The following is a 57,671-nucleotide window of genomic DNA, read 5'->3' as shown; positions in this document are numbered from 1 at the left end:
ACAGCGACCGGTACATCGCGCTGCTGGACTCGATCGACGCCCTGCTGACCTCGCCGCCGCTGACCCCGGTCGCCGCCGAGAAGGCGGTGAAGGTCGTGCCGAAGCTCGTGGACAAGGCCTACCGCAGGCTCGCGCGGCACGCGGACGAGGTGCTCGACACCGACCCCGGCGTGGAGCGGGACGTGGCGCTGCACGAGTCGCGCAAGGCGGCCAAGCGCTTGCGCTACACGACGGAGGCGGCCGTGCCGGTGTTCGGCGCGCGGGCCAAGGCGTACCGCAAGCGGATCAAGGGAGTCCAGACGCTGCTCGGCGAGCACCAGGACAGCGTGGTGGCCCGCCCCGTGCTGCGGGAACTCGGCGTGCAGGCGCACCTGGACGGCGAGAACGGGTTCGCCTTCGGCCTGCTGCACGGGTTGGAGAGCGGCGCGGCGGCGCGGATCGAGGACCGGTTCCCGGCCGTCTGGCGGGCGGTGAAGAAGCCGAAGCTCTCCTGATTGGTCTGGACCTTGACAGCTCCCAGGCGGGCTGAAACGGTGAAATCAGCCGCCGCCGCACGGTTGGTTCCAGCCTGGCCAGGAGGATTTCGTGGGGATCGGTGGAAACACACGGCGGTTGCCCGGTGCCGCGTTGGCACTACTGCTCGCGGGAACCACAGCGGTCGCGGTCGGCGCGGCGAGCCCAGCACTAGCAAGCCCGGAGACGTCGTTGCGCCAGATCGTGCCCGCACCGGTCAAGGTCACCCCCCGTCCGGGAGCGGACTACTCGTTGACCGCGAACGCGAGGATCCAGACCCAGCCCGGCTCGGCGGACGCGCGCAGGGTCGGCGAGTACGCGGCCGAGCTGCTGCGCCCCGCCACCGGATACCGCCTCCCGGTGTCCTCGGGCGTGACCCCGAGGGGCGTGACGCTGCTGCTCGTCGGCGCCGACCCCGCGGTGGGCGAGCAGGGCTACCAGCTCGACGTGACGCCGTGGGGCGTCGTGATCCGCGCACGGGCCGCGGCGGGCCTGTTCGCGGGCGTCCAGACGCTGCGGCAGCTGCTGCCCGCGAAGATCGAGGCGAGGACGGAGCAGCCTGGGCCGTGGACCGTGCCCGGCGGCAGCGTGCTCGACCACCCGCGCTTCGGCCACCGGGGCGCGATGCTCGACGTGGCCCGGCACTTCTTCTCAGTCGACGAGGTCAAGCGGTACGTCGACCAGATCGCCGCGTACAAGGTCAACTACCTGCACCTGCACCTCGCGGACGACCAGGGCTGGCGCATCGAGATCAAGAGCTGGCCCCGGCTCGCGACCTACGGCGGCAGCATCGAGGTCGGCGGCGGCCCCGGCGGCCACTACACGCAGGAGCAGTACCGGGACCTGGTGGAGTACGCGGGCTCCCGCGGCATCACGGTGATCCCGGAGATCGACATGCCGGGCCACACCAACGCGGCCCTCGCGTCCTACGCCGAGCTGAACTGCGACGGCGTCGCGCCGCCGCTCTACGACGGCATCGAGGTCGGGTTCAGCTCGCTGTGCATCGACAAGCCGATCACCTACCGGTTCGTCGACGACGTGCTGCGCGAGCTGGCGGCGCTGACCCCCGGCCCGTTCCTGCACATCGGCGGCGACGAGGCGCACTCCACGACCGAGCCGGACTTCAAGACCTTCATGGACAGGGTGCTGCCGCTCGTGCGGAAGCACGGCAAGTCCGCGCTGGGGTGGCACGAGTTCGTGAAGACGACCCCGCCCACCTCCGCCGTCGCCCAGTACTGGGGCACCGACGACGAGGACGCCGACGTGGCCGCGGCGGCGGCGCGGGGCAACAAGATCCTGCTGTCGCCCGCGTCCAAGGCGTACCTGGACATGAAGTACGACGAGAACACCGAGCTGGGCCTGGACTGGGCGGGCTACACCGACGTGCGGGACGCCTACGACTGGAACCCCGGCGCCTACCTGAAGGGCGTGCCGGAGTCGGCCGTCCGCGGCGTCGAGGCTCCACTGTGGACGGAGACCCTCACGAACTCCTCGGAGGTCGAGCACATGGCGTTCCCGAGGCTGCCCGCCATCGCCGAACTCGGGTGGTCGCCGCGGTCGACGCACGACTGGACCGCCTTCTCCCGGCGGCTGGCCGCCCAGGCCCCCCGCTGGCAGGCAGCGGGCATCAACTACTACCCCTCGCCCCAGGTCCCCTGGGGCAGGTAGTGGTGAGGCCGCGTCGGTAGGTCGGGTCACCGTCCGCGGAGCAGCGGCGATCGAGCACCGACAACGGGGTGGGGACCCGCGCGTAGGCCCCCACCCCGCTCGCTCGACGGCCGTTCAGACCGTCGAGGCACTCCTGCTCGAACCTCTCCCGGCCGGCTCCGCACGCCACTCGGAACGCATCACGGGTTGCTTCACGACCGCGTGCACGATCCGGGCGCCGGGCGTGGTGGGGTCGGCTCCGAGAAGGGGCCCGCGACGAGCGCGAGCAACAAGGTCCTCATCGAGTTCCCCCCGGAACGGTCGACGGATCACGACCACGATAGCGAGGGGAACCCGACGAGAAGGCCTCAACCGTTCAACGCCAACGATTCCTCGTCGGTGAGCAAGCGCGAGCGGATCAGGAACCGGACGCCGAGCGGGGCCTCCAGCGAGAACCCGCCGCCCCGGCCCGGCACGACGTCGATGGTGAGGTGGGTGTGCCGCCAGAGCTCGAACTGCCTGGCGGACATCCACACCGGCACCGCCTCGTCGTCCACGACGAGGTCGCCGAGGTGGACGTCCGAGCCGCCCGTGCGGAACTCGCCCGCCGGGTAGCACATCGGGGCGCTGCCGTCGCAGCACCCGCCGGACTGGTGGAACATCAGCGGGCCGTTGTCCTCGCGGAGGCGGCGGACGAGGTCGGCCGCCGCCTCCGTGAGGTCGACGCGGTTCATCAGAAGAAGCCCTGGGCGTTCTGCGAGTAGCTGACCAGCAGGTTCTTCGTCTGCTGGTAGTGGTCGAGCATCATCCTGTGGTTCTCGCGACCGATGCCGGAGTCCTTGTAGCCGCCGAACGCCGCGTGCGCCGGGTAGGCGTGGTAGTTGTTCACCCACACCCGGCCGGCCTGGATGTCGCGGCCCGCGCGGTAGGCCGTGCCGCCGTCGCGGGACCAGACGCCGGCGCCCAGCCCGTAGAGCGTGTCGTTGGCGGTCTTCACGGCGTCGTCGTAGTCGTCGAAGCGGGTGACCGACACGACCGGGCCGAAGATCTCCTCCTGGAAGATCCTCATCTTGTTGTCGCCCTCGAAGATCGTCGGCGTGACGTAGTAGCCGCCCGACAGCTCGCCGCCGAGGTCGGCGCGCTCGCCACCGGTGACCAGCCTGGCGCCCTCCTGCTTGCCGATGTCGATGTAGGAGAGGATCTTCTCCAGCTGGTCGTTGCTGGCCTGGGCGCCGATCATCGTCTCGGTGTCCAGGGGGCTTCCCTGCTTCACGGCCTTCGTGCGCTCGGTCGCGTCGGCCAGGAACCGGTCGTAGATGGAGCTCTGGATGAGCGCGCGCGACGGGCAGGTGCAGACCTCGCCCTGGTTGAGCGCGAACATCGTGAAGCCCTCAAGAGCCTTGTCGTAGAACGAGTCCCGCGTCGCGGCCACGTCCTCGAAGAAGATGTTCGGGCTCTTGCCGCCCAGCTCCAGCGTCACCGGGATGATGTTCTCGCTGGCGTACTGCATGATCAGCCTGCCGGTGGTGGTCTCACCCGTGAACGCGATCTTCGCGATCCGGCTGCTCGACGCGAGCGGCTTGCCCGCCTCGACGCCGAAGCCGTTGACCACGTTGAGGACGCCCGGCGGCAGCAGGTCCGCGATGAAGCTCAGCAGCACGTGGATCGACGCGGGGGTCTGCTCGGCGGGCTTGAGCACGACGCAGTTGCCCGCCGCCAGCGCGGGGGCGAGCTTCCAGGTGGCCATCAGGATCGGGAAGTTCCACGGGATGATCTGCCCGACCACGCCCAGCGGCTCCTGGAAGTGGTAGGCCACCAGGTCCTGGTCGATCTGCGAGATCCCGCCCTCCTGGGCGCGGATGACGCCCGCGAAGTAGCGGAAGTGGTCGATGGCCAGGGGGATGTCGGCGGCCAGCGTCTCGCGGACGGGCTTGCCGTTCTCCCAGCACTCGGCGACCGCGATGGCTTCGAGGTTCTCCTCCATGCGGTCGGCGATCCTGTTGAGGATGTTCGCCCGCTCGGTCGGGGAGGTCCGACCCCACGCGCGTGAGGCGCCGTGCGCCGCGTCCAGGGCCTTCTCGACGTCCTCCGCCGTGCCCCTGGCGATCTCGGTGAACACCTGCCCCGTGACGGGGGTGGGGTTCTCGAAGTAGGCGCCCTTGGCCGGGGCCACGTACTCGCCCCCGATGAAGTGGTCGTACCGCTCCTGGTACGCCACGACGCTGCCAGGCTGACCAGGTGCCGCGAACACTGCCATGTGTCGTCTCCCGCTTCGTCGCGTGGTGTGCGTCTCACGCTAGGCATCCCCACGTTGCACGTCCGTTGCATCCGTTCGGGCGAATCCGCGGGTTGCGGTCACGGGTAACCGCGGGTCATCCTGGGTGCGGGAGGTCCCATGCACCCAGCCGACGACGCCGAGCGGCACGCGCACGCGCTCAGCCGGGTGTACGACTCCGTGCTGGCGGGTGTCGGTGGCGAGCCCCGTCCGGTGATCTCCGAGTCGTGGTACCGGTCGCTGGCGGCGCGGGTCGACCCGGAGCAGCGCGAGGCGCCGGTCGTGTACGAGGCGTCGGAGGTCGTCGACCTGCGGGACGCCCACCCGCTCGCGTCCGTGCTGCCGATGCTGCGCGAGACGCTGGTGAGCATCGCGGACGAGGCCATGCACGTCATGATCATCACCGATGCCGACGGGTACGTCCTGTGGTGCGAGGGCGAGGCGGAGATCCGCAGGGCCGCCGACCGCGTGCACCTGACCGAGGGCGCGCAGTGGAGCGAGTCCGCCAGCGGGACGAACGCGATGGGCACGGCGCTGGCGCTGGGCAAGCCGGTCACCGTGCACTCGGCCGAGCACCTGGTCAGGGCCTACCACGGGTGGACGTGCGCGGCGAGCCCCGTTCGCGACCCCGACACCGGCCGGGTCCTCGGCGTGGTCGACATCAGCGGGCCGCTGCGGACCGTGCACCCCGCGATGGGGGCGCTGGTGTCGGCCGCCGCCCGGCTCGCCGAGGGCCAGTTGCAGGTGCGGGTCGCCACCCGCGACGAGCGGTTGCGGGCGCGGAACATGCGGCACCTCACGGCGTTGCGCGGTGAGCCGGGGGCGTTGCTGAGCCCCACCGGCCGGGTGCTGGCGACCGAGCCGCTGGGCACGCTGCCCGCCAGGGTCGCCGTGGACTCCGACCGCCTGGTGCTGCCCGACGGCCGCGTCGGCGTGCTCGAACCGCTGGCCGAGGGCTACCTGCTCCGCGTCCCGCGCGCGGGCGCTCCGGCCCGGATGCCGTTGCTGTCGTTGACCTTCCTGGGAACGGAGCACCCGACCGCCGTCCTGGACGGCCGGGAGATGCCGCTGTCCACGCGGCACGCGGAGATCCTCACCGCGCTGACCCTGCACCCGGCCGGTCTGACGGCGGAGCAGCTCGCGCTGCGCCTGTACGGCGAGCGCGGCAACCCCACGACCGTCCGCGCGGAGATGCACCGGCTGCGGGCGCAGCTCGGCGAGGGGGTCCTGCCGACGCGGCCGTACCGGCTGCGCGCGGAGGTGCGCGGCGACTTCGTGGCGGTGCGGGAGGCGGTGCGGGGCGGGGACGTCGCCGCCGCCGCCGCGCGGTACCGGGGCGCGCTGCTCCCCCGGTCCGAGGCGCCGGTCGTGTGCGAGGAGCGGGAGGACCTGCTGGCCGCCGTGCGGCGGGCGGTGATCTCGCGCGGGGACGGGGAGACCCTGTGGGAGTTCACCAGGACCGACGACGGCCGGGACGACGCCGAGGCGCTCGAACGCCTCGTCCACGCCCTGCCGCTCGGCGACCTGCGGCAGGAACTCGTGACGGGTCAGCTGCGGCGGGCGCTCGCGGCGGACTAGCTCAGTACGCCACGACCATGTTCTTGGTGTGCTGGTAGGACTCCAGCAGCTCGCGGCGCTCGCCGAGGGAACCGCTGTGCGGCGGGTGGTTGTTCACCCACACCCGGCCCGCCCGGATGGCCCTCCCCGTGCGGTAGGCCACGCCGTTGTCGCGGGACCACACGCTCGCGGACGGGCAGCGCGGGCCCTCGTTCGCGATCTTCACCGCGTCGTCCGCGTCGTCGAACCGGCTCACCAGCGTGAGGGGTCCGGTGAAGTCCTCGTGCACCACGCGGGTCTTCTGGTCGGTCTCGAAGATCGTCGGGGCCACGTAGTAGCCGCCGCCCAGTTCGACGGGGTCGCCGCCCATGACCAGCCGGGCGCCGTCGCGGTCGCACTGGTCGATGCGGGTCAGGACGCGGGCGAGGTGGGTGGCGCTGACCTGCGGACCCGCCGTGGTGGCCGGGTCGAGGGGGTCGCCGAGGCGGATGGCGCCGATGCGGGCCGTGGCGTCCAGGAGGAAGTGGTCGTAGGCCCTGTTCTGCACCAGCGCGGTCGACGCCCGGTTGAGGGTGAAGCCTGCGAACCCGTCCAGCGCGTCGGTGTAGCGGTCGTCCTGGCGCTCGGTCAGGTCGGCGAAGTAGACGGTCGGCGTCCAGCGGGTCGGTTCCCGGACGACGACGGCCTTAGCGACGCGGCGGTTCGCGGCCAGCGGCGCGGCGGCCTCGACGTCGAAGCCGGTGACGACGTTCAGGACCCCCGGCGGGAGGAGGTCTCCGATCAGGCCGATGAGCACGTGGACGGAGGCGGGGGTGTGCTCGGACGGCTTGAGCACCACGGTGTTGCCCGCGGCCAGCGCGGGCGCGAGGTGCCAGGCGGTGGTGAGCAGCGCGGAGGTCCACGGGACGGCGATGCCGACGACGCCCAGCGGTTCGTGGAAGTGGTGGGCGACCAGGTCGCCGTCGCACCGGGAGATCCCGCCCTCCTGCGCGCGGACGACCGCCGCGCAGTAGCGGAAGTGCTCGGCCGCGGCGGGCAGGTCGGTGAACAGCGTCTCCCGGACGGGTCTGCCGCTGTCCCACGTCTCGGCGACGGCGATGACCTCCAGGTTGTCCTCGATCCGGTCGGCGACCTCGGACAGCACGGTGGCGCGCTCCTCGGCCGAGGTGCGGCCCCACGCCCGCGCGGCCCCGTGCGCGGCGTCGAGCGCGTGGTCGACGTCCTCCGCCGTGCCCCTGGCGACCCTGGTGAACACCTCGCCCGTGACGGGTGTGGTGTTGTCGAAGTAGAAGCCCCGCGCGGGGGGCACGTACTCACCGCCGACGAAGTGGTCGTACTGGTCGCGGAACGAGACGATGCCGCCCGATCGGCCCGGTGCCGCGTACTTCGCCATGTCGGGGTCTCCAGCCTGGGGTTGCGTCGGGGACCACCGAACCTAGGAAGATCGACGTTGCAGTCGCGTTGCATCGAGGGCGGCTTGCCGCGACGACCCGGCGCGCGTCATCCTGACGGCGGAAGCGGGAGGACCGATGCTCTGGGGCGGCGAACAGCGCTCGAAGGCGCGTGCGTTGAGCCGGGTGCACGACGCGGTGCTCGGCGGCGACCCGGCCGGGTTGACGCCGCGCACGCTGATCTCCGAGTCCTGGAGCCGTTCCCTGGCAGCTCAGGTCGACCCGAACCGGCACGAGGCGCCGATCGTGCTCGGACCGGACGAGGTCGCGGACCGCTGGGCCAGGCACCCGCTGTCGACCGTGCTGCCGGTGCTGCGGGAGACGCTCGTCGGCATCGCGGAGGACGCGATGCATGTCATGATCATCACAGACGCGGACGGCCACATCCTGTGGACGGAGGGCGCGCGGGAGGTGCGGCGCACCGCCGAGGGCGTCGGGCTGACCGCGGGCGCGCGGTGGACCGAGGACGCCATCGGCACGAACGCGATGGGCATCGCCCTCGCGGTCGACACGTCGGTCGTCGTGCACTCCGCCGAGCACCTCGTGCGGACCTACCACGGGTGGACGTGCGCGGCGAGCCCCGTGCACGACCCGGACAGCGGGGCCACGATCGGCTCGGTCGACATCAGCGGGCCGCTGAGCATCATGCACCCGGCGATGGGCGCGCTGGTGGCCGCCGCCGCGCGGCTGGCCGAGAGCGAGCTGAAGCTGCGCCAGGCGGCGAGCGACGAGCTGCTGCGGTCGCGGAACATGAAGCACCTCATCGGTCTGCGCGGCGAGCCCGGCGCGCTGATCAGCCCCACCGGACGGGTGCTCATCGCCGAACCCCACGGTCTGGTGCCGCGGCGGATCGACCCCGCGTCGGACCGGGTGCCGCTGGGCGACGGCCGCGAGGGCGTGCTGGAGCCGCTGGAGGAGGGGTACCTGCTGCGGGTCGCGAAGTCGACCGGCCAGGCGCGGCAGCCGCTGCTGTCGTTGACCTTCCTCGGCGTCGAGCACCCCGGCGCGGTGCTGAACGGCCGGGAGCTGCCGCTGACCTGGCGGCACGCGGAGCTGCTGACGGCGCTGGTGCTGCACCCGCGGGGGCTGACGGCGGAGCAGCTCGCGCTCAAGCTGTACGGCGACCGGGGCAACCCGGCGACCGTGCGGGCCGAGCTGCACCGGCTGCGCGCCCAGGTCGGCACGGGCACGCTGCTGACCAAGCCGTACCGGCTGTGCGCCGACGTGCGCGGCGACTTCGTCGCGGTCCGGGACGCGCTGAGGTGCGGAGACGTGCGCGCCGCCGCCTCGGGCTACCGGGGAGCGCTGCTGCCGCGCTCGGAGGCGCCGGTGGTGCGCGAGGAGCGGGAGGACCTGCTCGCGGGCGTGCGCCGGGCCGTGCTCACGCTGGGGGACGCGGAAGGCCTGTGGGAGTTCACCCGCACCGACGGCGGCCGTGCCGACGCGGAGGCGCTGGGCCTGCTGGTGCGGGCGCTGCCGTTCGACGACGCGCGGCGGGAGCTGGTGGTGGGGCAGCTGCGCCGCGCGCTGGAGGCGGACGGCTGACGGGGAGCCCGGCGCGGGCTCCCCGTGCCGCGCGCTAGTAGATGACGTCCGAGCAGGAGTAGAAGGCCTCCGGGCTGTCCGAGCGCTGCCAGATCACGTAGATCAGGTGGCGGCCGGTCTTGCCGGTCGGGAGCTTCACGTTGATCTGGTAGGCGCCGTTGGCGATGGCGGGCTCGGTGACCTTGGCGAACGACGGGTCGAGGTCGCTCCACTTGAGCGGCGCCGAGGGGTTCCAGCCGGTCTTGGTGCTGAACAGCTCGAACGTGCCGCGGTGCGGGGCCGTCGCCTTCAGCTGGAAGGTGATGTCCGCGCCGCTGGTGAGCTTCGTGGCCGCCCAGTCGGTGCGGGGCAGGTCGAGGCCCTTGTACTTGTCGCGGCCCGCGCTGCACAGCTTGCCGTCCGGGATGATCGACCGGCTGTTGCCCGCCGCGTTGGCGATGTTGACCTCGTGCCAGTCGTACATCGCCTGCGTGCCGCCCGCGGCGACGGCGGCCTTGCAGCCACCCGACGTCGGGGCCTCGGGGTTCTCGTTCCACCGGCAGTTGTACGTGCGGCTGAACGGCCCCTGCGCGGAGCCGTGGCCCTGCGCCACACCGGTCATGAGCATCGGCAGTGCCACGGCGATCGACGCGAGGACCGCCACCAGACCGAGTTTGCGAGCTTTCACGCGGTACTCCCCACAAGTGTTCGGTTGGCGGCCTGACACCCAGCAGAGGACTAGACCACCAAGTGTCATAGGTCCAGACCTGTCGCACCAGGCCCGTATGGGCGTACCGGTCCCCCTAAGCTGGGCGCATGGGGTACTTCCAGCCGGGGGACGTGGTTCTGCGCCGCGAGGTGCTGCACGGGAAGCCGTGGGTGGTGACGCCCTCGCGGGTCGTGGTGGACGAGCCGGGGCTGCTGGTCGTGTTCCTGGTCCCCGGAACGCGGTTCGGGTACCCGGACCACCCGTGGCCGCACGAGAAGCAGCTCGCGGGGAACGCGACCTGGCGCGGGCACGGGAAGCTCCAGATGCACCGGCCCGACGACGCCTACTCGGTCGACCTCTACTGGGAGGGGCCGTCGCGGCGGTTCACCGGGTGGTACCTGAACCTCCAGGACCCGTACCGGCGCACCGCGCTCGGGTTCGACACGCTCGACCACGAGCTGGACTACTGGGCTCCAGCGAACGGGCCGTGGGTGGAGCGGGACCGGGAGGACTTCGAGCGCCAGGTCGTCGAGGGGAAGTACTCGGCGGAGCTGGCCGACCGGGTGCGGCGCCAGGGGAAGGAGATCGAGGCGATGCTGACCTCCGGCGACACGTGGTGGGACCCGGCGTGGGCCGACTGGAGGCCGGACCCGGACTGGCCCGTGCCGACCCTGCCCTCCGGCTGGGAGGACTACCCGCTGTCGTGAAGGTCCGCTCCCTGACACCCGGGACCCTCGTGGACGAGCTGGTCGAGCGGGTCGACGCGCTCCCCCGCACCGCGTGGGCCCGCGTGGTCGTGGACGGCGCCGCCCCCGCCGAGCCCGGCTCGCTGGCCGACGCGCTCGTGGACCCGCTGCGGGCCCGCGGCCGACCGGCGCTGCGGGTGTCGGCCGCCGACTTCCTGCGGCCCGCCTCCGTGCGCCTGGAGCACGGCCGCACCGATCCGGACGCGTTCCGCCACGACTGGCTGGACGCGGGCGGTCTGCTGCGCGAGGTGCTGACGCCGCTGGAGCCGGGCGGCTCCGGCAAGGTCCTGCCGTCGCTGTGGGACGCGGAGGCCGACCGCGCCAGCCGCGCGGCGTACACGACGCTGGGCGAGGGCGGTGTCCTGCTGCTGGACGGCACGCTGCTGCTCGACCGCGGCCTGCCCGCCGAGCTGACCGTGCACCTGTGGCTCTCCCCCGGCGCGCTGCGCCGCAAGACGACGGCCGACCGGCGGTGGACGCTGCCCGCCTACGACGGCTACGACCCCGACGCCGACGTGCTGGTCCGCTACGACCACGCGGACCGGCCCGCGCTGGTGGTGTGAGTGGGTACAGTGGCGCCATGACGGAGTGGCGGCGGTTGCGGTCGCTGCTCGTCGTGCTGTTCCCGGCCCTGTACGCGGCCACCCTGTTCCACCAGCCTGCCGAACTGCTCGCCGCGATCACCGCGCTGGCCGTCGTGCTGCTGCTGGTGGCCGGTCCCGTCGTCCCGCGGACCGCCCCGGCGTGGACCCGTTCCCTGTCGTTGCGCGAGAAGGCCCAACGCACGGCCTTCCTCCGCCTGCGAGACCCCGATGCCGCGGGTCGTCCCCGTCCCCGAGCGCCCGGACTTGGCTTCTCCCCCGCCTAGGTCCGGTTCTTCCCGCTCGATTCGACGGAGTTGTCCACCTTGTTCCACGCGCTGGGCTCTGCCCTGGCCGGGCTCGTCACGCCCGCTGCCGCCATCGTCCTGTTCACCGCCTTCGTCCGGCTCCTGATGCACCCGCTCACGCGGGCCGCCGTGCGCGCCGAGAAGGCCAAGACCGCCCTCGCACCGCGGGTGCGCGAGCTCCAGGAGAAGCACGGCAAGGACGTCGTGAAGCTCCAGGAAGCCACGATGAAGCTCTACCGGGACTCCGGGACGTCGCTGTTCGCCGGGTTCCTGCCGATGTTCGCGCAGATCCCGTTCTTCATGGTCGTGTACCGGCTCGTCACCACCCCGAGCCCGCTGCTCGACTCCACGCTCCTCGGCGCGCCGCTCGCGACGGGGTGGCTGGGCGGGTTCGGGCACACGCCCGTGTTCGCCGGGCTGTTCGCCGCGCTGGCTCTGGTCGCCTTCGGCACCGTTCGCTGGTCAGCGGCGCTGGCGGAGCGGAACGGGGTACCGCGGACCCCGTTGACGCGGGTCCTGCGGTACCTGCCGTTCGGCACCGTCCTGGTGGCGGCCGTGCTGCCGTTGGCCGCCGGGATCTACCTGCTGACCACGACTACCTGGACGCTGCTCGAGCGAGCTTGGCTGCACCGCGCAGCGGCGCGCCCGCCTCGTGCAGGTGCTGGAGCACGTAGCCGTACGACCTGAACAGGCCGCACTTGGCGTAGGAGATGGAGTGCTGTTCGCAGAAGTCGTGCACCAGGGCCTGCGCCCGGCGCAGGTTCGGGCGCGGCATGCTCGGGAACAGGTGGTGCTCGATCTGGTAGTTCAGGCCGCCCAGCGCCAGGTCGGTGAACCAGTTGCCGTTGACGTTGCGGGAGGTCAGCACCTGCTTGCGCAGGAAGTCGAACTGGTGCTCGTCGGTGAGGACGGGCATGCCCTTGTGGTTCGGCGCGAAGGAGACGCCCATGTACAGGCCGAAGATCGCCTGGTGGACGAGGATGAAGAGGACGCCCTTGAGCGGTGACATGACCAGGAACACGGCGACGAGGTAGCCGACGATGTGCACGGCCAGCAGCGAGGCCTCCAGGACCCAGCCCTTGACCTGGCGGCGCACCATCGCGTTCACGCTGATGACGTGCAGGCTGAAACCTTCGAGCAGGAGCAGCGGGAAGAAGAAGATCGCCTGGTGCTTCGTGATGAAGCGGAAGATCCCCTTCTTCGTCAGCGACTGCTCGGAGGTGAAGGCGAGCACCGAGATGTCGACGTCCGGATCCTCGTCGATGTGGTTCGGGTTCGCGTGGTGGCGGTTGTGCTTGCCGATCCACCAGCCGTAGCTGAGTCCGGTGAGCAGGTTGCCGTGCACCAGGCCGACCAGGTCGTTGCCCTTCTTGCTCTGGAAGATCTGGCGGTGGCCCGCGTCGTGGCCCGTGAAGGCCAGTTGGGTGAACACCACACCCATGACGACCGCCACGGCCAGTTGCCACCACGAGTTGCCGACCAGCACGAAGGCGGTCACGGCGAGCGCGAGCGCCAGCGCGTTGCCCGCCAGCCGGAAGGTGTAGTACCCGATCCTGCGGTCGAGGAGACCCGCCTGCTTGATGGTCCGGGATAGCTCAGCGAAGTCGCTGCCCCGCTTGCCTGCCGCGTCGACGGTCAACAGCCCGGTTTCCTTTCGATGTTCCCCTACTCCGCAGAGTAGAGGTGAGTTGTCCGAATCGGGTAAAGCAGTTGGGAACCTCAGCCCAACCTCAGTTGCAGTTGGGCGAACAGGCGCTGCAACGGGTCGTCCAGATCGATTCCGGAGACCTCGGCCGCCCGCCGAACGCGGTAACGGAGCGTGTTCGGATGGACGTGGAGGAGCTTCGCCGCCGACCGGACGTCGCCGAAGGCGTCGAGGTAGGCGAGCACGGACCTCGCGAGGTCGCCGTCGAGCTTCGCCAGTCTGGGGTCGCGGATGCGGGGGTGCTCGGCGAGCAGGGCGAGGGTCTCGCTGACGAGCACGCGCGACCGGACGTCGTCCAGGGTGGCCACGTCGACGTCCAGGTCGCGCCCCATCGCGTCGAGCACGCGGTCCGCCTCCTGCCGCGACACGCGCGCCTCGTCCAGGGTGGGCACCGCGGAGCCGACGGCGGCGCGGACGCCGAGACCGACGTGCTGGTGCGCGGCGGCCACGATCTCCCTGGTCAGGGCGAGGAGCTGCGCCCCCGGCGGCAGGTCGGGCAGCAGCACGTAGGTGCGCGCGCCCGCCTGCGTGACGAGCGCGCTGCGCCGGTAGGCCGCCGCGTGCACGGAGATCAGGCCGGTCAGCTCGTTGCGGCGCAACTCGGCCTCGGTCCGGTCGGCGGACTCGTCCCGCGAGGCGAACACCACCACGGCGGCAGGCTTGCCGGGGTCGGCGCCGATCTGGCCCGCCACGGACTCGGCGTCCATCCGGCCGTCCAGCAGCGACGCGAGGAGGTTCTCGCGGAACGCCGCCGTCGGCTCGTTGCGCCGCTGGACCAGGTGCAGGGCGGTCACGCGGGCGGCGCCGAGCAGCGCCCGTTCGGCCTGCTCGGTCAGCGGCGCGTCACCCTCCTGGACCCAGATCGTGCCCAGCGGGGTGGGCCCGGCGTGGATGCCGATCGCGATGCGCCGCCGGATGCCGAGTTCGGGGCGCTCGTCGATGCGCACGACGTCCTCGCCGGACCGGAGCAGCTGGTAGACGCCCCAGTCCCGGAGCATCTTCAGGTACGGCTCGGGGCCCTGCCTGCCCAGGATCGACAGCCTGCGCAGCTCGTCGACCTCGTCGCTGGACCGCGAGTACGCGAGCACCCGGCTGGAGGTGTCCTCGATGCTGACGATCCCGCCGGTCAGCGCGGCGATCGTCTGGGCCAGCGCGAACAGGTCGCCGAGCACCTCGCCGTTGGTCGACGGGCTGACCAGCACGCCCCTGACCAGCGACTCCAGGTGCTCCCACCGGACCTCGGGGCGGACCGCGACCAGCGCCACCCCCGCGTCCAGCGCGGCCTGCCGCAGCAGCGGCGACAGCGCCCCGTCGGACTTCACCACCACCGCGGCGGCCCGGCGCGCGGAGCGGACCAGCGGCACGGCCGCCCGGCCCCGCACGCCGATGACCAGCGCCAGGTCGCCCGGCCGGACGTCCGGGACGTCGTCCGGGTCGAGGATCACGACGTCCAGCACGTCCACGTCGAGCCCGCGGGGCGCGACCTGGAGTTCCACCAGCGGGTCACCGAGCGCGATCAGCACGTCCTGGAGGCTCATCTTTGTCCGTTCAGCCAAATGGGTACCCCGATATTAGCCAGTCGTACAAAGGTCGGGTGGTCTCCGAGTCCTACCGTTGTAGGGGACACCCGCTGTTGTGGAGGAGCTGCTCGTGGACGCTGTGACCAGGGTTCCGTCGCCGGTGAACGAGCCGGTCCTGCAGTACGCCCCCGGTTCGCCGGAGCGCGCCGAACTGCAGGCGAAGCTCGTCGAGCTGGTCAAGGAGCCGCTCGAGGGAACCCTGACCATCGGCGGCGAGCAGCGGGCGGGAGGCGGCCCGAGGTTCGACGTCGTGCAGCCGCACAACCACCGCGCCGTGCTCGGCACCTTCACCAGCGCGACGCACCAGGACACCGAGGCCGCCATCGCCGCGGCCCGCGCCGCCGCCCCCGCGTGGCAGGCGCTGTCCTACGACGACCGCGCCGCGATCCTGCTGCGCGCGGCCGACCTGCTCGTCGGCCCGTGGCGTTCGACGATCAACGCCGCCACCATGCTCGGCCAGTCGAAGACCGCCATCCAGGCCGAGATCGACGCCGCCTGCGAGCTGGCCGACTTCTGGCGCTACAACGTCGCCTTCGGCCGCACCCTGCTGGCCGAGCAGCCCACCAGCTCCGCCGGTGTGTGGAACCGCACCGACCACCGGCCGCTCGAGGGCTTCGTCTACGCGATCACACCGTTCAACTTCACCGCCATCGCGGCCAACCTGCCCACCGCGCCCGCGCTGATGGGCAACGTGGTGCTGTGGAAGCCGTCCCCGACGCAGAACTTCGCCGCGCAGCTCACCATGCGCCTGCTCGAAGAGGCTGGCCTGCCGCCGGGCGTCATCAACCTCCTGCCCGGCGACGGCATCGCCGTGTCCGACGTGGCGCTCGCGTCCCCGGACCTCGCCGGCATCCACTTCACCGGCTCCACCAGGACGTTCCAGCACCTCTGGGGCCAGGTCGGCGCGAACATCGCGAACTACCGGAGCTACCCGCGGATCGTCGGCGAGACCGGTGGCAAGGACTTCGTGCTCGCCCACCCGTCGGCCGACGTCGACGTGCTGCGCACCGCGCTGGTCCGCGGCGCGTTCGAGTACCAGGGCCAGAAGTGCTCCGCCGCCTCGCGCGCCTACGTGCCGCGCTCGGTGTGGGCCCGGATGAAGGACGCGTTCCTCGCGGACGTGGCCGCGCTGACCGTCGGCGACGTGACGGACTTCGACAACTTCATGGGCGCGGTCATCGACCGCCGCTCGTTCGACAAGCTCTCCGGCGTCCTGGCCGCGGCCCGCGACACGAGCTCGCTGGAGGTCGTCGCGGGCGGCACGGCCGATGACGGCGTCGGCTTCTTCGTCCAGCCCACGGTCCTGCTCGGCACCGACCCGACGCACGAGGTGTTCACCACCGAGTACTTCGGCCCGGTGCTCGCGGTGCACGTCTACGACGACGCCGACTACGACAAGGTGCTGCGGCAGATGGAGAGCGCGTCCCCGTACGCCCTCACCGGCTCCATCATCGCGCGCGACCGCGGCGCCATCGCCCACGCCCAGCGGGAGCTGCGCTTCGCGGCGGGCAACTTCTACGTCAACGACAAGCCGACCGGCGCGGTCGTCGGCCAGCAGCCGTTCGGCGGCGGCCGGGCGTCCGGCACGAACGACAAGGCGGGCTCGATCCACAACCTGCTCCGCTGGGTCAGCCCCCGGTCCATCAAGGAGACCTTCGTGGCTCCGACCTCGTACCGCCACCCGCACCAGGGCTGAGGGAGAACCGCCATGCTCCGCTCCACACTCCTCGCCGCGGCGCGCTCCACCGGAGCCCGCAGGCTGGTGGAGAGCACGCCCCTGACCCGCCCGGTCGTGGACCGCTTCATCGCGGGCGAGGACGTGGACGCGGCGATCAGGGCGACCGGTTCGCTGGTCTCCGACGGTCGCTTCGTGACCCTGGACCACCTCGGCGAGGACACCCTCGACGCGGGCCAGGCGGACGCCACGGTCGCGGCCTACCTGGAGCTGCTGTCCAGGTTGGACGACGCGGGCCACGCGGACCGGGCCGAGGTGTCGGTCAAGCTCTCCGCCGTGGGCCAGTCGCTGCCGGTGGTCGGCGAGAAGATCGCGCTGGAGAACGCCAGGCGCATCAGCGAGGCGGCGGCGGCCGTCGGCACGACCGTCACGCTGGACATGGAGGACCACACCACCACGGACTCCACCCTGGGGATCCTGCGCGAACTGCGCGTGGACTTCCCCTGGGTGGGCGCCGTGCTCCAGGCCTACCTCAAGCGCACCGAGCAGGACTGCCGGGACCTCGCCCACGCGGGCTCGCGGGTGCGCCTGTGCAAGGGCGCCTACCAGGAGCCCGCCTCGGTGGCGTTCCAGGACAAGGCCGACGTGGACCTGTCCTACGTGCGCTGCCTCAAGGTGCTCATGGCGGGCGAGGGCTACCCGATGGTCGCCTCGCACGACCCGAGGCTCATCGCCATCGCCGGTGACCTGGCGGGGACGCGACCGCTCGACAGCTACGAGTTCCAGATGCTCTACGGCATCCGCCCGGAGGAGCAGAAGCGGATCGCGGCGGCGGGCAACACCATGCGCGTCTACCTCCCGTACGGCGACGAGTGGTACGGCTACTTCATGCGCAGGCTGGCGGAGCGCCCGGCGAACGTGGCGTTCTTCCTCCGGTCGCTGGTGACCACGGGCTGACCACGGGTCCGCGGGGGAGCCAACCAGCTCCCCCGCTCGGGGTTCACGCGCGGAAGGTAGAGGGACGGTCCGACAGCTCTCGATCAGCGCCACCGGTCGCGGACGCCGAAGCGGCGTCCAGCACGAGGTCGACCGCCCCGAGCGCACGGGTCAGCCCGCCCGGCGACCCGTCGGCCCTGCGGGCCACCACCACGGCCTGGTGGGCCGCGTCCAGCGCCCGTTCGAGGTCCACCCCGGTCTCGGCGCAGAGCCCGGCGTACGCCGACAGCGCCTCCGCGTACCCCATGTCGGTCCGCAGGTCGTCCGGAGCCCGGTAGAGGTGCCACAGCACCACCGCCGCGTGCGCCACCCCGCGGGCCTCCTCACCGCGACGAGCCCGTGACAGCGCCCCCACCAGCCGGTGCGACGCGAACAGGTGCGCGGCGGGATCACCCAGTTCCCGCCACAGCACCACCACCTGCTCGGCCAGCTCCACGACCTTCCCGTGGTGCCGCACGGCGGTCAGCTCGTCGGACAGCACCACCACCGCACCGGTGATCCGGGGCCCGTCCGCGGCCAGCACCTGCCGGGGCAGCCGCCGGACCAGGAGCAGGACCTCGTCCACGGCCCGGTGGGCCTCGTAGTCGCGCCGGTCGTACAGCAGCACCCCGGCCAGCGTCGCCCACGCCACCACGAGGTCGACCCGGTGCCCGTCGACGTCCCGCAGCAGGTGCACGGCCTCCTCGGCGGCGGCCAGCCGGTCCTCGAACCGCCCGGACGTCGCCACCAGGTGGCACAGCGCCCCGGCCAGCGAGGCCCGGTCACCCGGCAGCCCGGACCGGGCGATCCGGCGGCGGACGGCCACCGCCTCCTCGGCGAGCCGGACGGCGTCGTCCCGCCTGCCCGCCTCCAGCAGCAGCGAACCGCACGACACCAGCGCCACGGCCAGGTCGGACTCGAAACCCCTCGGGTTCACCGCGACCAGCCTGCGCAGCACCGCGATCGACTCCTCGACCACCTCCACGGCCTCGACCCGCAGGTCGTTGCTGCGCAGCACCGTGCCCATCTGGGCCAGCGCGCGGGCGAAGTCCGGCTCGAACCTCGGATCGGCCTCGGCCACCAGCCGCCACGCCGCCACCGCCCGATCGGCGACCTGGGCGGCCTCGGAGGTGCGTCCCACGTCGAACAGCCGAACGGCGAGCTGGTACCCGGCCTTCGCGAAGTCGAGCCGGAACAGCCCCGGACCGCCCTCCGCGAGCTGCTGGTAGAGCACGGTGGCCTTGCCGACGGCCTCCACGGCGTCCTCGCGCAGCCCCAGCGCCGCGCACCGCTGCGCGAGCTGCTCGAACGCGGCGGCCAGCTGCGGCGTGCTGTCGGGGTCCTCCGCCACGACCTCCTCGCACAGCGCCACCGACTCCTGCGCGGCGATCAGGGCCTCGGCGGGCTCGTGCACGGCGACGTACCGCAGTCCCAGGTCACCCAACGCCTCCGCCAGCGCGGACCGGTGCTCGGCCTGGTCGGCGGCGGCCAGCTCCCGGTACAGCGCGACCTCGCGGTGCGAGGCCACCAGCGCCTCGTCCCGCAGGCAGGCCAGCGCGGCCCTGGCCGCCAGCATCCCGTACAGCTCGGCGTGCTCCAACCGGTCCGCGCCGACGGCGACGGCGTGCTCGACCAGCCGCCGGGTCAGCACCGCGGGCAGCACGTCCCCGGTCAGCCGGGGCTCCTCGAACACGTGCGGCGCGATGGCGCGCAGCACCGGGATCGAGGACATCTCCACCAGCGCCAGCAGCGTGGACGCGCTCACCGAGCGGGCGAGTTCGGGGTCGGCGGTGAACAGGGCCTCGGCGCGCTTGCGCAGGTGCGGCCACCGCCGGGCGGCCTGCACCAGGGTGGCCAGCCCGGTGGCGGACACCTCGGCCTCGATCCGGTGGTCCAGCAGGGTGACAGCCAGGAAGTCCTCGGTCAGCCGGGGCGATCCGACGGGAACCCCTCCCCGGCTCATCAGGTGCCGCACCAGGTCGGAGCGACCGGACCCCGGCACCGCGCCGAGCACGTGCGCGAGCGCGGCGAGGTGCACGTCGAACGTGCTGTCGGCGTGCCCGAGCGCGGCCGGGGGCCGCTCCACCCCCAGCGTCGCGGCGAACCGCGCACCGGCCAGGGCGTACTGCTCGGCGTGCTCCTCCGGCCGGTCCAGCAGCGGCAGGTCCGTCATCACGTGCCCGAGGTCCGCGCCGCGCTGCCGGGTCGACGACCACCACCACCCGGTGAGCCGCGACGCCAGCAGCACCCGGCTCTCGGCGGACGTGCGCTGCCGCGGTTCCCGCAGCAGGTCCCGCAGGTCGGCCCACGGCCACCGGTCGGCGTCGTCCACGACCACCAGCAGCCGGGTGGCGGTCGTGGCGGGGCGCAGGTCGGCGGCCACCTCGCCGTAGCGGGCCAGCAGCACGGTCCACCCGGCGGCGCGGCTCTCGACCACGAACTTGTTGACCAGCCTGGTCTTCCCGACCCCGGCCACGCCGTGCAGCAGCAGCGCCGCCATCCGCTCCCTGCCGTCGCGCCAGCGGGCCAGCGCGGCGAGTTCGCGGATCCGGCCGTGGAAGGGCACGACCTCGTTGCGCGCGTCCAGCAGACCACCGGGCCCCGTGTCCGCGCCGACCACCGCCGTGCCGTTCAGCGGGGGGTCGAGCCGGTAGGAGGTACCGCGATTCCGATCCACTGCGCCATAGTGCACTCCCCCCGCGGGGCCATTGGCACCAAGCACCGGTTTCAGCCTCGTCCCTCGCGGTGCGGCAACACTACTGTCGAAACACGTCCTTCGACCGACGGCGGCTCACGGACGCGCGAGACCCGAGGGCGCTGAGCCACCCGCCCCGCGTGCGGACTGCTCGCCCGGGAGGGCCCGCTGACCGCGACCGGGGCGGCGGCCGAGTTCGGCACCACGCCCGCGAACTGCTCGTTCCACCTGCGCCTGCCGGCCAGGCACTGGTCCGCCGAGGAGGCCGAGCGCACCGAGCGCGGCCAGGTGTCCAAGCGCCGCCCCGGCACCGCACCGTTCGACGTCTCGGCCTCGATGATCCCGCTCCTACTTCCACTTCCGGGGGGGAGAAGACGGCTGACTCCAGGGACTTCGCGCCGAAGCAGGGGTCCGCTCCGCCGCCGCGCTGCCGCCGGACAGGTGGTTGGCCGCCTACGCGGCCAACCCCGACGGGCAGCACAACCTCCACGTGACACCGGTTTCCGGCGGCGGGACGCGCACGCTCACGGACCACCGGCACAACGCGGTCCGGCAGATCGCCTGGTCGCCGGACGGGTCCGGCGGGTCGAGGCCACCCGCGGCACGCCGCGCACGCCGCGTCCGTGTCGCCGGACGGCCGGTGGCTGCTCGTCTCGGCCTTCCGCGGCAACAGCGACCACGACCTGGCGCTGGTCGAGCTGCACGAGCCACGACGGCCGCGAGATCCCGGCGTGGGGGCGTGGTGGTCTCCGTCCACGGCCGTCCCGAGGCGCAGGAGCGGCCGTCCCACAACCACGCCCTGGGCTCCACCAGCACCCGGTGTCGCAGGGGGTCGCGGTGCTCGGCCGCGGCAAGACCTGCCGGAACCTCGTCCGCGGGAGCGGGAACTGTCGGACCCCTGGCGCACAATCACGACGTGCTGGTGGCGGTGGTGTCGGAGGGCGGGAACAGCGGGCGCGTGCGGCCGCTGTCCGACGCGGGCGTGCCCGAAGGGCCCGCCAGGACCACCGCCGACCTGAGCGGCACCGTGGCGGAGGTCGAGGAGCAGTTCCACCCGCGCTGGATCTGGGCCAGCACCGCGGAGCTGTACCCCGAGCTGCTGGCGCGGGGCGTCCGGGTGGAGCGCTGCCTCGACCTGTGGCTGGTCGAGGGCCTGCTGCTGGCCTACCGGGGCAGGCACCGCGAGCCGCGGCACCTCGCGGCGGCGGTCGCCCGGCTCAAGGGCCTCGACGTGCCGGAGGACCACGGGCCGCGCAAGAAGGACGAGCAGCCGACCCTGTTCGAACCCGAGCGGGAGCCGCTGCCGGGGGGTGCCGATCCGCTCGACGCGGTCGTCGCCGTCCACGTCGAGCAGCAGCGGACGCTGGCCTCGCTCGGCCACGCCGACCGCCTGCGGCTGCTGGTCGCCGCCGAGTCCGCGAGCGCGCTGGCCGCCGCGGAGATGACGCACTTCGGCCTGCCGTGGCGGGTGGACGTGCACGAGGAGCTGCTGGTCGAGCTGCTCGGCCCCCGTCCACCAGCCGGTGCCAAGCCGCGCAAGCTGGCCGACCTCGTGGACCGGATCTCCCTGGCGTTCCACGGGAAGCCGATCAACCCGGACAACCCGGCGAGCATCGTGAAGGCGTTCGGCCGGGAGGGCATCGCCATCCCGTCGGCGCGCGCGTGGGTGGTCAGGGAGATCGACCACCCCGCCGTGGAGCCGATCATGGAGTACAAGGAGCTGGCGCGGCTGTACGTGGCGCACGGGTGGTCGTGGATCGAGCAGTGGGTCGCCGACGGGCGGTTCCGGCCGGACTACGTGGTGGGCGGCGTGGTGTCGGGGCGGTGGGCGACGAACGGCGGCGCGGCGCTGCAACTCCCCCGCACGCTGCGCACGGCGGTCCGCGCCGATCCCGGCTGGCTGCTGGTGGCCGCGGACGCGGCGCAGCTGGAACCGCGGGTGCTGGCCGCGCTGTCGAACGACCGGAAGCTGGCCGAGGTGGCGGGCGACGACGACCTGTACACGAACCTGGCTGGCGACGCGTTCGACGGCGACCGGGGGCGGGCGAAGATCGCGATGCTGTCGGCGATGTACGGCGGCACGAGCGGGGAGGCCGGGTCGCTGCTGGCGGTGCTGCGGCGCCGGTTCCCGGACGCGGTGGGGTACGTCGAGGCCGCCGCGCAGGCGGGTGAGCAGGGCCGGATGGTCCGCTCGCGACTGGGCCGGACGAGCCCGACGCCGTCGGAGGCGTGGCACGAGCTGACCGGGAACACCGACGGCGACGAGGACGCGCAGCGGCGGTCCAGGAGGGCCACGCGCGACTGGGGCCGGTTCACCAGGAACTTCGTCGTGCAGGCCAGCGCGGCGGACTGGACGGCCGCGCTGCTGGGGGCCCTGCGGCGCAGGCTGCACCAGCGGGCGCCCGGCGCCCACCTGGTGTTCTTCGTGCACGACGAGGTGCTGGTGCACTGCCCGGCGGAGGTGGCCGAGGTGGTGCGCGAGGAGGTCACGGCGGCGGGCGCGGAGGCGTCGCGGCTGGTGTTCGGCGACACCCCGGTCCGGTTCCCGCTCAAGGCCGTCGCGATCACGAGCTACGCGGACGCCAAGTAGCCGTTGCGCTGTTCGGCTGCTTGCACACCATGTGTGAGAGCGCTCTCATGTTAGTCAGCACCACACCCGAGTGACAAGGAGGTCACCCGCGCATGGAGCTCCCCACCAGCCGTCGACAACGGCTCCTGGCCGTCGCGGCGGCGCTGCTCGCCGCGATCCCGATCACGCTGGTCGCCACGGCCAACGCCTCCATCCCCACGACGCCACCCGGCTGGACCCTCGCGTGGGGCGACGACTTCAACGGCACCAGCGGTTCCCCGCCCTCGTCGGCGAACTGGATCGTCGACCTCGGGCACTCCTACCCCGGCGGGCCCGCCAACTGGGGCACCGGTGAGGTCCAGAACTACACGAACAGCCCCAACAACCTGAAGCTCGACGGCGCCGGGAACCTCCGCATCACGGCCCTGCGCGACGGCGCCAACAACTGGACGTCGGCCCGCATCGAGACCCAGCGCGCGAACTTCCGGCCGCCGTCGGGCGGAAAGCTCGCCATCGAGGGCCGCATCCAGATGCCGAACGTCACCGGCAACGCGGCCCTGGGCTACTGGCCCGCGTTCTGGGCGCTGGGAGCGCCCTACCGCGGCAACTACTGGAACTGGCCCGGCATCGGCGAGTTCGACATCATGGAGAACGTCAACGGGATCAACTCCGTCTGGGGCGTCCTGCACTGCGGCGTGAACCCCGGTGGTCCGTGCAACGAGACCACCGGCCTCGGCGCCAGCCGCACGTGCCCCGGATCGAGCTGCCAGTCGGCGTTCCACACCTACCGGTTCGAGTGGGACCAGAGCACCAGCCCGCAGGCGTTCCGCTGGTACGTGGACGGCCAGCAGTTCCACAGCGTCTCGCAGAACCAGCTGCCCGCCGACACGTGGGCGAACATGACCAACCACGCCGGCTACTTCATCCTGCTGAACCTCGCGGTGGGCGGCGCGTTCCCCGACGCCCTCGCGGGCCCGACCCCCACGGCCGCGACGGTTCCCGGCCACTCGATGGTCGTGGACTACGTCGCCGTCTACACCGCGGGCGGCACGACACCCCCGACCACCACGACGACGACCCCGCCGGGCGGCAGCGGGTTCGACGCCTACAGCCAGATGCAGGCCGAGAGCGCGACCTCCCGCAGCGGCGGCACGATCGAGACGACCTCCGACACCGGCGGCGGCCAGGACGTCGGCCAGATCTCCAACGGCGGCTCGCTGCGCTTCTCCGGCGTCCGGTTCGGCGGCACCACGGCCACGCAGTTCACGGCCAGGGTGGCGTCCGGGGCGGGCGGCGGGATCAGCGGGCTGGTCGAGGCGAGGCTGGGCAGCCCCACCGGCACCGTGCTCGGCAGCTTCGCGGTGGGCAACACCGGCGGCTGGCAGAGCTGGCGCACCATCCCGGCGAACATGTCCGGCGTGACCGGCACGCACGACGTCCACATCACCTTCACCAGCGGGCAGCCCGCGCCGTACGTGAGCGTGAACTGGGTGCGGTTCGGCACCTGACGAGCGGGTGGCGGGCCGCTTCTTGCCGAGCGGCCCGCCACCCGTCACCGCTACCGTGTCGCCATGCGGGTAGCGGCGATCCAGACCACTCCGCTCGCGCTCGACGTCGCGGGCAACGCCGTCGAGCACGCGCGGCTGATCGCCGAAGCCGCCTCGGACGTGTGCGTGTTCCCCGAGCTCTCGCTCACCGGGTACGAGCTGGACCCGCTGTCCCCGATCACCGACGAGGACGGGCGGCTCGACCCGGTCCGCGACGCGTGCCGCACCGACGAGGTGTACGCGCTCGTCGGTGCTCCGCTGTCCACGTCGGACGGTGTGCTGGTGGCGACGCTGGTCGTCGGACCGACCGGCGAGGTGCTGGGCCACTACGGCAAGAAGCACCTGCACGGCGGGGAGCGGGAGCTGTTCGTCGCGGGTGACCACCACCTGGTGCTGGAGGTCGACGACTGGCGGCTCGGCCTCGCCGTCTGCTACGACGCCGCCGTGCCGGAGCACGCGGAGGCCGTGCGCGCGGGCGGTGCGGACGCGTACCTGGTGAGCGCCCTGTTCGAGGAGGGCACCGAGCAGCGCCTGGTCGAGCAGGCGACCTCCGCGGCGGAACTGGGCATGTGGGTCGTGCTGGCCCAGTACACGGGGCGGACCGGCGGCCACGACACGTTCGGCGGCAGTGGCGTGTGGCGTCCCGGCGGCGTGGTGCAGGCGCGGCTCGGCCGCGAGCCGGGCATCGCGAGAGCGACCCTGGTCAGACCGTGAGCTACGAGGAACGGCCCGCGTTCGGCGGTCGCGGACTGGTCTGGACGAAGACGTCGTCCGGGTCGGGTGTCAGCCGGGTCGTGCCGGACGGCTGCACGGACATCATCTTCTCCCGCGACACCGGCGAGCTGTTCGTGGCGGGCCCGGACACCTCGGCGAAGGTGGGCGAGCAGCGGCCGGGCACGGTGTTCGCGGTGCGGTTCAAGCCCGGTGTCGGTCCGTCGGCGTTCGGCGTGCCCGCCCACGTGCTGCGCGACCTGCGCGTGCCCCTCGCCGAGCTGTGGCCGGGCACCGAACGGCTGCTGCACGAGCTGCACACCGCCCCCGACCCGTGCGCCGTGCTGGCGGACGTCGCGAGCGCCCGGCTGCGCGAGACCCCGCCCGATCCGACGCTGGCCGCCGTCGTGGCCGCGCTGCGGGAGCACCGCGTGCCGGAGGTGGCGGACCGGCTCGGCGTCGGCGCCCGGCAGCTGCACCGGCGGTCGCTGGCCGCGTTCGGCTACGGCCCGAAGGTGCTGGCACGGGTGCTGCGCTTCGACCGGGCGGTGGGCCTCGCGTGGTCGGGGGTGCCGTTCGCCGAGATCGCCCACCGCACCGGCTACGCCGACCAGGCGCACCTCTCGCGCGAGGTCAAGGACCTGGCCGGCGTGCCGCTGGGCGTGCTCCTCGGCCGGTAGCCGCTCCAGGACGCGGGCGTGGTGCCAGGTGGGGCGACGGCTCCGGAGATCGTGCGGGCTGCTCGGGGTTCGGCACCACGCCGCGGTCTGGGGGAACCGGACGTCAGCGCCTGGCCCGCAGCGCGTCCCGGTTCAGCTCCGCCGGGCTGCGGTGGCCGGACAGGCCGAGGGTGAGGTCGAAGTCGGCGAGCAGGCCGCGCAGCACGTGCCGCACGCCGACCTGGCCGCCGTGCGCGAGCCCGTAGGCGAACGGCCTGCCGACGAGCACGGCCTTCGCCCCGAGCGCGACGGCCTTCACGATGTCCGCGCCGGTCCGGATGCCGGAGTCGAACAGCACGTCGACCTGCTCGCCCACCGCGTCGGCGATCTCGGGCAGCACCTCCAGCGACGCGACCGCGCCGTCGACCTGCCTGCCGCCGTGGTTCGACACCACGATGCCCTCCACGCCCGCGTCGACGGCCTTGCGCGCGTCGTCCACGTGCTGGATGCCCTTGAGCAGGATCGGCCCGTCCCAGTTCTCCCGCAGGAACGCCACCTGGTCCCACGACCTGTCGGCGCCGGTGAACAGGTGCACCCAGCGCAGGATCGCCATCGGCAGGTCGTCCTCCGGCGACTTCTCCAGCCCAGCGCGGAACGCCGGGTCGGAGAACGGGATCGCGGTGCCGACCGCGCGCAGGAACGGCAGGTAGGCGTGGTCGAGGTCGTGCGGCCGCCACGCGAGCGTCCACGTGTCCAGGGTGACGACGAGCGCCGTGAACCCCGCCTTCCTGGCGCGGTCGAGGATGCTCAGGCAGACCTCGGGGTCGTTCGGCCAGTAGAGCTGGAACCAGCGCGGGGCGTCGCCACCGGCCTCGGCGACGTCCTCCAGCGTGTGCGACGACGCGGTCGACAGGATCATCGGCACACCCAGTTCGGCGGCGGCGCGGGCCGTCGCCAGCTCGCCGTCCGGGTGCAGGATCGACTGCACGCCGACGGGCGCGAGCAGCACCGGGGCGGGCATCGTCGTGCCGAGCACGGTCGTGCCGAGGTGCCGGGTCGTCGCGTCGGTCAGCATCCGCGGCACGATCCGCCAGTCGTCGAACGCCTGCCGGTTCGCCGCCGTCGTGGCACCGGACCCCGCGCCACCCGCCACGTACCAGAACGGCCCCGGTCCGAGGCGTTCGCGCGCGGAGGCCTCCAGCGCCTCCGGGTCCGTCGTGAACGGCGGCACCGCGCCCGCGAGGCCCTGGAGGTAGATCTCGTTCTGATAGGCGCCGAACGTACCAGTCATGTTGTGCCTCTCCATCCGCTCAGGCCGCCCACCGGCCCTCGGCCTGGCATTCGAGGTCGCCAGGTCCTCGGCGACCCGATCATGCTCGTTGTCATCGTCCGGGGGTGCAAGCACCCGGTCTACCGCACGACGCGTCCGGTCGCCGCTGGACGGCACCGGGGCACCTGCTGAATCCCGCTCCACCGGCTCAAGGCGCCGCCGCCGACGGTGCGCGCGGACCGAGCCACCTGCCGGCGTGGCCCCATCCGTCCGGGCACGCCGCGCGGCACGTCCACCCGGTGCGACCGGCCGCGCGGGGAGCCCGTGCGGCCGGTCGCCGGATCAGACGACCGCGCCGGTGCCGGTGCGGGTCTTCGGCGTGGCGCGCTCGGGCGTGGCGCGCCGCGTGCCGGGGTACCTCTTCTCCAGGGCGATCGCGACCGGCGCGGCGGTCAGCACGGTCGACGCCGTGCCCGCGACCAGGCCGATCAGCAGCGCGGTCGCGAAGTCGGCCAGCGACCCGTCACCGAGCACCAGCAGCGCGGCGAGCACGAACAGCACGCCGATGCCGGTGTTCACCGTGCGCGGCACGGTTTGCAGGACCGCCGAGCTGACCACCTCGGCGTAGGTCCGCTTCCCCCGCGACCGCGCGAGTTCCCGGACCCGGTCGAACACCACCACCGAGTCGTTGACCGAGTAGCCGATCACGGTCAGCAGCGCCGCGAGGAACACGCCGTCGGCGGTCTTGCCGAGCCAGCCGAACAGACCGACCAGCACCACGACGTCGGTGACCAGCGCGACGACCGTGGCGACGCCGAGCCGCCAGTCGAACCGGATCGCCAGGTAGCCGAGCTGCGCCGCGATGGCGATGGCCAGCGCGATCAGGGCGTTGCGCCGCAGTTCCGAACCGAGGCTGGGGCCGATCAGCTCGTTGGCGACCTGCTCGGCGCCACCGGTCGCGCCCGCCACGACGGTGCCGAGCCTGGCCGACGTGGCCTCGTCGATCGGCCCGGTCCGCACGGACACGCCGTTCTCGCCGGAGGTGGCCACGACGGCGTCGGCGAAGCCCGCGTCCGCGAGGGCGGTGCGCACCCGGCCGGGGTCGACGGCCTGGTCCGCGGTGAAGTCGAGCATCCGCCCGCCGGTGAACTCGACACCGAGGTCGAGCCCGCGGACGGCCAGGCCGGACAGGCACAGCGCGGCCACGGCGACCGCCGCCAGCAGCCACCGGACGGGACGGCGGAAGAGCTGCCCGCCGTGCTCGACCAGCCAGGTCCGCACCCCGCCCAGGGTGTGCAGGCCGCTCAGCGCGGGCCTGCGTTCGACGAACCCGCTGCCCAGCACCAGTTCCAGCAGCACCCGGCTGAGGACCAGCGCGCTGAACATCGACGCCAGCACACCGATCGACAGCGTCACCCCGAAGCCCTTGACCGGCCCGGTCGCCAGCCAGAACAGCAGGCCCGCCGCCAGCAGCGTCGTGATGTTGGAATCGGCGACCGCGCTCAGCGCCCCGCGGAACCCGCCCTGCACGGACTTCAGCAGGCGTCCACCCCGAACGCCCTTGGCGTACTCCTCGCGGGCCCGTTCGAACACCAGGACGTTCGCGTCGACCGCCATGCCGATCGCCAGCACGAACCCGGCCAGGCCCGGCAGCGTCAGCGTGGCCCCGACGGCGAGCAGCGACGCGTAGGCGACGGCCGCGTACCCGACGAGCGCCGCCACGGCGAGCAGCCCGGCCAGCCGGTAGACCACGATCAGGAACAGCCCGGTCAGCGAGATGCCGATGATGGCCGCCCACGAGCTGGCCTCGATGGCCTCCGCGCCGAGGGTCGCGCCGACCGTGCGCTGCTCGATCACCTCGACGGGCACCGGCAGCGCGCCGGACCGCACGACCAGCGCCAGTTCGGCGGCCTCGGACTGGGTGAACGACCCGGTGATCTGCGTCGAACCGCCCATGATCCCGGTGCCGCACTGGACGTCGGTCCCCACCTGCGGCGACGACACGATCTTGTTGTCCAGCACGAACGCGATCTGCCGGGTCGGCGCTCCCGGCGGCTCGCACGCGGCCGCCGCCGTCACCCGCTGCCAGACCCCCGGCGCGTCCCCGCCGAAGTCGATCGACACCTCGTACCCGGCACCGCGCTGGCTCACCGACGACTGCGCGCCCTTGATCCCCTCACCGGTCATGACCGCGGGGCCGAGCAGGAGGGGCACGCCCTCCGGGCTGGACAGCGCGATCTGGTTCTCGGCGGGCTGCTGACCTGCCCCGACGACCGGGTGCACGGCGAGCTGAGCCGTGCGGCCCAGCACCTCCAGGGCTTCGGCCGGGTCCTGCACACCCGGCAGTTCGACGAGGATGCGGCGTTCGCCGGACCTGGCGAGCACCGGTTCGGCCACGCCCAGCTCGTCCACGCGGCGGCGCAGGACCTCCAGGGAGCGGTCGGTGGCCTCGCCGTCGGCCTTCGTGGTGGGTGAGTCCCTGGTCTCCAGGACGATCTGGGTGCCACCCCGCAGGTCGAGACCGAGCTGGGGCTGGCTGGTGAGCAGCAGGTAAGCGGACGCGGCGAGAACGCCGAGGGACACGAGCCCTCGGACGAGCAGTTCTCGCCGCGCGGGGGTGCGCGGCATGAAGGGGTACCTCCGGGCAGGAGCGGGTGGGGTCGGCTCTACTACGCGGAGGTCGGGGGCGGGGCGCGGTCGCCCAGCGGGGTGCTGCTGATCGTTTCCGGTGCGCGGTGGACGCGCTGGGCGACGTCCATCAGCACGCGCAGCGGGACCGGCCGGGCGCGGTGGGTCAGGTCGACCGGGGCGTGCCCGATGAAGCCCTGCTGCTGGACGTTCGCGGGGTTGGAGCGGGTGGTGGCACCGGGGAGGTGGACCGCTTGGACCAGCGCGGTCACCGCGGTGGTGTGCTGGTCGGGCTGGTCGGACCGGGGCAGGGCGGACACCGCGAACCCGGCGATCAACGCCAGGACCGCCAGCAGCGCGCGCCTCGTCATGGTCCTCCCTCGGTTCACAGGCTACAGACCCGCGCGGAGGGCGGACGTCCGGAAACGGCGGCACCCGCCCTCAGCGGTGGTGGCCGCCCAGCACCACGACGGCGCCGCCCGCCAGCGCGGTGATCCAGGCGAACACCACCGGCTGGAGGGTGGTCGCGCCGAACGCCACCGCGATCGTCCACGCGACCAGCAGCAGCAGGGACACCCCGAACAGGCCCAGCACGAGCGCCAGCTTCGGCCGGTGGCGCGGGACCCGCAGGACCGTCCTCCTCCTGCCCCTGCCCGCGAACAGCACGGCCTTGGCCAGCAGGCCGAGCGACACCACGACCAGCAGGCCGGAGAACCAGCCGAGCAGGGGCGACGGGCTCGGCATCCCGGAGAGCAGCAGGAGCAGCTCGCCCGCGACCAGGACGGCGGCGACGCGGGTCAGCGCCTGCCACCCCAGCGCCTGCGCGGCGGCCAGCGCGTCGGGCGTGGGCGGGGCTGCCGCGGGTTTCGGGGCGTTCGCGGGTTTCGGGGTGCCCCTGCGGCGGCGCACGGTCGCCAGGTTGGCGCGGACGTCCTCGTCGGTCGGGTCGAGGCGCAGGGCGGCGCGGTAGGCCCACTCGGCACCGCCCCAGTCCCGGACGCGGAGGGCGGCGTCGCCCAGGACCTGGAACGCGCGGGCCTCGGTGGGGGCGAGGCCGGTGGCGTGCCTGGCGACCTCGACGGCCTCGGCGCGGGTGGCGGGGTCGACGGCCAGCACCTCGGAGAGCACCACCTGGCAGCGCCAGTCCGCCGGCTTGCGGCGCACCGACTCGCGGGCGGCGACGACGGCCTCGGCCTGCCTGCCGAGTTCGCTGAGCGACAGGGCGGCCAGGCGCTGGGCCCACGCCTGGTCGCCGTCCAGGACCAGTGCGCGCTTGGCCGCGAGGAGGGCGGGATCGGGTTCGCCCGCGTCCAGGTGGGCGGCGGCCAGCCTGCACCACGCCTCGGCGTGGTGGGGGTGGGCGGCCACCGCGGGGCGGAGCAGGTCGATCGCCTGGCGCGGTCTGCCGGAGGCGGTGAACTCGGCGGCCCGCACCAGCACGGCCGTGATCGGCTCGGACATCACACCTCCCGGATCGCCGACCAGTGTGACAGCGCCGTTCGGCCCCCACGTTCGGGTGATAGAGGGAAAGAAATCCGAACTGGACCGAACAGAAATGCACAGAGGCCCGATGAATGGCCGCTTCAGCAGGTAATTCACCGAGCAACTACCGTCAGTCATCCGATGATCGATATGAGACACCACCTGCGGCCAAATGGGCCTTTTGTTGGCATGGAATACCACCGAACAGCCTAGTCAAGATCGACTTTTCCGGGAAAGTGGTCACAATCTGTTGCGATTTCGGCATTTTTCCACCATCCAGGTGACTCAATGAGAGCTTCATGCGACGCTGTCCCCGCTCGGCACGGTCGCCGACCGGGAAGCACGAACATTTCCGTTCGTGTCCCGTCACGCCACCAATCCGCGTGCGTCTCACCCCCGCGAGCGCCCGGATTGGTCCGAGCACCCGTGACGAGACATCAGGAGGTTGGGGGCCGTGAGCACTGGCAAGGAATGGCAGATCACCTGCCGCGACATCGCATCCCGCAGACGCGACATGACCGTGTTCGTCAGCCAGGGGCACGTGGTGGTGACCGTGCCGCCCGGTGAGGCGGCGGTGCTGACGCCGCTGGAGGTCGGACGACTGCGTGCCGCGCTGCGCGACGCCGTGGTCAACGCCTCCGGCGCGCAGGAGGCGTGATCGTCCGTCCCGGCGGCCCGTCGGACGTCGGAGCGGTGCTCGGCCTGCTGGACGAGGCCGTGCGCTGGCTGGTGTCACGGGGGCGGGCCGGGCAGTGGGGTTCGCGACCGTTCTCGACCAACCCGAAGAGGGTCGGGGAGCTCGAATCCTGGACGGACGACCTGCACGTCGCCGAACTCGGCGGCGAGACCGTCGGAGCGCTGGCGATCGGGCCCGCGCCGGAGTACGCGCCGCCCGCCGTCGGGCCGGAGGTGTACGTGACCGCGCTGGTCGGCAGCCGTCGCCGCCCCGGCGCCGGACGGCTGCTGCTGGAGCACGCGCGGGCCGAGGCCGTGCGCCGGAACGCGGACCGGGTGCGGGTCGACTGCTACGCGGGCGGGGGTGGCGCGCTGGTCGCGTACTACGTGTCGAACGGCTTCACGCCGACCGCGACCTTCACCGTGGAGGGCGACTGGCCCGGCCAGGTCCTGGAGGTGCCGCTGCGGGGGTGAAATCCGGCCCACCTCTTCCTACTCGCGGGTAGGTAATGCGAGTATCGGTTCCGTGACCACCTACTTCGTGACCGGAGCGACGGGTTTCCTCGGTCGGCGGCTCGTCGCCACGCTGCTCGCCCGCCCGGCGTGCGAACGGGTGTTCGCACTGGTCAGACCACCTTCGGCGGGCAAGCTCCCCGACCACCCGAAGCTGACCGAGGTCGTCGGCGACCTGACCGCGCCGATCGACGGGCCGCACGTCGACCACGTGGTGCACCTCGGCGCGCTCTACGACCTCACGGCGTCGCCGGAGGCCCACGCGGCGGCCAACGTGGACGGCACCCGGACGGTGGCGGAGTACGCCGCGCGGGTCGGAGCGGGTCTGCTGCACCACGTGTCGTCGATCGCCGTGGCGGGCGACCACCGGGGCCGCTTCACCGAGGCGGACCTCGACCTCGGACAGAGCTTCGGCTCGCCGTACCACGCGACGAAGTTCGAGGCCGAGAAGATCGTCCGCGAGCAGGCCGTGCCGTGGCGGGTCTACCGGCCGGGCGCGGTGGTGGGCGACTCGCGGACCGGTGAGATCGACAAGGTCGACGGCCCGTACTACTTCTTCTCCGCGCTGGCCGCCGTCGCGCACGCCCCGGCGTGGCTGCCGCTGCTCGGTCCGAACGCGGGCGCGACCAACCTGGTGCCGGTCGACTTCGTCGTCGCCGCGCTGGACCGGCTGGTCCACGCCGACGTCGAGCCCGGCAGCACCTTCCACCTCACGGCGCCGGAGCCGCAGCCCGTCACCGAGGTCTACAACGCGCTGGCGCGGGCCGCGGGCGCGCCGAGGATCGCGCTCACCACGCCCGTCCCGCTGCCCACGAGGACGGGCGCGATCGGCACGGCCGTGCTGGCCGAGCTGGGGGTCCCGGCCGCCGTCCTGCCGCACCTGACCACGTCCGCGGACTTCGACTCGACGGCGACCCGCGCGGTCACCGGGCTGGAGCCGCCCGCGTTCGACACCTACGCGAAGAGCCTGTGGCACTACTGGCGGCGGCACCTCGACCCGGACCGCGCGGCCAGGGGCCCGGCGCTCGCGGGCCGCACGGTGCTGATCACCGGGGCGTCCTCGGGCATCGGGCGGGCCACCGCGCTCGCCGTCGCCCGGCGCGGCGCGGTCCCGCTGCTGGTGGCCCGCCGCGCCGACGAGCTGGAGGAGGTCGTGGCCGAGGTCCACGCAGGCGGGGGCACGGCGTTCGCCTACCCGTGCGACCTCACCGACGGCGACGCGGTGGACGCGCTGGTGAAGCAGGTGCTCGCCGAGCACGAGGGCGTCGACGCGCTGGTGAACAACGCGGGCAAGTCGATCCGCCGCTCGGTGCTCCGGTCGGTCGACCGGGTGCACGACTACGAGCGCACGATGGCGCTGAACTACTTCGCGCCCCTGCGGCTGATCCTCGGGCTGCTGCCGCACATGACCGAACGCCGCGGCGGGCACGTCGTGAACGTGTCCACGGTGGGCGTGCAGGTCCACACCCCGCGCTTCTCCGCGTACCTCGGGTCGAAGGCGGCGCTTGAGGCGGTCAGCCGGGTCGCCGGGGCCGAACTGGTCGCGGACGGCGTCACCTTCACGTCGGTGCGGATGCCGCTCGTGCGCACGCCGATGATCGGCCCGACCAAGGCGTACGAGGCACTGCCCGCGCTCACGCCGGAGAAGGCGGCCGACCTGGTGGTGCGGGCGCTGGTGGAGAAGCCGGAGGAGGTCAACCCGCCGTTCGGCGTGGTCGCGGACCTGGCCCGCCGGGTGGCGCCGAGGACGACGAGGGCGTTGGCGCACCTGGCCTTCCGGGTGTTCCCGGAGGACTCGACACCGCCGCTCGCGTCGGTCGCCGCGGGGGTCACCCGCCTGGTGCTGCGGGGTCTGCGGTGAAGCCGGTGCGCGACCTGGTCACGCTGGTGCGCGCGGGCGTCGTGCGGCCGATGCGGCCGGACCGGCTGCTCGGCGTGCTGGCCGGGTACGCGCGGTGGGACATCACGGTGGCGTGGGGCTACGCGATGGGCGCGGCCCGGCACCCCGACCGGGCCGCGATCGTCGACGACGACGGGGTGCTGACGTTCGCCGAGGTGGACGAGCGCACCACCAGGCTGGCCAACGGTTTCACCGGACGCGGGGTGCGGGCGGGCGGCAAGGTCGCCGTGCTGTGCCGCAACCACCGCGGTTTCGTGGAGACCGTGGTGGCGTGCGCCAAGATCGGCGCGCACGCCGTGCTGCTCAACACCGGTCTGAGCGGGACCCAGATCGCCACCGTCCTGCGGGAGCAGGAGGTCGCGATCGTGGTGGCGGACGAGGAGTTCACCGACCTGCCGCCGGACGTGGAGCGGGTCACCGACGTGGCCGAGCTGATCTCCGAGGGGGCGAGGACCCCGCCGCCGAGGAGGCCGCCGCGCGGCAGGCTCGTCGTGCTCACCTCCGGCACGACCGGTGCGCCGAAGGGTGCCCGACGCCCGGAGCCCGCCGGCCTGTCCCCCGCCGCCGCGCTGCTGTCGCGGATCCCCTTGCGGGAGGGGGAGACCATGGCCGTGCCCGCGCCGCTGTTCCACACGTGGGGGCTGGCGGCGTTCCAGATCGGTCTGGTCCTCGGCGCGACGCTGGTGCTGCGGCGCAGGTTCGACCCCGAGGTCCTGCTCGCCGACGTGCGGGACCGGCGGTGCGGCGCGGTGTTCGTCGTTCCCGTGATGCTGCAACGGGTCCTGGAGCTGTCCGACCGGGACGTGCCGAGCCTGCGGGTGATCGCGTCGAGCGGATCGGCGCTGCCGCCGTCGGTGGTGGAGCGGTGCCTGAGCGGGTTCGGCCCCGTCCTGTACAACCTCTACGGCTCGACCGAGGTGTCGTGGGTCAGCATCGCGACGCCCGAGGAGCTGGCGAGCCACCCCCGCACCGTCGGGCGACCGCCGCGCGGCACCCGGCTGGCGATCCTGGACGACGACGGGGTCCCGCTGCCGCCGGGGGGGACCGGCCGGATCTTCGTCGCCAACGAGATGCTGTTCGACGGCTACACCAACGGCACGGGCAAGGAGGTCCGCGACGGGCTCATGGCCACCGGCGACGTCGGGTACCGCGACGAGGACGGGCTGCTGTTCGTGGCGGGCCGGGACGACGAGATGATCGTGTCCGGGGGCGAGAACGTCTACCCGGCCGAGGTGGAGGCACTGCTCGCGGGCCTGGAGCAGGTGCGGGAGGCCGCGGTGGTCGGTGTGCCGGACGACGAGTTCGGCCAGCGGCTGGCGGCGTACGTGGTGTGCGCCGAACCGGGGGCGCTCGACGAGGACGCCGTGCGCGACCACGTTCGGACGCACCTGGCCAGGTTCTCCGTACCGCGCGACGTCGTCTTCCTGGAGGCGCTGCCGCGCAACGCGACCGGCAAGGTGCTCAAGCGGGACCTGCCTCCGTATCCTGTCTGAGGGCGAAACCGGAGTGGTATTGGCGGGCGGATGACGATTCCTTTGCCTCGTGCGGAAGAGGCGGGCGATCCACGGGTGAACGCCTCGGTGAACCTGCGGGAGGCGCGCATCGCGCTCGACGAGGACCGCTCGGGCGACGCGGTGGAGTTCGCCGAGAAAGCGCTTGCCACGTACGCCTGGCTGGAGGACGCCGAGGGTGTCGCGGAGAGCGTGCTCGCCCAGTCCGTCGCGCTGGGGCAGCGCGGTCTGCTGGCCGAGGCGCTGGACGCCGTCGACCACGTGCAGGGGATCGCCGTGGCGAACCGGCGCGTGCGGCTCCAGTCCCGGTGCGGCCTGTCCCGCGCGCTCGTGGAGCTGCGGCTGGACTCGCCCGAACGGTCGCTGCGCTCGCTGGCGCGGGCCCTCGGGCTGGCCGAGGTGGGCGGCGACGCCGAACTGATCGGCTCCATCCTGTTCGAACAGGCCAGGGTGCTGCGCGGCCCCGGCGCGCACGAGCGGGACCTGCGGCGTGCCGAAGCGCTGTGCGCGCTCGTGCGGGACCGGTGGAAGCAGGTCGACGACGGCGTGCGGCTGGCGCGCGTCACGGTGCTGCTCGCCCACGTCCGGCTCGACCTCGGCGAGGTGGAACGCGCCCGCCGGTCGTGCCGCAGGGCCGAGGACCTGCTGGTCGGGCACGACCGGCCGGTCCTGCAGGCCGAACTGCTGCTGGCGCAGGCGAGGGTCAGCGGCGCCCGCGACCGGGTCGGCGAGCAGATCGCCCGGCTGCACCGCGCGGCCGAGCTGGCCGTGGGCAGCCTGGCGCGCGGGGTGGCCGTGCGGGCGCACGGGGCGTTGAGCGCGGCCTACGAGCGGGCGGGCCAGCTCGGGCCCGCGCTGAGGCACGCCCGCGCGCAACTGGAGCAGCACCGGCTGCGGGAGCAGCAGGACGGCCGGGACCTGCTGCGGCTGCGGGAGCACGACCTGACGGCCGGGCTGGCGCGGCTCAGCTTCGCCCCGAACAGCCCGAAACCCTTGCGCCCCACCACCGCGACGGCGGAGCGGACGAACAGCCGGATCGCGCGGGCGCTGCGCGCGGGACTGACCCGGCGCGGCATCGAGGTGCTCCAGCTCGTCGTGGCGGGCGCGAACACCAACGCCATCGCGGGGCGGCTCGACCTGTCCCCCAAGACCATCCAGAACCACCTCCAGCGGATCTACCGCACCCTCGGGGTGCACGGTCGCGCGGGCGCCGTGGTGTGGTGGATCGACCTCGACCCGGACGCCGTCGACCCCCAGCCCGAACCGGTCGGTTGACCCCGCGATGACAACGCCGGGTCATCCCCGAGGTCGTCGCCCGGACAGCGGCTTGTCCCCGACCACCCGACCAGCGGGGTTGGGTCATTTGCCCATCGAAGTGCGGCATAACTGGGTGATGAAAAGCATGACTCCCATGTGTCATGCTCCGGTCGGACGTGCGCGGGGCGCGTCCGAAGAGCTGAGCGGCGGTGCGGCGATGCTGGAGCGCGGAAAACGGCGCGGTGCGGCGTCAGCGCTGCCGCAGCGCCACCCGCGCGACGTCCCGCCAGAGCACCGGGTCGACCGTCTCGGGGGCGACGTCGGCCAGCAGCTCCACCAGCAGCTCCCGAGCCTCCAGGCCCGCGTCGTCGGACTCGTCCGCCACCCGCACCAGCAGCAGCGCGCAGCGCAGCCGGTCCTCCTGGCCGAGGTCGTCCGCGGCCAGCGCCTGCCGGGCGAACCGCTCGCAGCCGTCCAGTTCCCCGTGGCGCAGCAGGACCTCGGCCCGCAGCGCCGCGGCCTGGGCGACCACCTCGGCCGGTCTGCCGAACGGCGCGGACCCGACCTCGTCCAGCAGTTCCTCGATCCGGTCGAGGTCGGGGTCCGCCGCGCGCAGGCCGATGGCGGCCCACGCCAGCCGGACGCGCAGGCGGAAGGCGTGGTCGCCGGTGAAGGCCTCGGCCAGGACGAGCGCCCGGTCCATGCACGCGGCGGCTCCCGCCCGGTCGCCGAGCCGGTCGAGGACCCGCGCGCGCACCCACCAGGACGAGATGAGGAGCCGGTCGCAGCCCAGGTCGGCGACCTCGTCGCCGAGCGCGGACGCGACGTCCTCCGCGTCGCAGGCCCGCCCCGCGGCGAGGAGTTCCGAGCACAGGGCGATCAACGCGCGGACGCGCACCCTGGCGATCCGGTCACCGCCGCCCCGGCAGGCGAGGTCGAGGGCGAGCCGCGCGGCGCGCACGGCGTCGTTGGGCCTGCCCAGCATGCGGAACGCGGCGGCGCGCTGGAGCTCCACCAGCGCGTCCACGGCGGGGCCCGGCGACCAGCCCGTCCGGAGCCGGTCCGCGACGCGCAGCAGCGCAGGCCCGTCGTCCAGCGTCGCCTGCACCACGACGCGGGTCCACTGCACGCACCAGCCGAACACCTCGCCGCCCGCGCGCGGTCCGAGCAGGGCGAGCAGGTCGACGGCCCGGTCCACGTCGCCGTCGTGGTAGGCGATCAGCGCCTCGCACCACGCGAGCGCCAGGTCCTGCGCGACCGCGGTCCGGTCGCCGACCAGTTCGCTCGGGTCGACCTCCAGCAGCGCCGCCAGCTTCCGCACCACCTGGGACGACGGCGTGCGGTGCCCGGACTCCAAACGGGACACGTAGCTCATCGACACACCGGGGCAGGCCAGGTCCTTCTGCGCCAGGCCCCGCCGCTGCCTCGTGGCGCGCAGCCGCGCCCCGAAACCGGTGCCCACCTGTGCTCGCGGGCCCGCGCTCGCGCCTTCGCGTTCTTCCAAAGCCGCTGCCAATCGAACGGAGCTCGATGATGGTTGTGAACTCTATCCGCCGGATCTTGGTCGCGGTGGTGCTCTGCCTGGGTATCACCGGGGGTGTCAGCGTCGGTCTCGCCCAGGCCGACGTGATCGTCAGCGGCGACCCCGGAGAGGCGTTCACCCCGCCCTACCAGGCGAACTGACCGCTTCCTCAAGGCCGGACCAGTGCTGGGTCCGGCCTTGAGGCAGAGTGGTGTGGTGACCACTGAGCAGGTGAGGCTGCGTGCGCCGCGGCACCAGGTAAGCCGGAAGTCGATCACGTTGTGGACCCTGCACGCCGTGATCGGGTGGACGGTCGTGCTGGTGCCGCAACTGGTCGTGCTGCTGTTCGTGGACTCGCCGCCGCCGTGGCAGCTCACCGCGGCGGTCGCGACGGGCGTGCTGGCGGTCGCGCACACCCTCGTCATGCCGCGCTGGCGGTTCCGCGTGCACCGCTGGGAGTCGACGCCGGTCGCGGTGTACACGCTGACCGGCTGGCTGAGCCAGGAGTGGCGCATCGCCCCGGTCTCCCGGATCCAGACCGTGGACACGAAACGCGGTCCGCTGCAACAACTCCTGGGGCTCTCCACGGTGACCGTGACGACGGCGTCGGCCGCCGGGCCCGTGCAGATCGAGGGGCTGGACCACGAGTCCGCGGTGCGGTTGGCGGACGAGCTGACCACCACGACGGACGCGACCCCCGGCGACGCCACGTGACCGCGCCGGAGTTCCCGAGCGCGCCCGAGCTCGTCGAGGCCCCGGTCGCGCTGGAGTGGCACCGGCTCGACCTGCGGATGCTGATCGTCCGCCCGCTCAACGAGCTGATGGGCCTGATCCCCGTCCTGGTCGGCCTGATCGTGCTGGGCGGCGGCGACAAGTGGCGGATCGCGATGAGCGGCGGCGTCATCGTGCTGGTGGTGGCGTTCGGCCTGCTGAGCTGGTTCACCACCCGCTACCGGATCACCGACGAGCAGGTGGAGCTGCACACGGGTCTGCTGGTGCGCAAGCGGCTGGCCGTGCCGAGGGACCGCATCCGGACCGTGGACCTGACGGCGAAGCTGGGCCACCGGCTGTTCGGCCTGTCCGCGATCCGGGTCGGCACCGGCCAGCACGAGAAGGCGGGCGAGAACAGCGGCGTGACGCTGGACGCCGTGTCGTCGCACGAGGCCGAGCGGCTGCGCCAGCTCCTGCTCGACCGGGCGCGGGTCATCGCCGTGTCGACGGACGCCGACGCGCCCCCGCACGAGGCGAGCAGGGCGCTGGCGACGTTCGACCCGCGGTGGCTGCGCTTCGCCCCGCTGACGCTGTCCGGGCTGGTCGCGGTCGGTGGCACGTTCGGCGTGCTGATGAACTACGCGCAGGAGCTCGACCTGCGGCGGTCGGCGTTCTCCGGCCTGCACGACGTGGTCGAGTGGGTCACGAACGCGCCGCTCGCGCTGACCATCGCGGTGCTGCTCGGCGTGGTGCTGGTGCTGGCCGTGATCGCGTCGCTGCTGGTGTACGTCGTGCAGTTCTGGGGCTACCGGCTGACGCGCGAGGACGACGGCACGCTGCGGGTCCGCCGCGGGCTGCTGACCACGCGCTCGGTGTCGGTGGACGAGGACCGGCTGCGCGGTGTCGAGGTGCAGGAGCCGCTGCTGCTGCGGCTGGGCCGGGGCGCCAGGACCACGGCCGTCGCCACGGGGCTCGGCACCAAGGGCGAGAGCAGCCTGCTGCTGCCACCGGCGCCGATCTCCGAGGCCCACCGCGTGGCGCACGAGGTGCTGCACGTCCCGGTGTCGCCGACCACGTCGACGTTGCGGCGGCACCCGCTGGTGGCGCTGCGGCGGCGGCTCGTGCGCGCCGTGCTGCCGGTGCTGCTGCTCGCGGGCGGGCTCGCGCTCTTCGCACCGTCGTGGACGTGGCAGGCGGCGCTGGCGCTGCTCCCGTTCGCGGCGCTGATGGGCTGGGACCGCTACCGGGCGCTCGGCCACGCGCTGACCGACCGCTACCTGGTCGCGCGCAGCGGGTCGGCGCTGCGGGAAACCGTTGCGCTGCAACGCAGCGGCATCATCGGCTGGCGGGTGTCGCAGTCGTTCTTCCAGCGCAGGGCGGGCCTGGCGACGGTGTCGGCGACCACGGCGGCGGGCGACGGCGTCTACCACGTGATCGACGTCGGGGCGGAGGACGGCCTGCTGCTGGCCGACGCGGCCGTGCCCGATCTGCTGCGGCCGTTCCTGGAGCGCGTCGGACCGGAACAGTCCTCCGTGGACTCCGCGGGCTAGGCGCTCGTCCGGAACGTGGTGCGGTACACGCTGGGCGCGACGCCCAGCGCGGTGCTCATCCGCAGCCGCAGGGCCGCTCCGGTGCCGAACCCGGACCGCCGCGCGACCTCGTCCACCGGCAGGTCGGTGGACTCCAGCAGGTGGCGGGCCCGTTCCACGCGCTGCTGGATGATCCACTTGCCGGGGCTCAGACCGGTCTCCTCGCGGAAGCGGCGGGTGAACGTGCGGACGCTCATCCGCACGTGCTCGGCCAGCGACCGCAGGTCCAGCGGCTCGTCCAGCCTGGCCAGCGCCCACTCGCGGGCCGGGGCGGTCGAGGTCGTCTCGGCGGGCGGCACCGGGCGTTCGATGAACTGGGACTGGCCACCGGTCCGCCACGGCGGCACGACGCAGCGGCGGGCGGCGCGGTTGGCGGCCTCGGTGCCGAAGTCCTTGCGCACGAGGTGCAGGCACAGGTCGATGCCCGCGCCGACGCCCGCCGAGGTGAGGACGTCGCCCTCGTCGACGAACAGCACGTCCGGGTCGAGGTCGACGTGCGGGAACATCGTCCGGAACGCCTCGGCGTACCACCAGTGCGTGGTGGCGCGCCGACCGTCGAGCAGGCCCGCGGCGGCCAGCACGAACGCGCCCGTGCAGATGGAGACGATCCGGGTGGTGGGAGCGGCGGCCACCAGCGCCCGGACCACGTCCGAGTCGAGCGGGTCGCTCAGCAGCAGGTCGGCGCGGTTCTGACCCGCGACGACGATCGTGTCGGCCTCGGCGAGCAGTTCGAGCCCGTGGTCGCCCTGCACGGTGAACCCGGCCGAGCTGCGCACCGGCAGGTTGCCGGGCGTGCAGACGCGGACCCGGTAGTAGGCCCGCTGCCGCTCGTCGCGGGCCGTGCCGAGCACCTGCGTGGGTGTACCCAGGTCGAAGCCGGTGACCTGGTCGAGCGCGAGTACCGCCACCTCATGCCGCCTCACGGCCCGATTCTTGCACATGATGGCCTTCCGGCCACTGGTCCGACGCACTCGTTCGGCGGATGCTCTTGCGGTGACGCAGATCGAGGCCCGGAGGGGCCGCACCACACTTCACTGGGCCTGGGTGGTCGCCGCGGTGGCGTTCATCGCACTGGTCGGCGCGGCCGGGTTCCGGTCGGCACCGGGCGCCCTGATCGAGCCGTTGCAGCGCGAGTTCGGCTGGTCGCGCGCCACGATCTCGTTCGCCGTCTCGGTGAACCTGCTGCTCTTCGGCCTGACGGCCCCGTTCGCGGCCGCGCTGATGAACCGGTTCGGCGTGCGCCGGGTGGTCAGCCTGGCGCTGCTGCTGGTCTCGGTCGGCAGCGGCCTGACGGTGTTCATGACGGCGAGCTGGCAGCTCGTGCTGCTGTGGGGCGTGCTGGTCGGCCTCGGCACGGGGTCGATGGCGCTCGCGTTCGTCGCGACGATCACCGGTCGCTGGTTCGTCAAGCACCGCGGGCTCGTGACGGGCGTCCTCACCGCAGGCGGCGCGACCGGCCAACTGGTGTTCCTGCCGGTGATCGCGGGCCTCGCCGAGTCGTCGGGCTGGCGCTCGTCCTCGCTGGTCATCGCGGGCGCGGCGCTGCTCGTCGTGCCGCTGGCGTACTTCCTGCTCAAGGAGCACCCGGCCGACCTGGGCCTGCCGCTGTACGGCGGCACCGAGGTCGTGACCCCGGTCGTGCCGCCGGGCGGCGCGGCGCGCAACGCGCTCAGGACGCTGCGGACGGCGGCGCGCACCCGGTCGTTCTGGTACCTGGCGGGCGGGTTCGCGATCTGCGGGATGACGACGAACGGGCTGGTGGGCACGCACTTCATCCCGGCCGCGCACGACCACGGCATGCCGTCCACGACGGCGGCCGGCCTGCTCGCGCTGGTCGGGCTGTTCGACGTCGTCGGCACGATCTTCTCCGGCTGGCTGACCGACCGGGTCGACTCGCGGGTCCTGCTGGCCGCCTACTACCTGCTGCGCGGCGTCTCGCTCCTGCTGCTGACGCAGCTGTTCGCCAGCTCCGTGCACCCGAGCATGCTGGTGTTCATCATCTTCTACGGCCTGGACTGGGTCGCGACCGTGCCGCCGACCGTCGCGCTGTGCCGCGAGATCTTCGGCGAGGCGGGCCCGGTGGTGTTCGGCTGGGTGTTCGCGTCGCACCAGGTCGGCGCGGCCATCGCGGCCACGGCGGCAGGTCTGGCCCGCGACCACTTCGGCGACTACGCGCTGACGTTCGTCGTCGCGGGAGGCCTCAGCATCGGAGCGGCGCTGCTGTCGCTGCGGATCAAGCGGTCACCGGCGCTTCCGGGCCGTGCCGAAGAGCCCTCGGGTGATCTCGCGGCCGATGCTGCCTGCCGCTGACCGGAGGAACGACTTCACGGCGGAGTTGCCGAGCACCTTCTCCACCAGACCGGGTTCCCCGCGCTTCTCCCGGTGGTGCTCCGGCTGCTCCTCCTCGGCCCGCGGCACGACCTTCGCGGCCAGCTTCTCGTAGGCGGACTCGCGGTCGATCGTCTCGGCGTACTTGCCGTGCAGGTCCGACGCGGCGGCGGCCTGCCCGATCGCGTCCTGCCCGATGGTGTCCATGAGCGAGCGGGGCGCGCGCAGCCTGGTCCACGCGACCGGGGTGGGCGCGCCCCTCTCGCTCAGCACGGTCACGACCGCCTCGCCCGTGCCGAGCGACGTGAGCACCTCCTCCAGGTCGTAGTGCGGCGACGTGGGGTAGGTCTTCACCGTGCGGGACAAGGCTTTCTGGTCGTCCGGGGTGAACGCGCGCAACGCGTGCTGCACGCGGGCGCCGAGCTGCGAGAGCACGTCGTTGGGGATGTCGGTCGGCAGCTGGGTGCAGAAGAAGACGCCGACGCCCTTGGACCGGATCAGCTTCACGGTCTGGGTGATCTGCTCCAGGAACGCCTTCGACGCGTCGGCGAACAGCAGGTGCGCCTCGTCGAAGAAGAAGACCAGCTTCGGCTTGTCCAGGTCGCCCTCCTCCGGCAGCTCCTGGAACAGCTCGGCCAGCAGCCACATCAGGAACGTGGAGAACAGGGCGGGCTTCGCCTGGAGCTCCGCCAGTTCCAGGAGCGTGATCACGCCCTTGCCGTCGACCTCGCGCATCAGGTCGGCGGGGTCCAGCTCGGGCTCGCCGAAGAACGTGTCGCCGCCCTGGGCTTCGAGGTTGACCAGCGACCGCAGGATCACGCCCGCCGTCGCCGACGACACGCCGCCGATGCCCTTCAGGTCCTCCTTGCCCTCCTCGCTCGTGAGGTGGTTGATCACCGAGCGGAGGTCCTTGGTGTCGAGCAGGGCCAGTCCCCTGGTGTCGGCCCAGTGGAAGATCAGCCCGAGCGTCGACTCCTGGGTGTCGTTGAGCCCCAACACCTTCGACAGCAGGATCGGGCCGAAGCTGGTGATCGTCGCCCGTACCGGGACGCCCGCGCCGCCCGTGCCGAGCGACAGGAACCGCACCGGGTGCGCCCGCGGACGCCAGTCGTCGCCCGTGTCCGCGGCCCGACCGGTGACCCGGTCGTTGACCGCGCCCTCCCTGGACAGTCCCGAGAGGTCACCCTTGACGTCCGCCATCACGACGGGCACACCCGCGGCGGACAGCTGCTCCGCGATGAGCTGGAGCGTCTTGGTCTTGCCGGTGCCGGTCGCGCCCGCGACGAGCCCGTGCCGGTTCATCGTGGCCAGCGGCAGCCGCACGTGGGCGGTGGGCTCGACGGCACCGTCCACCAGGACCGAACCGAGTTCGACCGCCGGACCGGCTGAGGCGTACCCGGCCGCGATCCCGGCCGCCGCGGACTGCTGCTGGGTCATTCGCACGAGCGTAATGAGGTCACCGGGACGCGCCACTCGAAGCGCGGACGTCCTCCGAGGTCACGAGAGACTAGGCTCTCGCGGGTGATGGATCGTCTGGTGTGGATCGACTGCGAAATGACCGGCCTCGAACTCGGGAAGGACGCCCTCATCGAGATCGCCGCGCTGGTCACCGACGCGGATCTGAACGTGCTCGGCGACGGCGTCGACGTGGTGATCCACGCGGACGACGACGCGCTCGCCGGGATGCCCGAGGTCGTCGTGGAGATGCACGCGAAGTCCGGCCTCACCGAGGAGGTGCGGCGGTCCACCGTCGGCATCGCCGACGCCGAGGCCCAGGTGCTCGCGTACATCAAGGAGTGGGTGCCGGACCCGCGCACCGCACCGCTGGCGGGCAACTCGATCGCCACCGACCGCGGGTTCATCGCCCGCGACATGCCCGCGCTCGACGCCCACCTGCACTACCGGATGATCGACGTGTCGTCGATCAAGGAGCTGTGCAGGCGCTGGTACCCGCGCATCTACTACGCGCAGCCGGAGAAGGGCCTCTCGCACCGGGCGCTCGCCGACATCAAGGAGTCCATCCGCGAACTCGCCTACTACCGGCGCACCGCGTTCGTGGCCCCGCCCGGTCCGAGCTCGGAGCAGGCCCAGGCCGTGGCGGCCGAACTGCTGAAGGCCGACGGACTGGGTTGACCACCCGATTTCAGACCTGACCGGTGCACACGCTATGCTTCCTCTCGCCGGTCAACCGGTCTTGGTGGGTGTAGCTCAGCTGGCAGAGCACTGGGTTGTGATCCCAGGTGTCGCGGGTTCAAGTCCCGTCACTCACCCGAGTGAGCGAGGTGTGTCTGCGGAAACGCGGACACACCTCGTTTTCGTCTTGCCTCCTGGGGGCCGAGCCCCCCAGACCCCAGCCGGGTGACTCCGCCCCCGGACCCCCGGCGGGCTCGGCTTCGCGCTTCCCCTCCGCACCGGGAGTCTCATGAGTGCCACCCTCGTCGCCAAGGACCTCGCGGCCGGACACGGCGACCGCGTCCTGTTCTCCGACCTCCAACTGGTGGTCGCACCCGGTGACGTGATCGGGCTGGTCGGCGCGAACGGCGCCGGGAAGTCGACCCTGCTGCGCACCCTCGCGGGCCTGATCCCCGCCGAGCGGGGCAGCGTGCGGCTCAGCCCGCCCTCCGCGACCGTCGGCCACCTCCCCCAGGAGCCGGAACGCCGCCCCGGCGAGACCGTGCGCGAGTTCCTCGCCCGCCGCACCGGCGTCGGCTTCGCGCAGCGCGTCCTGGACGCGGCGACCGAGGCGCTGAGCACGGGCACGTCCGGCTCGGACGACGAGTACGGCGACGCGCTGGAGAACTGGCTCGCGCTGGGCGGGGCCGACCTGGAGGAGCGCTCGATCGAGGTCGTCGCCGACCTGGGCCTCGCGGTCGGCCTCGACCAGCCGATGACGTCGCTCTCCGGCGGCCAGGCCGCGCGGGCGGGCATGGCGTCGCTGCTGCTCAGCCGGTACGACATCTTCCTGCTCGACGAGCCGACGAACGACCTGGACCTGGACGGCCTCGACCGCCTGGAGCGGTTCGTCGGCGAGCTGCGCGCGGGCACGGTCGTGGTCAGCCACGACCGCGAGTTCCTCGCCCGCACGGTCACCCGCGTGGTGGAGCTGGACCTCGCCCAGCAGCAGGTGCGCACCTACGGCGGCGGCTACGCGGCGTACCTGGAGGAGCGCGAGGTCGCCCGCAGGCACGCCCGTGAGGAGTTCGAGGAGTTCGCGGACACCAAGGCCGCGCTCGAAGCCCGCGGCCGGATGCAGCGCGCGTGGATGGAGAAGGGCGTGAAGAACGCCCGCCGCAAGCAGACCGACAACGACAAGAAGGGCCGCGCGTCGCGCACCGAGGCGACCGAGAAGCAGGCGTCGAAGGCCAGGCAGACCGACCGGATGATCGAACGCCTGGAGGTCGTCGAGGAGCCCCGCAAGGAGTGGGAGCTGCGGATGGAGATCGCCCCGGCTCCACGGGCGGGCGCGATCGTGGCCTCCCTCCGCGGCGCCGTGGTGACCCGCGGTGGGTTCACCCTCGGCCCGGTGGACCTCCAGGTCGACTGGGCGGACCGCGTCGCCATCACCGGCGCGAACGGCGCGGGCAAGTCGACGCTGCTCGGCGCCCTGCTGGGCCGCGTGCCGCTGGACGAGGGCCACGCCACCCTGGGCGGCGGCGTGGTCGTGGGCGAGGTCGACCAGGCGCGAGGGCTCTTCCTCGGCGAGCAGCCTCTGGTGGACGCGTTCGAGCTGGAAGCACCGGACATGACCCCCGCCGACGTGCGCACCCTGCTGGCGAAGTTCGGCCTCAAGGCGGCCCACGTGCTCCGCACCGCGGCGTCGCTGTCCCCCGGCGAGCGCACCCGCGCGGCCCTCGCGCTGCTCCAGGCCCGCGGCGTGAACCTGCTGGTGCTCGACGAGCCGACCAACCACCTCGACCTGCCCGCGATCGAGCAGCTCGAATCGGCGCTGGAGAGCTACACCGGCACCCTGCTGCTGGTCACGCACGACCGCCGGATGCTCGACGCCGTGCACACGACGCGCAGGCTCGTGGTCGACGACGGTGACGTGAAGGACGCCTGACGCACGTGTGCCTCCCCCGGACGTCCGGGGGAGGCACACGGTGCGGAGCAGCGGTCTAGCGGTTCCCGGCGACCCACTCGGGCCACGGGACCTGCCAGTCGCCGAAGCCGTCCCACGACTCCAGCGCGGGCCCGCCCGAGTTGGCCACGACCACCACGTCACCGGGCTTCGCGTTGTCGAAGAACCACTTGGCGTTCTCCGGCGACATGTTCAGGCAGCCGTGGCTGACGTTGCGGTTGCCCTGGTCCGCGATCGACCACGGCGCCGAGTGCACGAAGATCCCGCTGTTGGACATCCGCGTGGCCCAGTCGACGGGCGTCTTGTACCCGCCGTCCTCCAGCGACAGCCCGTAGGTCGTGGAGTCCATGACCATGTGGTCGCGCTTCTCGGTGATCACGTAGGTGCCGACCGGGGTCGTGTTGGCCGCGTTGCCCATCGACGTCGGCACGGTCCGCACGACCTGCCCGTTGACCTTCGTCACGACCTGGTGGGACGCGCCGTCGGCCTCGTGGATCACGGCGTCGCCGATGGTGGCGTTGATCAGCCGGTCCTCCTGGCCGTAGATCCCGTCGCCCATGTGCTTGCCGTACACCTTCGCGTTGATGGTGATCTTCGTCCCGGCCGCCCAGAAGGCCTGGGGCCGCCAGTGCACCTCCTTCTCGTTGAACCAGTAGAAGGCGCCCTCGACCTTCGGCTCGGTCGTGATCTGGAGCGCGGCCTCGGCCGCGAGCTTGTCCGCGATCGGCTCGTCGAAGTAGAACGCGATCGGCTGCCCCACGCCGACCACCGCCCCGTCCTGCGGGTTCGTCTCGACGTAGGTCAGCGTCCTCGGCTTGACGGTCGAGAACGCCGACGTCGCGGTGACCGCCTTCCCGTCCGCGCCCTGCCCGGTCACCGACATCGTGTAGGCCTTGTCGTAGGCCAGCGCCGCGCTGTTCGCCCACTGGAGCCCGTCGGGGCTGATCGCCCCTTCGACCACGGCCCCGTCGGCGGCGGTCAGCTTCACGTCCGTGAGCTTCCCGTCCGCCGCCGTCGCGATCACCGGCAGCCCCGGCGCCACGCCCGTGGCCCCGTTCGGCGTGCCCAGCGTCAACGTCACCGGCGGCGGGGGCGGCGTGCTGCTGGTCGACGGGGCGTTCTTCCCCTGCACCGGCACCTCGGGCGACGACGAGCACCCTGTGATCAACATCGCAACGACGCCCACCGCGACCAACCCGAACGCCCCGCGCCTACCCGTCATCCCCATCGCACCCATCCGTTCGCCCGGTTCCCCCCGTACAACGAGACAGCGCGCAAGCAGGTGTTACCTCAGCCGTCCCACTCGAGAAGACGCCGTCCTGCCTACCCGAGTTGCTCCGGATACCCGATCGTTACCAGCGCGAAGTTCTCCCCCGCCCAACCCCTCCAAACCCGGCCTGACCAGCCGATTGGGAACTGCGCGAACCGCTGTGCTAATGTTCTTCTCGTCGGAACGGAGCAACACGGTTCAGACAAGATGAAGTGCCAGCGCCGCTAGCTCAGTTGGTTAGAGCAGCTGACTCTTAATCAGCGGGTCCGGGGTTCGAGTCCCTGGCGGCGCACCTGGTTCAAAGAAGTGGTCCAGCATTTATGCTGGACCACTTCTTTGCATTCCGGGGTAGCGCACCCTACCGCTGTGACCAGCACCCACTCCTCTCACGGCGCCCCTGCCCATTCCCGCCTGGGCGTTCCCCCAAGCGTCGAGCGCCCTCCCGATCGCCTTAGCGAGCCGACCACCCCTTCTCCTTGTCGGCCTTCTCCCGTGAAAGCGCTCACAACGCCGCGAGTCGGATTCCCGCTCCATTCCCCAGCGCATCCGAACGACTACCGGTCGAGCAGTTCCCGACCCCCTCCACCCCTGGCACGCGAAGATCGCTCACACCTGCTGCCGACCAGGGCCCCGGCGGTGGGCTCGTCCTGCCAAGAGGGTCGCTCGCAAGCCCGTGAGCAGGGTCTATGCCGAAACCTCATCCGAGCAACTCGGTCGCAGGCCCACGTGAGCCCGATCCCACGCGGCCGTCCCCCTGCTCCACGTCGAACCGTCCCCCTGCCGCTAACCTCGTGGCGCGGCCCGACGGGCACCGAGCGCGCTGGAAACAGCGCCTCGTCGTTGCCCCCACCCGCACGTCCATTCGGCGTGCCCACGTGGGGGAACAGCAGTGGCTCTCGTCCGTCAGAGCGCCGAGGTCCTGCTCGGCGACGCCAGGTCGGACCGGTTGCACACCGTCCTCGCCGAGCAAGCGCGGATCCAGTTCGACACGGGGGTGGGTGACGGCGAGGTGCGGTCGTGGCGCAACAGCCTGCCCGCGTTCCTCTCCGACCTGGTCGACGCCGGTCTCGGACACGTCGAGGTCCTGCTGGAGCACAAGCTGCCGCACAGCCCGAAGCGGGTGGACGTCGTCCTGTGCGGCCGGAGTCCGAAGCACGGCAGGCCGGTGTACGTGCTCGTCGAGCTGAAGCAGTGGTCGAAGGCCGAGCCGTACAGCGACGACCTCGTGCGGATCGACCACTACGCGAACCCGGTCCTGCACCCGGTCGAGCAGGTTCGGCGCTACTGCGAGTACCTCGTCGACTCGACGCCCGCGCTCGCCGAACAGCCCGGTGCCGTGCACGGTCTGGCCTACCTGCACAACGCCCGCGACTCCGGGGTCTGGGGCATCTCCCAGTACGCGATGGACGACTACGGGCGGCTGTTCACGCTCGACACCAAGGGGCAGCTGGTCGACCGCCTGCGGGCGCTGCTCGACCGCGAACCGGCCGCGCGCGACGACTCCCGCCGCGCCGCCGACGAGTTCCTCGGCATGCGCCACGCCCCGTCGAAGCCGCTGCTGGAACTGGCCGCCAAGGAGATCCAGGAGCGCGAGCAGTTCGTCCTCCTCGACGAGCAGCAGGTCGCCTACAGCCTGGTCACCCGAGCGGTCGACCGCGCTCACGCGTCGCGCACGCAGACCGTGGTCGTGATCCTCGGCGGGCCGGGTTCCGGGAAGAGCGTCATCGCGCTCAGCCTGCTCGGCGAGCTGGCCAGGCGCGGGAAGAGCGCCTTCCACGCGACGGGGTCGAGCGCGTTCACCAGCACGATGCGCAGGCACGCGGGCAAGCGCAACCGGCGGGTGCAGACGATGTTCAAGTACTTCAACAACTTCATCGAGGCGGAGCGGTTCGGGCTGGACGTGCTCATCTGCGACGAGGCGCACCGCATCCGGGAGACCAGCGTCAACCGCTACACGAAGAGCGAGGCGCGGGCGAAGGCCCGGCGGCAGATCGAGGAGCTGATCGACGCCGCCAGGGTTCCGGTGTTCCTGCTCGACGAGCACCAGACGGTGCGCCCCGGCGAGATGGGGTCGCTGTCGGAGATCAGGGCAGCGGCCGAAGCCGCGGACTGCAAGGTCGAGGTGGTGCACCTCGGCGGGCAGTTCCGCTGCGGCGGCTCGGAGTTCTACGACACGTGGGTGGCGAGGCTGCTGGGGATCAGGGGCACCCCGACCTCCTGGTCGGACCTGGTCACCCGAACCGACGACGAGTTCGTGGTGCGCAGCGCCGATTCCCCGCGCGAGATGGAGTCGTGGCTGCTCGCGCAGCGGGCGAAGGACCTCGGGACGGCGCGGATCGCCGCCGGGTACTGCTGGACGTGGAGCGATCCCGTGTCCCAGGACGGCACGAAGGTGCTGGTGCCGGACGTGCGGATCGGCGACTGGCACCGGCCGTGGAACGCGAAGCCCGACAAGGTGGTCCCCGACGCGCCCGCGTCGCACTTCTGGGCCAGCGACGACCGCGGCTTCGGCCAGCTCGGCTGCATCTACACCGCCCAGGGCTTCGAGTACGACTGGGCGGGCGTCATCTTCGGGACGGACTTCGTCCGCCGCGGCGACCACTGGGTGGCCCAGCGCGACAACTCGCACGACCCCGCGGTGAAGAGGGCCGACGACCTCCACTTCGCCACGCTGATCCGCAACACCTACAAGGTCCTGCTGACACGGGGCATGCGCGGCGTCTGCGTGTTCTCCGAGGATCCCGAGACGCAGGCCTACCTGCGGAAGTTCGCCGCGTAGCGGTCTACAGCCCCAGCCGCTGCTGCTCGGCCAGCACCACGCGCTTCTCCACCGACACCGTCGAGTCCAGCGCGGCCTCGTGGCCGTGCTTCGCGTCGCTCTCCCGCGCGTAGTGGTCGAACAGCAGCGTCTTGTGGTCGCGGACCTCCCGCACCCGCGCGTCCACGCTGTCCTTCACCAGCAACCGGTGCACGTGGACCTTGCGGACCTGCCCCATGCGGTGGCAGCGGGCGACGGCCTGGTCCTCGGTGCTGGGCTTCCACTGCGGCTCGGCGATGATCACGACGGACGCGGCCTGGATGTTGAGGCCCACCCCGCCCGCCTCGATCTGCGCCGCGAGCACCGCGTGGCCCTCGTGGGCGGTGAAGTCGTCGACCAGCTGCTGGCGGCCGGACGACGAGGTGCTGCCGGTGAGCGGGCCGTAGGCGCCGGTGTGCTCGGCGACCGTGTCGAGGACGTCGAGGAAGTAGGAGAAGACGACGACCTTCCAGCCGTTGTCGCGGGACTCCTCGATGATCTCCAGCATCCGCTCCAGCTTCGCCGAGCCCTCGGGCTTGCCCGGTTCGTAGGCGGCGCGGCGCATGGCCATCAGGTTCCCTGCGCGCACGGCGTCGTGGTAGGCGGTCTGGTCGGGTCCGTCGAACTCGACCCAGTCCTCGACCTCCAGCAGCTCGGGGAGTTCGCCGAGCACGTCCTCCTGGTTGCGCCGCAGGTAGACGGGCGCGACCAGGCGGCGGAACGCCTTGGCGCCGACCACGGCGTCGGTGCCGCCCGCCCGTGCGGCGATGCCCGGCTGGAGGTAGGAGACGAGGGTGCGGAACTCGTCCACGCGGTTCTCCATCGGCGTGCCGGTGAGCAGGACCGCGCGGTCGGCGCGCTGCACCACGGCGTTGACGGCCTTGGAGCGCTGGGTGTCCGGGTTCTTCACGAAGTGCGCCTCGTCCACCACGACGAGCGCCGGGCGGAACCTCTTCGGCAGCGCCAGCTTCGGCAGCGTGCCGAACGTCGTCACGCCGACACCGCCCTGGTCGAGCCACTCGCCGACCGCGCCGTCACGTCCGGCGCCGTGCAGCCGGTGCGGAACGAGGTCGCTGTGCCGGGCGATCTCGTTGACCCAGTTGACGACCACGCTCGCCGGGCAGATCACCACGAACCCGCGACCGCCCTTCGCGGCCAGGCTCGCCATGACGGCGATGGCCTCGATCGTCTTGCCCAGCCCCATCTCGTCGCCGATGATCACGCGTTTCCGGGCGAGCGCGAACTTCGCGCCGAACTCCTGGTAGCCGCGCAGCGAGACCGTGAGCCTGCTCGTGTCGAGCGTGACCGAGTCGACCTCGCGCTCGATGTCCGCGGGCACGAAACCCTTGGCGGCACTGCGATCCGGCACCGCCCCCGCACCCGCCAGGTCGGCGAGCGCGGTGTTGTACGCGGCGGCGTCCAGCTCGTAGTCGCGCCACAGCGCCCGGTGGTCGAGGTCCGGCACGTGCAGCTGGACGCCCACGGCGCGCAGCGCGGCGACGTCCCGGCTGCCGAGCAGTTCCTCCAGCCGCGCCAGCGCGTCCAGCGCCGCCTGCTTGTTCTTCTTGAGGGAGAAGAACATCCGCACACCGCTGGACGCGCGCGACGCCGCGCGCACGTCGGCGTCGACCCGCGCGAGCACGTCGGTGATCGGCTCGTGCAGCGGTGCGACGAGCTGGGTGGCCCGCCGCAGCTTCGACAGGAGCTGGAGCAGCTCGGTCTGCCCCCGACCGGCCCGGTCGGGGTCCAGCCGCACGGAGGTGTCCCGCTTGAGCGAGTCGACGACGGCCCTGGCCGCGTCGAGCAGCTGCCGGGCCGACTGCGGGCCCACACCGGGCACCCCGTCGAGCCGGGCGAACGACGACCCGGCCACGTCGGCCACGGTCTGGAACCCCGCGGCCCTGAGCTTCCCGAGCCGCAGACCGGCCGCCGCGTCGCGCAGCTTCTCCACCGGCATGGCCCGGACCAGGTCAGCGACCAGCGAGTCCCGCACCGCCTCGTACCGGGCCACGGCGAGCGCGCGCAGCCGGTCGGGCTCGTCCCGCACCCCTTCGGCCTGCGTGCGGAACGCGGCAGCGGCGGCCAGCAGCTCCCTGGCGGGCTTGCCGATCTTCGACGAGTCGTTCACGCACGCCCCTTAGCGCCTGACGGACGGCTTCGGTGATGTCGTCGCAGTGTGCCACTCGGGCTCGTGATCCAAACACGCGCGCGCTCAGCCGAAGGCGAGGGCGATCCGGCGGTTCGCGACCAGCCGGGTGCGGTGCACCTCGGGGTCCACGGTGAGCGCTGGCCACCGGTCCAGCCTGTCGTAGGACTTGGCGAGCAGCCAGTGCGCCGCCGCCGGGTTGATCTCCTCCAACGTGCCCTGCGCGGCCATCCGCTCCCTGGCGACGGCGACCTCCCTGGTCACGAAGGCGTTGCGGATCACCCCGCCCGCCACCTCGTCGATGAGGAACACCATCGCGTGCTCGTCGTCGCCGTGCGCGTAGGTGCACAGCAGCGCCAGGTAGCCCGCGTCCAGCGACCGGTCGCAGATCCACGCGCCGCGCACGCCGAGCGAGTCGACGACCGGCGGCGCGAACGCCACCGCCCACTCCCCCGGCCTGCCGGTGAGCAGCACGGCCATGGCCCGCAGCAGTGCCTGGTTGCGCCTGCTGGGCAGTGACACGGCGTGGTCGACCAGCTCCACCCAGAACTTCTCGTCGGCGACACCGGGCGGCACGGCGGAGCTGAGCGTGAGCTCCACCTCCAGCGGGTCGGTCATCTGCGGGAGGTCGCGGCAGGACTGGACGACGGCGCGCTGCGCCAGCCCCAGTTCCGTCCGCTGTGGACCGCGCACCACCTCGATCGGGCGGTGAACCGGCTGCTTGCGGCCCTGTGTCCCACGACTCACCCGCGGAGGCTGACACGGCGGAGGGCGCACCGGCCGCAGCCACACCAGAGCGACGGGGGAGAATCACCCATCGTGGACACCGTGGGCAAGGCACTGTGGGAAGCCGCGGCGAACCCGCGCCTCCGGATCCCGAAGCTCGACGCGGTGTCGTCGGCCGACCTGGACCGGGCGATCACCGACGTGCTGCACCGCGAACTGGACAACCTGTGGAACGCGGGCTGGCTGCCGTACGACCTGGTGCAGGTCGTCGGGCGGCACGACGACGAGCGGGCGGTCTCGATGCTGGTCGACGCCATCGCGTCGGAGGTCGAGCGGTACCCGGAGGCGACGATCCACCCGCGCTGGCGCGACCAGCTCGGGGAGATCGACGCGACCGTGTGGTGGGACCGCGGGCAGCCGCACGTGGACGAGTGGGCGCGCAAGCACATCGAGCTGCGGCAGGACGCCGTGGAGGTCGTCGTGGCGCTGCTGTCCCGGCTGCTGCTGCTCCCCCGGTTGCAGAACATCCTGCCGCGTCCGGGCTCGGCGACGATCGAGGTCACGCACGTCGGCGTCAGCTCCAAGGTGCTGAACCGGGTCAGGGGGCTGCTCGCGAAGGCCGAGTCGTCGCAGTTCCCCGACGAGGCCGAGGCGCTGTCGGCCAAGGCCCAGGAGCTGATGAACCGGCACGCGTTCGAGCGCGCGGCGGTCGACGCGGACGCGCACGTCCCGCAGACCGCGACCTCGCGGCGGATGTGGCTCGACAAGAGCTACTTCGACGGCAAGGCGCAGCTCGTGCACGTGGTGGCGAAGGCGAACCGGTCGCGGGCCGTCGTGTACGGCAACATCGGGTTCGTCGCGCTGGTCGGCGAGGAGATGGACCTGGAGATCGTCGAGCTGCTGTCGACGTCGCTGCTGGTGCAGGCCACCAGGGCGATGGTGGCGGCGGGCTCGGGGGCGTCCAAGGGCGCCGAGGCGCGCAGCCGCGGCTACCGCAAGTCGTTCCTCTACTCCTACGCGCACCGCGTCGGCGAACGGCTGGAGGCCGCGACCGAGGCGCCCGCCTCCGACGACCGGTTGCTGCCCGTGCTGTCGGAGCGCAAGCAGGCCGTGGACGTGCTGTTCGAGACCCTGTTCACCAAGACGAAGTCGAAATCCGTCACGGTGCGCAGCGAAGCGGGCTGGGACGCGGGCCGCACCGCCGCCAACTCGGCGAACCTGACGGTGAACCGGGCCGCGCTGGGCGGTGGCCCGGCAACCTGACCCGGTGGCCGAAACCCTCATCGGAGTAGAAGACCTCGAACCGCCGCGCTGGGCGTCCGTGGACGCGCAGGTGGCCGCCGCCGGGACGTGGCGGACGCTGGCCGCGGTGCCCGCCGCGACGTGGCTGGTGATCCGGCTCGCGTGGCGGACCTCGCGGTGGCTGACGGCGCTGGCGGGCGTGATCCAGGTGCTGTCCGGGTGCGTGACGGCGTTCGGGCTGCTCGCCACCGCCAGCGTGTTCACCCGGCTGCTGGAGGAGGGGCCCACGCCGCAGCGGCTGGTGGCCGCGCTGCCGTCGATCGGGCTGCTCGTCGGGTCGTTCGCGCTGCGCGGGCTGCTGGACAGCGCGGCGGGCGCGGTGCAGGGCGCGTTGACGCCGCGCGTGCGGCACGCGGCGCAGGACACGCTGAACACGGCGGTGATCGGCGTGGACCTGGCGGCGTTCGACGACCCGGACTTCCGCGAGCTCGTCCGGCAGGGCGGTCGGCACGCGATGAACTCGATCGAGGTCGCCAACCGGGTGGTCGCGGACCTCGTGTCGGCGCTGATCTCGCTGCTGGCCGCGATGGTCACGGCGGGCGTGCTGAACCCGTGGCTGGCGCCCGTGCTGCTGCTCTCGGCCGTCGCGGACGGCTGGGCGGCGATGCGGGTCGCGAAGCTCGGCTACCGCAACTTCCTCCGGATGGTGACCCGTCACCTGCGCCTGTTCGTGGTGGAGAACCTGATGGTCGCGAGGGACGTGGCCGTCGAGCGGTTCGCGCTGACGCTCCAGGAGCCGCTGATCGCCGAGCACCGGCGGATCGCGAACGACGTGACGGCGGAGGAGGTGCGGATGGAGTCGCGCAAGACGCTGGTGCGGCTCGTGGGGCGGACCCTGGCGGGGATCGGCACCGGGATCGCCTACCTCGTCCTCGGGTTCCTGCTCTACACGAACGCGATGCCGCTCGCGCTGGCGGGCGCGGCGGTGGTCGCGATGCGCACGGCGTCGACCTCGCTGTCCACCACGATGTACGCGGTGAACCAGCTCTACGAGCACTCGTTCTACATCGACTTCTACCGGCGGCTGCTCGCCACCGCGCACACCCGCCACCACGTGTCGACGGGTGTCACCGCGCCCGCCGACCCGGCCGTGATCCGGCTGGAGGACGTGACGTTCACCTACCCCGACGCCGACCGGCCCGCGCTGATCGGCGTCGACCTGGAGATCAACCGCGGCGAGGTCGTCGCGCTGGTCGGCCAGAACGGGTCCGGCAAGACCACGCTGGGCAAGCTGATCACCGGCCTCTACACGCCCGACGAGGGCCGGGTGCTGTGGGACGACGTGGACATCGCCGCCGCCGACCGGAAGTCCGTGCACACGCGGATCTCGGTGATCTCGCAGGAACCCGCGCGCTGGCCCATGACCGCGGGCCACAACATCCGGGTCGGCAGGCTCGACCGCCACGACCCCTCCGGCGAGGGGTGGGCGGAGGCCGTGGACCAGTCCGGCGCGCGGTCGGTGCTGGAGGCGCTCCCGCGCGGCGAGAAGACGGTGCTGTCGAAGGAGTTCAAGGACGGCCACGAACCCTCGGGCGGCCAGTGGCAGCGGATCAGCGTGGCGCGCGGCATCTACCGCGACGCCGCCGTCCTGGTCGCCGACGAGCCCACGGCCGCGCTGGACGCCAAGGCCGAGGCGACCGTGTTCGCCGGCCTCCAGCACGCGACGCGGTCGAGGACCACGATCCTGGTCACCCACCGCTTGGCGAACATCCGCCACGTGGACCGCATCGTCGTGCTGGACGACGGCCGCGTCGTCGCCCAGGGAACGCACGACGAGCTGATGGCGGCCGACGGCGTCTACCGCGAGCTGTACGACATCCAGGCCCGCGCCTACGAGCGCTGAGCCACCGCGATCCGCCGCGACACCAGCAGCCGCACCACGTACACGTCCGGGTCGATCCCCAACCCCGGCCCGCCGTCGACCTTCCCGTACGCCTCGGCCAACCGCCGGTGCGCCTCGTCGGCCGCGATCTCCTCGACGGCCCCGTGCTCGCCGAGCATCGTCCGCGCGGTCTCGACGTCCTTGGTGATGAACGCGTTCTTCACCACCCCGCCCAGGTTCTCGTCCACCAGGTACAGCCCCGCGTGCACCTCGTCGCCGTAGGAGTAGGTGCACAGCAGCGTCTGGTGCCCCTCCTCGGACCGCTGGTCGACCACCCAGCACTCGCCGACCACCAGTCCGTCCAGCGCGGCCGGCCACCCCGGCTCGGGCAGGTCGCCCAGCCCGTCCGCCGCCGCGGCGGCACCCGACTCGGGCACCAGCACCGCCACGGCCCGCAGCAGCGCCAGGCTCCGCCTGCTCGGCACCGCCACGGCGTTCGCGATCACCCCGGGCCACACGTCCTCGTCCAGGGCGGGCGCCACCGCGGCGCTCAACGCCACCTCGACGTCCAGCGGGTCCGTGAGCTGCGGCAACTGTCGGGCGGCGTCGACGACGGCTCGCTGCGCGGGCGTCAACGGGGGCAGCGCGCCCCGGTGGGACTTCACGGGGATCGGCTTGCGGATCGGCGTCCTGCGACTCATCGCGCCCACGCTGCCA

46 protein-coding genes and 2 tRNA genes (1 of these 48 running past the window's edge) are annotated in these 57,671 nt (G+C 72.6%); 30 read left to right on the top strand and 18 right to left on the bottom strand.

The features are described from left to right. Both VFZ92_RS19210 and VFZ92_RS19205 read left to right on the top strand, forming a co-directional pair. Positions 1-494, top strand: the 3' end of a protein-coding gene (locus VFZ92_RS19210; protein ID WP_330877338.1) for a CYTH and CHAD domain-containing protein. The gene continues 1,018 nt to the left of window position 1, outside the view; the window shows 494 of its 1,512 coding nt (coding positions 1,019-1,512); its start codon lies off the left edge, out of view; it ends in the stop codon at positions 492-494. 133 nt (positions 495-627) lie between these two features. Continuing rightward, positions 628-2,181 (top strand): beta-N-acetylhexosaminidase, encoded by a 1,554-nt coding sequence (locus tag VFZ92_RS19205; protein ID WP_330877337.1) that lies wholly within the window; start codon positions 628-630, stop codon positions 2,179-2,181. 347 nt (positions 2,182-2,528) lie between these two features. Here VFZ92_RS19205 and VFZ92_RS19200 read toward each other — a convergent pair whose 3' ends face one another. Together VFZ92_RS19200 and adh are read right to left on the bottom strand one after the other, a co-directional pair. Beyond that, entirely contained in the window at positions 2,529-2,897 is a 369-nt protein-coding gene (locus VFZ92_RS19200) for a DUF779 domain-containing protein (RefSeq protein WP_330877388.1), read from the bottom strand. Beyond that, positions 2,894-4,417: an aldehyde dehydrogenase gene (adh, locus tag VFZ92_RS19195; protein WP_330877336.1), complete on the bottom strand. Its 1,524-nt coding sequence runs from the start codon at positions 4,415-4,417 to the stop codon at positions 2,894-2,896. The genes VFZ92_RS19200 and adh overlap by 4 nt, the downstream gene beginning before the upstream one ends. Before the next feature lie 138 nt (positions 4,418-4,555). Between adh and VFZ92_RS19190 the strand changes: the two genes are divergently transcribed. Then, the gene (locus VFZ92_RS19190) at positions 4,556-6,013 is read left to right on the top strand and encodes a helix-turn-helix domain-containing protein (RefSeq protein ID WP_330877335.1); all 1,458 of its coding nucleotides are present in this window, start codon (positions 4,556-4,558) and stop codon (positions 6,011-6,013) included. 1 nt (position 6,014) lies between these two features. Here VFZ92_RS19190 and VFZ92_RS19185 read toward each other — a convergent pair whose 3' ends face one another. Then, complete coding sequence (locus VFZ92_RS19185) at positions 6,015-7,385, bottom strand: aldehyde dehydrogenase family protein (RefSeq protein ID WP_330877334.1); 1,371 nt, start codon at positions 7,383-7,385, stop codon at positions 6,015-6,017. A 136-nt stretch (positions 7,386-7,521) separates the two neighbouring features. On the opposite strand from VFZ92_RS19185, the gene VFZ92_RS19180 reads away from it, so the two are divergent. Next, complete coding sequence (locus VFZ92_RS19180) at positions 7,522-8,988, top strand: transcriptional regulator (RefSeq protein WP_330877333.1); 1,467 nt, start codon at positions 7,522-7,524, stop codon at positions 8,986-8,988. A gap of 34 nt (positions 8,989-9,022) precedes the next feature. Here VFZ92_RS19180 and VFZ92_RS19175 read toward each other — a convergent pair whose 3' ends face one another. After that, positions 9,023-9,655 carry a lytic polysaccharide monooxygenase gene (locus VFZ92_RS19175; RefSeq protein WP_330877332.1) on the bottom strand — a complete coding sequence of 211 codons (633 nt, stop codon included), beginning with the start codon at positions 9,653-9,655 and terminating at the stop codon, positions 9,023-9,025. A 128-nt stretch (positions 9,656-9,783) separates the two neighbouring features. Between VFZ92_RS19175 and VFZ92_RS19170 the strand changes: the two genes are divergently transcribed. Genes VFZ92_RS19170 through VFZ92_RS19155 form a run of 4 tightly spaced genes read left to right on the top strand, consistent with a single transcriptional unit; the run spans position 9,784 to position 11,998 of the window. Beyond that, positions 9,784-10,383 (top strand): DUF402 domain-containing protein, encoded by a 600-nt coding sequence (locus VFZ92_RS19170; RefSeq protein ID WP_330877331.1) that lies wholly within the window; start codon positions 9,784-9,786, stop codon positions 10,381-10,383. Continuing rightward, the gene (locus VFZ92_RS19165; protein WP_330877330.1) at positions 10,380-10,985 is read left to right on the top strand and encodes a uridine kinase; all 606 of its coding nucleotides are present in this window, start codon (positions 10,380-10,382) and stop codon (positions 10,983-10,985) included. The genes VFZ92_RS19170 and VFZ92_RS19165 overlap by 4 nt, the downstream gene beginning before the upstream one ends. Before the next feature lie 17 nt (positions 10,986-11,002). Next, on the top strand, positions 11,003-11,290 hold the full coding sequence (locus VFZ92_RS19160; protein WP_330877329.1) for a DUF6412 domain-containing protein: 288 nt from the start codon (positions 11,003-11,005) through the stop codon (positions 11,288-11,290). A 30-nt stretch (positions 11,291-11,320) separates the two neighbouring features. Further along, positions 11,321-11,998 carry a YidC/Oxa1 family membrane protein insertase gene (locus VFZ92_RS19155; protein ID WP_330877328.1) on the top strand — a complete coding sequence of 226 codons (678 nt, stop codon included), beginning with the start codon at positions 11,321-11,323 and terminating at the stop codon, positions 11,996-11,998. On the opposite strand, the gene VFZ92_RS19150 is transcribed toward VFZ92_RS19155, so the two are convergent. Together VFZ92_RS19150 and VFZ92_RS19145 are read right to left on the bottom strand one after the other, a co-directional pair. Then, on the bottom strand, positions 11,907-12,953 hold the full coding sequence (locus tag VFZ92_RS19150) for a fatty acid desaturase family protein (RefSeq protein WP_414719949.1): 1,047 nt from the start codon (positions 12,951-12,953) through the stop codon (positions 11,907-11,909). The two genes, VFZ92_RS19155 and VFZ92_RS19150, sit on opposite strands and share 92 nt — an antisense overlap. A gap of 77 nt (positions 12,954-13,030) precedes the next feature. Next, positions 13,031-14,554, bottom strand: coding sequence for a helix-turn-helix domain-containing protein (locus tag VFZ92_RS19145; protein ID WP_330877326.1), 1,524 nt, complete (start codon positions 14,552-14,554; stop codon positions 13,031-13,033). A 112-nt stretch (positions 14,555-14,666) separates the two neighbouring features. Here VFZ92_RS19145 and pruA point away from each other — a divergent pair, with 112 nt between their 5' ends. Together pruA and VFZ92_RS19135 are read left to right on the top strand one after the other, a co-directional pair. Then, positions 14,667-16,292, top strand: coding sequence for an L-glutamate gamma-semialdehyde dehydrogenase (gene pruA, locus VFZ92_RS19140; RefSeq protein WP_330877325.1), 1,626 nt, complete (start codon positions 14,667-14,669; stop codon positions 16,290-16,292). 12 nt (positions 16,293-16,304) lie between these two features. Then, on the top strand, positions 16,305-17,228 hold the full coding sequence (locus VFZ92_RS19135; RefSeq protein ID WP_330877324.1) for a proline dehydrogenase family protein: 924 nt from the start codon (positions 16,305-16,307) through the stop codon (positions 17,226-17,228). A 43-nt stretch (positions 17,229-17,271) separates the two neighbouring features. On the opposite strand, the gene VFZ92_RS19130 is transcribed toward VFZ92_RS19135, so the two are convergent. Beyond that, the gene (locus VFZ92_RS19130) at positions 17,272-19,923 is read right to left on the bottom strand and encodes an ATP-binding protein (RefSeq protein ID WP_330877323.1); all 2,652 of its coding nucleotides are present in this window, start codon (positions 19,921-19,923) and stop codon (positions 17,272-17,274) included. Between the two features lie 934 nt (positions 19,924-20,857). Between VFZ92_RS19130 and VFZ92_RS19125 the strand changes: the two genes are divergently transcribed. From VFZ92_RS19125 to VFZ92_RS19110, 4 genes are all read left to right on the top strand, one after another. After that, positions 20,858-22,531, top strand: coding sequence for a bifunctional 3'-5' exonuclease/DNA polymerase (locus VFZ92_RS19125; protein ID WP_330877322.1), 1,674 nt, complete (start codon positions 20,858-20,860; stop codon positions 22,529-22,531). Between the two features lie 92 nt (positions 22,532-22,623). Continuing rightward, positions 22,624-24,018, top strand: a complete 1,395-nt coding sequence (locus VFZ92_RS19120; RefSeq protein ID WP_330877321.1) for a carbohydrate-binding protein — start codon at positions 22,624-22,626, stop codon at positions 24,016-24,018. Between the two features lie 63 nt (positions 24,019-24,081). After that, positions 24,082-24,771, top strand: a complete 690-nt coding sequence (locus VFZ92_RS19115; RefSeq protein ID WP_330877320.1) for a carbon-nitrogen hydrolase family protein — start codon at positions 24,082-24,084, stop codon at positions 24,769-24,771. Next, positions 24,768-25,448 (top strand): AraC family transcriptional regulator, encoded by a 681-nt coding sequence (locus VFZ92_RS19110; RefSeq protein WP_330877319.1) that lies wholly within the window; start codon positions 24,768-24,770, stop codon positions 25,446-25,448. Before VFZ92_RS19115 ends, VFZ92_RS19110 begins: the two co-directional genes overlap by 4 nt. Positions 25,449-25,551: 103 nt before the next feature. Here the strand turns inward: VFZ92_RS19110 and VFZ92_RS19105 are convergent, their stop codons facing one another. The 4 genes from VFZ92_RS19105 to VFZ92_RS19090 all read right to left on the bottom strand — a co-directional run bounded on the left by VFZ92_RS19105 (position 25,552) and on the right by VFZ92_RS19090 (position 30,786). Then, positions 25,552-26,718: a lactate 2-monooxygenase gene (locus VFZ92_RS19105; protein ID WP_330877318.1), complete on the bottom strand. Its 1,167-nt coding sequence runs from the start codon at positions 26,716-26,718 to the stop codon at positions 25,552-25,554. Positions 26,719-27,039: 321 nt separating this feature from the next. Further along, entirely contained in the window at positions 27,040-29,325 is a 2,286-nt protein-coding gene (gene secD / locus VFZ92_RS19100; protein WP_330877317.1) for a protein translocase subunit SecD, read from the bottom strand. 41 nt (positions 29,326-29,366) lie between these two features. Then, positions 29,367-29,696, bottom strand: coding sequence for a hypothetical protein (locus VFZ92_RS19095; RefSeq protein ID WP_330877316.1), 330 nt, complete (start codon positions 29,694-29,696; stop codon positions 29,367-29,369). 70 nt (positions 29,697-29,766) lie between these two features. Further along, positions 29,767-30,786: a tetratricopeptide repeat protein gene (locus tag VFZ92_RS19090; protein ID WP_330877315.1), complete on the bottom strand. Its 1,020-nt coding sequence runs from the start codon at positions 30,784-30,786 to the stop codon at positions 29,767-29,769. 475 nt (positions 30,787-31,261) lie between these two features. Here VFZ92_RS19090 and VFZ92_RS19085 point away from each other — a divergent pair, with 475 nt between their 5' ends. The 5 genes from VFZ92_RS19085 to VFZ92_RS19065 all read left to right on the top strand — a co-directional run bounded on the left by VFZ92_RS19085 (position 31,262) and on the right by VFZ92_RS19065 (position 36,681). Beyond that, on the top strand, positions 31,262-31,465 hold the full coding sequence (locus VFZ92_RS19085; RefSeq protein WP_330877314.1) for a hypothetical protein: 204 nt from the start codon (positions 31,262-31,264) through the stop codon (positions 31,463-31,465). Beyond that, entirely contained in the window at positions 31,462-31,956 is a 495-nt protein-coding gene (locus VFZ92_RS19080) for a GNAT family N-acetyltransferase (RefSeq protein ID WP_330877313.1), read from the top strand. Before VFZ92_RS19085 ends, VFZ92_RS19080 begins: the two co-directional genes overlap by 4 nt. 52 nt (positions 31,957-32,008) lie before the next feature. Next, positions 32,009-33,856: an SDR family oxidoreductase gene (locus VFZ92_RS19075; protein ID WP_330877312.1), complete on the top strand. Its 1,848-nt coding sequence runs from the start codon at positions 32,009-32,011 to the stop codon at positions 33,854-33,856. A gap of 5 nt (positions 33,857-33,861) precedes the next feature. Continuing rightward, positions 33,862-35,388: an AMP-binding protein gene (locus tag VFZ92_RS19070; protein WP_330877311.1), complete on the top strand. Its 1,527-nt coding sequence runs from the start codon at positions 33,862-33,864 to the stop codon at positions 35,386-35,388. Between the two features lie 75 nt (positions 35,389-35,463). After that, a complete protein-coding gene (locus VFZ92_RS19065; protein WP_330877310.1) occupies positions 35,464-36,681 on the top strand; it encodes a LuxR C-terminal-related transcriptional regulator in 1,218 nt (405 codons plus the stop codon). 232 nt (positions 36,682-36,913) lie between these two features. Here the strand turns inward: VFZ92_RS19065 and VFZ92_RS19060 are convergent, their stop codons facing one another. Continuing rightward, on the bottom strand, positions 36,914-38,167 hold the full coding sequence (locus tag VFZ92_RS19060) for a helix-turn-helix domain-containing protein (protein WP_330877309.1): 1,254 nt from the start codon (positions 38,165-38,167) through the stop codon (positions 36,914-36,916). Positions 38,168-38,196: 29 nt separating this feature from the next. Between VFZ92_RS19060 and VFZ92_RS19055 the strand changes: the two genes are divergently transcribed. From VFZ92_RS19055 to VFZ92_RS19045, 3 genes are read left to right on the top strand one after another with little or no spacing between them, the layout of a single operon-like run. Then, the gene (locus VFZ92_RS19055) at positions 38,197-38,346 is read left to right on the top strand and encodes a hypothetical protein (protein WP_330877308.1); all 150 of its coding nucleotides are present in this window, start codon (positions 38,197-38,199) and stop codon (positions 38,344-38,346) included. A 52-nt stretch (positions 38,347-38,398) separates the two neighbouring features. Continuing rightward, positions 38,399-38,899, top strand: a complete 501-nt coding sequence (locus VFZ92_RS19050) for a PH domain-containing protein (protein ID WP_414719946.1) — start codon at positions 38,399-38,401, stop codon at positions 38,897-38,899. After that, on the top strand, positions 38,896-40,446 hold the full coding sequence (locus VFZ92_RS19045; protein ID WP_330877306.1) for a PH domain-containing protein: 1,551 nt from the start codon (positions 38,896-38,898) through the stop codon (positions 40,444-40,446). Before VFZ92_RS19050 ends, VFZ92_RS19045 begins: the two co-directional genes overlap by 4 nt. Here the strand turns inward: VFZ92_RS19045 and VFZ92_RS19040 are convergent. Next, positions 40,443-41,426: a GlxA family transcriptional regulator gene (locus VFZ92_RS19040; RefSeq protein ID WP_330877305.1), complete on the bottom strand. Its 984-nt coding sequence runs from the start codon at positions 41,424-41,426 to the stop codon at positions 40,443-40,445. The genes VFZ92_RS19045 and VFZ92_RS19040 overlap by 4 nt on opposite strands. A 1-nt stretch (position 41,427) precedes the next feature. Between VFZ92_RS19040 and VFZ92_RS19035 the strand changes: the two genes are divergently transcribed. Then, positions 41,428-42,795, top strand: a complete 1,368-nt coding sequence (locus VFZ92_RS19035; RefSeq protein WP_330877304.1) for an MFS transporter — start codon at positions 41,428-41,430, stop codon at positions 42,793-42,795. On the opposite strand, the gene VFZ92_RS19030 is transcribed toward VFZ92_RS19035, so the two are convergent. Further along, positions 42,727-44,250 carry a helicase HerA-like domain-containing protein gene (locus VFZ92_RS19030; RefSeq protein ID WP_330877303.1) on the bottom strand — a complete coding sequence of 508 codons (1,524 nt, stop codon included), beginning with the start codon at positions 44,248-44,250 and terminating at the stop codon, positions 42,727-42,729. The genes VFZ92_RS19035 and VFZ92_RS19030 overlap by 69 nt on opposite strands. 84 nt (positions 44,251-44,334) lie before the next feature. On the opposite strand from VFZ92_RS19030, the gene orn reads away from it, so the two are divergent. The 3 genes from orn (at position 44,335) to VFZ92_RS19015 (ending at position 46,873) form a co-directional block, all read left to right on the top strand. After that, entirely contained in the window at positions 44,335-44,946 is a 612-nt protein-coding gene (orn, locus tag VFZ92_RS19025) for an oligoribonuclease (RefSeq protein ID WP_330877302.1), read from the top strand. A 64-nt stretch (positions 44,947-45,010) separates the two neighbouring features. Next, positions 45,011-45,083: transfer RNA gene (locus VFZ92_RS19020), tRNA-His, on the top strand. Positions 45,084-45,235: 152 nt separating this feature from the next. Next, complete coding sequence (locus VFZ92_RS19015; protein ID WP_330877301.1) at positions 45,236-46,873, top strand: ABC-F family ATP-binding cassette domain-containing protein; 1,638 nt, start codon at positions 45,236-45,238, stop codon at positions 46,871-46,873. 55 nt (positions 46,874-46,928) lie between these two features. On the opposite strand, the gene VFZ92_RS19010 is transcribed toward VFZ92_RS19015, so the two are convergent. Beyond that, positions 46,929-48,062, bottom strand: coding sequence for a L,D-transpeptidase (locus tag VFZ92_RS19010; RefSeq protein WP_330877300.1), 1,134 nt, complete (start codon positions 48,060-48,062; stop codon positions 46,929-46,931). A gap of 317 nt (positions 48,063-48,379) precedes the next feature. On the opposite strand from VFZ92_RS19010, the gene VFZ92_RS19005 reads away from it, so the two are divergent. Both VFZ92_RS19005 and VFZ92_RS19000 read left to right on the top strand, forming a co-directional pair. Continuing rightward, positions 48,380-48,453, top strand: a tRNA-Lys gene (locus VFZ92_RS19005). A 597-nt stretch (positions 48,454-49,050) separates the two neighbouring features. Beyond that, a complete protein-coding gene (locus VFZ92_RS19000; RefSeq protein ID WP_330877299.1) occupies positions 49,051-50,940 on the top strand; it encodes a DNA/RNA helicase domain-containing protein in 1,890 nt (629 codons plus the stop codon). A 4-nt stretch (positions 50,941-50,944) separates the two neighbouring features. Here VFZ92_RS19000 and VFZ92_RS18995 read toward each other — a convergent pair whose 3' ends face one another. Further along, positions 50,945-53,086 carry a DEAD/DEAH box helicase gene (locus tag VFZ92_RS18995; RefSeq protein WP_330877298.1) on the bottom strand — a complete coding sequence of 714 codons (2,142 nt, stop codon included), beginning with the start codon at positions 53,084-53,086 and terminating at the stop codon, positions 50,945-50,947. Positions 53,087-53,170: 84 nt separating this feature from the next. Continuing rightward, positions 53,171-53,851, bottom strand: coding sequence for a hypothetical protein (locus VFZ92_RS18990; protein ID WP_330877297.1), 681 nt, complete (start codon positions 53,849-53,851; stop codon positions 53,171-53,173). An 81-nt stretch (positions 53,852-53,932) separates the two neighbouring features. Between VFZ92_RS18990 and VFZ92_RS18985 the strand changes: the two genes are divergently transcribed. Both VFZ92_RS18985 and VFZ92_RS18980 read left to right on the top strand, forming a co-directional pair. Then, positions 53,933-55,093, top strand: a complete 1,161-nt coding sequence (locus VFZ92_RS18985; RefSeq protein WP_330877296.1) for a DUF2786 domain-containing protein — start codon at positions 53,933-53,935, stop codon at positions 55,091-55,093. Between the two features lie 4 nt (positions 55,094-55,097). After that, positions 55,098-56,975, top strand: coding sequence for an ABC transporter ATP-binding protein (locus VFZ92_RS18980; protein WP_330877295.1), 1,878 nt, complete (start codon positions 55,098-55,100; stop codon positions 56,973-56,975). On the opposite strand, the gene VFZ92_RS18975 is transcribed toward VFZ92_RS18980, so the two are convergent. Beyond that, positions 56,963-57,671 (bottom strand): hypothetical protein (locus VFZ92_RS18975; RefSeq protein WP_330877294.1); only part of this gene is annotated, 709 nt, incomplete at its 5' end. The genes VFZ92_RS18980 and VFZ92_RS18975 overlap by 13 nt on opposite strands.

Source organism: Umezawaea sp. (assembly GCF_036375055.1).
Classification (GTDB): domain Bacteria; phylum Actinomycetota; class Actinomycetes; order Mycobacteriales; family Pseudonocardiaceae; genus Umezawaea.
Note: the sequence above shows the minus strand (reverse complement) of the source record. Positions and strands in the feature narration are given on the sequence as shown.

Excerpts from the sequence above, each read along its gene's own strand:
- VFZ92_RS19170 (WP_330877331.1), top strand. The coding sequence starts at position 9,784 with ATGGGGTACTTCCAGCCGGGGGACGTGGTTCTGCGCCGCGAGGTGCTG.
- VFZ92_RS19055 (WP_330877308.1), top strand. The coding sequence starts at position 38,197 with ATGGTTGTGAACTCTATCCGCCGGATCTTGGTCGCGGTGGTGCTCTGC.
- VFZ92_RS19030 (WP_330877303.1), bottom strand. The coding sequence starts at position 44,250 with ATGACCCAGCAGCAGTCCGCGGCGGCCGGGATCGCGGCCGGGTACGCC.
- VFZ92_RS19180 (WP_330877333.1), top strand. The coding sequence starts at position 7,522 with ATGCTCTGGGGCGGCGAACAGCGCTCGAAGGCGCGTGCGTTGAGCCGG.
- VFZ92_RS19090 (WP_330877315.1), bottom strand. The coding sequence starts at position 30,786 with ATGTCCGAGCCGATCACGGCCGTGCTGGTGCGGGCCGCCGAGTTCACC.
- VFZ92_RS19040 (WP_330877305.1), bottom strand. The coding sequence starts at position 41,426 with ATGTGCAAGAATCGGGCCGTGAGGCGGCATGAGGTGGCGGTACTCGCG.
- VFZ92_RS19190 (WP_330877335.1), top strand. The coding sequence starts at position 4,556 with ATGCACCCAGCCGACGACGCCGAGCGGCACGCGCACGCGCTCAGCCGG.
- VFZ92_RS19115 (WP_330877320.1), top strand. The coding sequence starts at position 24,082 with ATGCGGGTAGCGGCGATCCAGACCACTCCGCTCGCGCTCGACGTCGCG.
- VFZ92_RS19135 (WP_330877324.1), top strand. The coding sequence starts at position 16,305 with ATGCTCCGCTCCACACTCCTCGCCGCGGCGCGCTCCACCGGAGCCCGC.
- VFZ92_RS19010 (WP_330877300.1), bottom strand. The coding sequence starts at position 48,062 with ATGTTGATCACAGGGTGCTCGTCGTCGCCCGAGGTGCCGGTGCAGGGG.
- secD (WP_330877317.1), bottom strand. The coding sequence starts at position 29,325 with ATGCCGCGCACCCCCGCGCGGCGAGAACTGCTCGTCCGAGGGCTCGTG.
- VFZ92_RS19095 (WP_330877316.1), bottom strand. The coding sequence starts at position 29,696 with ATGACGAGGCGCGCGCTGCTGGCGGTCCTGGCGTTGATCGCCGGGTTC.
- VFZ92_RS19145 (WP_330877326.1), bottom strand. The coding sequence starts at position 14,554 with ATGAGCCTCCAGGACGTGCTGATCGCGCTCGGTGACCCGCTGGTGGAA.
- VFZ92_RS19160 (WP_330877329.1), top strand. The coding sequence starts at position 11,003 with ATGACGGAGTGGCGGCGGTTGCGGTCGCTGCTCGTCGTGCTGTTCCCG.
- VFZ92_RS19035 (WP_330877304.1), top strand. The coding sequence starts at position 41,428 with ATGGCCTTCCGGCCACTGGTCCGACGCACTCGTTCGGCGGATGCTCTT.
- adh (WP_330877336.1), bottom strand. The coding sequence starts at position 4,417 with ATGGCAGTGTTCGCGGCACCTGGTCAGCCTGGCAGCGTCGTGGCGTAC.
- VFZ92_RS19185 (WP_330877334.1), bottom strand. The coding sequence starts at position 7,385 with ATGGCGAAGTACGCGGCACCGGGCCGATCGGGCGGCATCGTCTCGTTC.
- VFZ92_RS19015 (WP_330877301.1), top strand. The coding sequence starts at position 45,236 with ATGAGTGCCACCCTCGTCGCCAAGGACCTCGCGGCCGGACACGGCGAC.
- VFZ92_RS19120 (WP_330877321.1), top strand. The coding sequence starts at position 22,624 with ATGGAGCTCCCCACCAGCCGTCGACAACGGCTCCTGGCCGTCGCGGCG.
- VFZ92_RS19105 (WP_330877318.1), bottom strand. The coding sequence starts at position 26,718 with ATGACTGGTACGTTCGGCGCCTATCAGAACGAGATCTACCTCCAGGGC.